This window comes from Microcoleus sp. Pol10D4 (assembly GCF_036701555.1).
Taxonomy (GTDB): Bacteria; Cyanobacteriota; Cyanobacteriia; order Cyanobacteriales; family Microcoleaceae; genus Microcoleus.
Genome location: NZ_JAUBRA010000030.1, coordinates 1 through 56785, shown reverse-complemented (window position 1 = coordinate 56785; position 56785 = coordinate 1). Strand labels below are relative to the sequence as shown.

Genomic DNA, 56785 nt, shown 5'->3' with positions numbered 1-56785 from the left:
AAATACTTGCCAGTGGAAGTATCGATCAAACAGTAAGACTATGGGATATCAACAGCGGTGAATGCCTCAATATTTTTCACGGGCATACTGATTGGATACGTTCAGTTGCCTTTAGTTATTCGGGTGAAATAGTTGCTAGTGGAAGTGTAGATGGAACGGTAAGAATATGGGATATCCGTACAGGTGAATGTCTAAAAATTTTGCAAGATCATACCAGTAGAATTAACTCAGTTGCCTTCAGTTCAAATGGAAAAATTATGGCTGCTTGCAGTCGTGATGGCAAAATTAGACTTTGGGATGTTGAGACAGGTGAGTGCCTCAAAATACTCAAAAGTGACAGACCTTATGAAAACATGAATATTGCAGGAGTTACGGGTTTAACAGAAGTTGAAAAAGCCACGCTCAAAGCTTTAGGGGCTGTTGAAAATTAATTATCGAAAAGTAGAAACTATGCAGTCAGCAATACGGATTACAACCAAAGTTCTTGCAGGAAATAAACTTGAAATTCAAGTGCCACCTGGATCGGTGGGCGAAGAGGTTGAAGTTTTTGTGATCATACCAGAAAAGCCGCAAGGCGGGCGGCGTAAGGTGTTGGAATTGCTTACAGAAATCCGCAGCCGTCATGTCTCTAGAACTGTTGAAGAAATTGACCGGGAACTAGAAGAAGAAAGAAACTCATGGGACAACTAAACCTACCATCCTCTGCTACAATTTACTTGGATACACAAGTCATTATTTACACCGTTGAAGCTCACCCGAATTACTATTCGCTTCTCCAACCCTTGTGGCTGAAGTTTCAAACAGGTGAGATTGAACTTATGACCAGTGAATTGACGTTACTGGAAACCTTAGTTTTCCCTCTGAAAAATGCTAACACTATCTTAGTCAGTGACTACGAACAACTTTTATTATCCTCAGATATACAGCTAGTTCCCATCACTCAATCTGTACTGAGAACAGCAGCTAATTTAAGAGCTAATACCAATCTCAAAACCCCTGATGCTATTCATGCTGCAACAGCCATCAGTGAAGGTTGTACGCTGTTTCTCACCAATGACAATGGATTTCGTAATGTTCCCAATCTATCTGTTGTCATCCTGAGTGATGTTTTGGCATCATAATCATAGGCGATCGCATTCCCAAAATAATGCTATTCTTCTCTTTGGATATATCTGAAAACCTGTTCAACCGTCAGGTTGACTTCGGGGAAGGCAGATGACAAAATACGATTTCTGATAGGACTTACACACGGGTGGTCAGAAACCAGGTTTTTTACGATAATACTTCGTTGAGGCCAGCAGAAACGGCCAAAAACCCGGTTTCTAATGTAGCCTACTGACTAAACTGTTGAGCGTAGTAGCCAGCGTATCGATCGCCCTTTTCCAGCAACTCCTCGTGCGTCCCTGATTCCACAATTCTGCCTTTTTCCAAAACTAAAATGCGATCGGCTCTCCGCACAGTAGCCAAGCGGTGAGCGATAATAAAAACCGTGCGATCGCGCATCAATCTTTCCAGCGCTTCTTGCACTAAACCTTCCGACTCCGAATCCAGCGCCGATGTCGCTTCATCCAAGATCAAAATTCTGGGATCAAGCAAAACTGCACGGGCGATCGCAATTCTTTGTTTTTGTCCCCCAGATAAATTTACACCCCTTTCTCCTACCCAAGTTTGATAGCCGTCAGGAAACTCACTAATGAATTGATGAGCGTTAGCAATCTCCGCAGCTTTTTGAACATCTTTCAGTTCATAATAAGATTGACCGAAAGCGATATTTTGAGCGATCGTACCCGAAAAAAGAATAGTTTCCTGCGGTACAATGCCGATTTGCCGCCGCAGAGTATTTAAGGTGACATCTTGAATATCAATACCGTCAATTAAAATCTGTCCCGCTTGCGGATCGTAGAATCTGGGTAACAAGTTTACTAAAGTAGTTTTACCCGCACCGGATGCACCCACGAGAGCGATCATTTCTCCGGGAAGCACCAACAAACTCATGTTTTGCAGAATGGGTGTCTCTGAGTTATAGGCAAAATTAATGTTGCGGTATTCGACTTTGCCTGTAACATGGGGAAGTTCGATCGCGCCAGGCTTTTCGACTACTGTCGGTTGAATTGCTAAGAGTTCAAAAATGCGATCGCTAGAAGCTTCTCCCTGCTTAAAATCCCCGTAGTTAGCAGTTGTGATAGCGATCGGGTCAATTAAAAGTGCCACTCCTGCGATATAACTGATAAATTGAGTACCTGTGAGATTTCCTTGAGAAATTTGCCAACCTCCCAGGAAAAAGAGCAAAATCACGCTCATCGCTTCCAGAAAGCCAACTACAACGAACTGAAGTGCTTTTACTCTTTCTGACAGATACTTAGCGCGACGGTTTTGTTCTGCTTCTTCTGCAAAGCGGGCAATTTCATAGTCTTCAGCCACAAATGCTTTGATTAAACGAATGCCGCTGAATACTTCTGTCAGCAAAGCTGATAAATCAGAGATACGATTTTGACTTTGGCGCGAGTAACTCAGCATTCTTTCGCCAAACCAGCCAATTAAAATAGCCATCAGCGGTGCAATAATTAATGCACCTAGAGTTAATTGCCAGTTGAGATAAATCATATATCCCAGCACGGCAATTAGCTGCAAAACACAAGGAATAAACTGATGAAAAAATTTATTTACGACTTCGCCAATGCGGTCAATATCTTCGGTGAGGCGGTAGGATAAGTCTCCGGTTTTGGCAGTTTCAAAGTAGCCGATATTGAGTTTTTGCAGGTGGGAGTAGACTTTTTTGCGGATTTCTAAAGCAATAGTCAAAGCAGCTTTTGCCATCAGCGTATCTTGACCGTACTGGGCTGTACCGCGAAGTAGAAATATAATGGCGCTGAGTGCAGCAATTTGAGCGAACCCTTGTAAATCTCCTTTTCCTATAAATTTGGCTGTTTCGCCAACTAGCCACGCTATAATTGGCCAAAATATGGTAAATACTACGGTACAAGCTAATGCTTTACCGATGGTTTGTTTTTGGGGACGGAGGTAGGGTAAGATTTGCCAGTATGTCGATCGAGTTTTCAAGATATTTTGCCCTCGCAAATTCTGTTTTTGGGGATCTCTGCAAGAATATTCAAACTTCGATCCCCCCTAACCCCCCTTAATAAGGGGGGAACAAGATTATTATTCCAAGTCCCCCTTTTGAAGGGGGATTTAGGGGGATCTCTGCGTCACTCATTGCGTAAGTCATAGAGATATTGGAGCCAGAATATGATAACAGCGATCGGACAAATCTCAACAATCATTCTTCACCAAAAGCATCCGGGATACAAAGCCCCCGGATTAATCTGTGGGTTAATTGTCCAATTCTTCAATCTAAAATCTAAAATCTAAAATCATTCTTGAGCGTCTGCATGAGTCGCTAGTACCTGAGCCCCCTCGACAACTGCACCCCGAAAGGCGGCTGATTGTCCGGGTGCAAGAGTAACTGGTTGAGCGAAGATAAATCCGTTGTCAATTAAATTGCCTGACTCGTCCAAAACTTCATAATTGACTTTGACATTCTTGATTGTTTTGCAGCCTTGATTAAGCACTTGACCGCTGAAAAAGTTGCCGTCATAATTAGTCGCCGCAATTGACACTTTTGCAGCGATATTGGAACCGGGAATGCAAGTTTGGGCAGTTCCCGATGCTGGCTGTTTCTCGCACAATTTGCCCAAGTCTACTGTTTTGCCGTCGGGGGTTTTCATGTAGCAAAATGGCTCATCAATTGGTGAGTTTTGAGCAAGTGTATTTGTAGCGTCTGTAAGCAAAGGGCGAGCCGATATCGGCGAGATTATAAAACTTAATAAAGCTACGGTAAAATGTAAAAGTTTCATATTTTTTTCGGCATAGTCTGAAATTAATTGTACAATATAGTTTGCCTCAAATCTAGGCTAGCATATCTATATTTAGGGCGAACCACCCTCACGTTGCATTGTGCTATGATAAGACATCAAACTTTAGAAAGTAAAGTAAAGTCATGGTCGTTACTCAAGATAACCCAGGACAAAAAACGTTAGAACTGATCGTAACTTGGGAGAAGTTGCCCGACGACTTCCAATTAGAAGAAAAACCAGTGGAGAATACAGGTCAACCGCTAATTGCTGGAGCACTGCGAGAAATCTTAGAACTGAGAGGATTGATCGAGCCACGAATGCTGATAGCCAGCAACTTTGGCATTTGCGCTACTGTCAACGGCGAGTTAGTAATCAAAGCACCTGATTGGGTTTATGTACCGTCGGTACTGCCCGCCGAATCGAGAAGAGACCGCAAAAGTTATACCCCAAACTTGGAAGGAGAAATCCCGACCATTGTCATGGAATTCTTGTCGGAAACAGACGGTGGTGAATATTCTGTAAAACGTACTTTTCCTCCGGGAAATTGGTTTTTTTATGAACAAATTCTGCAAGTACCAACTTACGTCATTTTTGACCCAGAAACTGGCTTGCTGGAAGTGTATCGCTTGCAAAATGGCAAATACGAATTAGAATTTCCCGATGCGGAAGGTCGCCACTGGGTGGCAGATATTGGTTTGTATTTAGGAACGTGGCGAGGGGAGAAAGAACAGCGTTCAGGCTATTGGTTGCGCTGGTGGGATGAAGCAGGAAATCTGCTTTTATGGGGTGTAGAACAGTTAGCAGTAGAACGCCAGCGGGCCGATCGCGAACGTGAACGGGCCGAACGACTGGCTGAATATTTGCGCGATCGGGGAATTAACCCGGACGAGATTATTTGATAAGTTGTACGCCATAAGCTGTTGGCATCTAAATTGTATTTTTGGGCGGGCGAGACGCCCACCCCACAAGAATTTCATCAAACTTGACTGTAAGATTTAGATATGTCTGGGCTGATCAGTAGGGTGCGCCTCGGCGCACCTTACGAGATTATCTAATACTCGGCTTCCTATTCCTAAGATTCTGCGCTCCGGGAACTTTCCGGCTGGGACGGCGACTGTTCAAACTGCTAGCAGTTCGAGCATTCAAAGCATCAGCAGGAGCTATCAAACCCAAATCTTGCAAAATTTCAACAGCCGCCCTTTGTCCAGTTTCGCAACCACCTTCCATGTAACCTTGATTTTCCAGGGAAGTGTGTTCCCCGGCAAAAAATAAGTTCCCAACTCGTTCGCCTTCAACGCCGTACATTTGCGTCCACTGTCCGACTAAATAGCAGGAATAAGAACCTTTAGAAAAGCGTTCTCCCGGCCAATAAGCACGCACAGCTTTGCCCGATCGCAAATTTCTCACTCCGGGAAAAACTCTTTCAAATTGGTTCAAAAATCTTTGTGCTTGGTCTTCTGGAGTTCCGGCACCGATCGACAAACCCTGCTTTCCTCCTGTAAAATTAGTAACTAAACCGTTAGGAGTAGGAGCAAAAGGCGTAGCTTCCCAGGTATTTTGGAATCCTAAATCGCTATAAACAGAAGCAGTCGATCGATAAGGTTCCCGCCAAATTCGGCTGCGGTAGCCGGTAATTAACTTAGAATTAGTACCGTAACCCAACTGCTCGATCGCCCTAAGCTTCGGTTGGGGCAAAGGTACGTTAATTTTAACGTCTCGCAGAGTGCTGAACGGCAAAGTTAACAAAACTCGCTCGTAAGTGCGCTCGAACGCGCTTAGTCCCGATCGCAAATTTACCCGATAGCGGCCATCCGGCAAAAGAGTAATCGCTTCCAAAACCGTCCCCGCCTCGATCGAACCAGACAATTGACCCGCCAAACGGTTGATAATTTGACTGTTGCCGCCGTCAATTTGATAACGCTCATCGCTGTTGCCATACAATTCAAAACTGCCAGGTTCAGAACCGATTAAAAACAGCAGATTTAACGCCGACTGTTCTTCAGGATCTCGACCGTATTCAGTCGTGTAAGCAATGCGGAGTAGCTGCCGGACAATCGTGCTAGTCTCAGCTTGGTCTACATATTCAGCGATCGAAAGATTGTCTAATCTTTCCGCTGCTTCTGTAAAATCTTGATAGCTAATTTCATCGCCAACCGCCTCCAAATCAGCAGTAATTTTACTCGCTAGTGGCGCAAATTCCGCGATTAATTGCTCAAGAGGAAATCGTCGCCCTTCAAAGAAAAAAGTATCCTTCACCAATCCACTCTGCACTTGGGCTAAGTCGATCGCCTGCAAACCCAATTCCGTCGCCAGCGAGATTAAATTAGTGTGGCCGGTGTCAATAAATTCTCCCCCCAGATCCGCCGGAATCAGCGTTCCAGCCACCTTGGGAATAGTGCGAATCCGCCCCCCCACGCGATTCGTTGCCTCGATTATATCGGCGCGCACGCCCGCTTGGCGTAGGCGATAAGCCGCCGTCAAACCCGCAATCCCTGCACCCACAACCAAAATCGGCGATCGTCCGCCCTGTTGAGCAAAAGCTCCCCCTCCCTCCCTGGTAAAAGTCGCAGCAGCGGCAGCCCCCGCAGCAGCTAAACCCCCGTGCAGCAACTGGCGACGAGATATGGCAGAATTAGGAATGCGATCTGTCAGCATCCCCAGCAGTTCATCAGCCGGAATGCCCGTTTCCCTTGATTTCTGGGCAATACTAGCAGCGCGGCGCAGCATAGCCATCAGTGCAGACTTAGCCATAGTTAAGACATCCTCACAAAACAAAACTTTGATGTAAACTGGATTCTCGATCGTGCAATTTCCAGACTAAAGTCCAGAGAGATTTTTTTAATAATGCTAACCCTCAGAACACTGTTCGACAGCAAATTTTATCTCGAAAACAACTCAGATGTCGCCGTAGCAGTTGCCAGAGGCACGGTATCGAGTCCCTTCGATCACTACCGAAAAATTGGCAAATTTGAAAATCGCGACCCGAATGCCCTGTTCGACGCCAGCTATTATTTAGACACCAATACAGATGTAGCGGTATCAGCCAAACTCAATGGCTTTTCAGTCGCAGATCACTTTATCAGATTCGGTCAATTTGAACGACGCAACCCCAACCCTTTCTTCGATGTTGGTTTCTATTTAGCAAGCAACCCAGATGTTCAGACAGCAGTCCAAACAAATCAATTTACCCCTTTTGAACACTACTTCAAAGCCGGTCAATTAGAAAACCGCAAAGCCAGCGTTTTCTTCGATCCCAGCTTTTATCTAGAAAAATATCCCCTGGTAGCAGCCGCAGTCCAAAACGGCGCAGTTAAAAGTGCGATCGACCATTACATTCAATTCGGTCTACAAGAAGGACTGTTGAGCACTCTCCCCGATCCCTCAGACAATTTGAACGCAGCAAAAAGCCTGGGCATTCTCACAGAAATTCAAACTGCCAGCGATTTTGTGGGAGATGCTGAACCAGCCGACATTTACAGTTTCATCCTCAATACTCCCAGCCTTTTCAGTGTAACTGTTGACGGCTTGAGCGCAGATGTTGATGTTGAATTAATTCAAGATCTTAACGGCAACGGCGCAGTTGGATTAGACGATCTTATTGCTTCGTCTAACAATTTAGGCACGGCTTCAGAAACAATTGTCAGCAATGGGCCTTTACCTGCGGGGACTTATTTTGTCCGCGTTTCTCAATTTCAAGGCGATACAAATTATGACTTGAGATTGCTAGCAGCTCCTTCTCCCACTCCGCTTGTATGACAGGATGGCTTACAGTCGAAGGCAGCCCAAATTTGAAGGTGGAAGACAGAAGGCAGAATTAAAGAAAAATTTATCATTCCCTAATTCTGCTGGTTTGTCAGTTAGATGTTGTCCGGTTAATTGCTTATAATAGAATTGTTTGTTGTCAGCTTTTTAAGAGAATAAAGGATTGAAGTCCTCACTACAAACTTAATTATATTTTTTTGACCGGACTTGATATTAAAACAAACAATTCTCTCTTCATTCTTCCATCTTTCATTTTCCTTAAAGCCGATGTTTCACTTATTAGTTTCTTACCCCCTGGGAGAGGGCAAAGATTGAACAGGTGTCGGAGGCCAATTAGAGCGACTTCTGGTGAGAGTAGTAGACACCAAAGCATAGCCTAAAATAGCAGGAAGGACGATCGCACTCAGAAACACGATCGTCACCGCCCAACTCATCGTATTCGAGATCGGGCCGTAATGAGTGCGGTAAGGGTCAAAGGTTGGTAAATTAGGCCTCGGCGCGTCCCGCAGCGCGATCGGACGTTTGAACCGCACCCGCCTGTCGTCTAGCTTTTCGAGCAAAATCCAGCCAACTTCCGCCTCTTCCCGGCATAGCTTGTGAAAAATCGCAGGATTGCGGAACAAATCGTTGCTAGCCCGCACAATCTTGTACTCCCAAACCGTCAAATCAACAGCATTAGGTTCAGATTTGGGATTGCCCTTGGCTGGCGCATTTTCAGGCGCATTAAAATTATCCTCTTGAGATTCGTACCTAGTCAAAACTTCCTCCTCCTCATCGCATTTTTGCCCCGCATCCCATTGCTCGTGGCTCACCAAAAGACCCACAAGCGCAGTCTCCAAGCCGAGACTGCCAATCATCAAACTCCAAATCAGAATTTCCACCATAAAAGGAGTTAAAAGTTAAAAATCAAAAACTCAAAAGACTCGCTTTTAACTTTCAATCTTTAATTTTTAAATAGCCTTCTACCACACAATCTGCACCCACCGCGCGCCAAGAAACCCGCTCTAAAGTCAAAGCCTCAGTCATTGCCGAAAAGCCCAAATCTCCCACAGGAGTTGGAGCTCCTTGGCCACCGACAATTTTAGGAGCAATAAAAGCCATAATTTTTTGAACTGCACCCTCAGTAATTGCCTGAGCCGCCAAAGTGCCACCGCACTCCCAGAGTACAGAAAGAAAAGATCGATCGTACAAATAAGCCATAACATTAGTCGGTGTCAGAGGCGAGAGCTCCACAACTTCCACCCCTTTGGCAATCAAAAATTCCTGAAATTCCGGGTTAACCCCAGGCTCAGTCAGCACCAAAGTAGCCGCCACAGAGGTTTCCCACAACCAAGCAGACTTCGGCAAATCCAAAGTGCGGCTCATCACCACCCGCAAAGGATTATTCCTATCAGGCTTGTGACTCGTCAGTAGGGGATTGTCCAGACGCACCGTATTTCCCCCAACAATCACAGCATCGCAGCCGACGCGCACCCGGTGAACCTCGCTCCGAGCCTCCTCGCCTGTCACCCAAGCGCTGTGGCCGCTACTGGTAGCAATTTTACCGTCCAAAGTCATTGCATATTTCAAAATTCCAAAAGGCCGGCGGTGCAAAATCCGGTGCACAAACGCCTCGTTGAGTTTCTGGCAAGCTTCCCCTTCCACTCCCGCCACCACTTCAATGCCAGCCTCTCGCAACCGAGCTAGCCCAGTTCCAGCTACCAAAGGATTCGGATCGACCATGCCAGCCACTACTTTTGCCACCTTGGCCTTAACTAAAGCTTCGGAACAGGGGGGAGTCCGGCCGTAGTGGTTGCAGGGTTCCAGGTTCACGTAGACGGTCGCTCCTTCGGCGAGTTCCCCCGCTTCCCGGAGCGCAAAAACTTCGGCGTGAGGTTGACCGGCACCGGGATGAAACCCTTCGCCGACAATCTTGCCGTCTCGGACAATTACAGAACCGACAAGGGGGTTGGGTGCGGTTTTGCCGAGAGCACGGCGAGCCAATTCTATGCAGCGGCGCATCATGGCTCGATCGAACTCTTGAACTTCGCTGTTTTCCAGTTGTTTTGTACCTTGCTGCTGTCCGTTAGTTAAGCTGGCGATCGCTTTAGCGTGCGCCGGAAAAGTTTCCATAGGATTTTGGTATTATATCTATCCCTGAGTGTACTGAACTTTGATGCTAATTTTGGCTGCGATCCGACGATCGATTGCGGCTGGGGCAAACTGTACGTTACCAGGAGTGAAGGGCAATTTAGGGCATCGATCCGGCACGCCCGATCGAATAGCTTTAACATGAGTAAAGAATAGCAGGCGCTTGAGAAAACAATGAGTCAGGACATGAAGCGGGAATTTGCCAGCCGCGACGAATTAATTGCCTACGTGCGTGAACAGTTCCCCGAAGCCGCCGCCCAGGATAGTAACGTACCCCCAACCCCAGGCGGGCGCAAAGCAGCCGAGACAGCCCTGCAACAAATTGACCCTGGCAAATACGCCTCAACCCGCAATTTCCTCAACGGTGCGGTAACGCGCTTGTCGCCCTATTTGCGCTACGGAGTTTTGAGTCTTGCGGAAGTCCGGGATGCCGTACTGGAGAAGGTGCGGCATCCAGAAGAGGCCGTAAAACTCGTCAACGAGTTGGGTTGGCGGGATTATTGGCAGCGACTGTACGCCGAATTGGGCAACGGGATTTGGCAAGACCGGGAACCCTACAAAACTGGTTACACTGCTAAAGATTACAGCGAAACTCTGCCACAGGATGTCGTCGAGGGCACGACTGGTTTGGTTTGCATCGACAGTTTCAGCCGCGAGTTGCGAGAAACTGGTTATTTGCACAATCACCAGCGGATGTGGACTGCCGCTTATCTCGTACACTGGCGCCGCGTGCGTTGGCAAGCCGGAGCTCGCTGGTTTTTGCAACATTTGCTAGATGGAGATCCGGCGAGCAATAATCTTTCTTGGCAGTGGGTAGCGAGCACTTTTAGTCACAAACCTTATTTTTTTAATCGGGAAAATTTGGAGCGTTACACTAAGGCGGTTTATTGTCGCGATTGTCCTCTGTATGGGCAATGCGATTTTGAGGGAACTTATGAATATTTGGAAGGGCAGTTGTTTCCTAATGGAGAAAAGGTCGATCGTAGTGGCGGTTCTAAAAGTTGGCAAGGCTCTAAAAAAGGTAGCAGAAATTAAAAATTCATTAGTCATTAGTCATTAGTCATTAGTCATTAGTCATTAGTCATTAGTTATCAACAGTCAACTGTCAACTGTCAACAGTTAACAGTTAACAGTCAACAGTCAACAGTCAACAGTCAACAATTACCAATTTATGAACAATCCGATTATTTGGCTGCACGGTGACTGCTTGAGTCCTGAAGGCCCGGCTTTTCAAGCGCACCCACAGGCACCGGCAATCTGGGTTTGGGATGATGCGCTCATTGATGAATGGCAGTTGAGTCTCAAACGAATGGTGTTTATTTACGAATGTTTGCTGGAGTTGCCGGTAGTTATTCGGCGGGGCGATGTGGCTGCAGAAGTTATCGCTTTTGCGATCGAATCCGGCGCGAATCAAGTGGTAACTGCGGAAAGTCCCAGTCCTCGGTTTCAGGATATTTGCCGGGAAATTAAGCGATCGCACCCAGTAGAAGTTTTGCCACCGGAACCCTTTGTCCGCTACGATGGTTACATTGATTTGAAGCGTTTTTCTCGCTATTGGCGCGTCGCTGAAAAATATGTTTTCTAATTGTAATTGGAAATTGGAAATTGGAAATTGGAAATTGAAAAGAGGTGTTCTTTTCTCTTCTTCCCTCTTCCTTCTTCCTTCTTCCCTCTTCCTTCTTCCTTCTTCCCTCTTCCTTCTTCCTTCAACTCCCCTTCAAACGCTCCAACAGCCATTGAAATCTCGATGCCGCCAAATCGGGATTTTCGACATTTTCCGGGATAGCGCCCTCGTCGTCGGGTTCTTGATATATTAAACCATCACTATCATCGCCAAAACGTTTGACTGTACCCCGCAGTCTCGACGACAGAAATTTGGTAATCGCCCGATAAAACCGCAGGGAAAAAAGCACGTCTTTCTCTAGTTTTTCAGTTAGCAGCCGCCGGGGAATTGACAGGATGAGGCACTCTTCAATTGCCGTGACGCTAGCAGAAGGAAGCCTCCCGTCTACAAAAGACATTTCGCCCAAAACTTCCCCGGAAATAATTTTTCCAATTTCTTTGTCGCCCAAAGATGATACAGAAACGCTCAAAGTTCCCTCCAGAACTATGTACAGGGCGTCTAAGGGCTTACCTTCGGTGATCAGGGTTGTGCCGGGGAGGACTTGGGTGCGGGTGCCGTTGGCGAGCATCCAATCGATGTCGCGATCGCTCAATTCGCCTAATATGACTAGAACTTTGCTCATAAAGTCAGGTTGAGATGAGATAATTTGTATTTTTTTACTTGTTTAGTTGCGTGCTGTTGTGAGATGGTCAGACCCTGAGCGAAAGCGAAGGCTAAACTTTACAAATAGAACACTAAATTTTACACAATTTTCATAAAATTCCGTAATTTTTACACGATCGACCCACAAATATTTCTCGGATCGGTGGTATTATTCTACATTAATTGTCATGGACTGTGCAGCAGCCGATCGCGTTGTATTAACTGCACTTGCGGTGGACGGCGGGGCTGCCAAAACAGTTTTGAAAGCTTGTTGTCTCTTGGTTTCGAGCTGGTGCGCCCTCAAAAACCGGATTTTTCCGGCGTGGCTGCGAGTGCAGCGCCCCCAAGTACAGTCTTGTAGAATGCAAGCCAGACGCGCGATCGACCCATCAATTAAACAGGATTAAGAATGGAATCATCCCTAGGATTGATTTTTTGCCGATCGATCTGTAAATTAAAATTAGCCTCTAAACCCGCCGTCCGTTCTTGAATCTAATCAGCTTGAGAGTTGACTATTCAACGGTAAAATGGCAATCTAGGAACAACACAACTCATATTTGTGTCTTTTTTGAGCAAAGCTCTCGACGGTCGCCCTCAAACACTTACACTTTTAACACACCCTTCATTGAGGAGTTTCTATGAATAGTCTATTTTCCAAGTCTACTTTTGCGTTAATAAATCTTGCAGCTTTAGCTGTTTGTTGCAGTAGTATGTCAGCGAAAGCTGAAACTGGCAACTTGCCCGATGTCGCTACAAGTGCAACAATAGCCGCTCAAAATATTGACCAAATTTCTGAGCCGACGGCAACTTCAGCAGTTAAACCCGACGCAGAAACAACGGCTAGTAATAAAAAAATTGATTCAATCAGTTGGAGCGAACTAACAGAAGCGGCAGAGCCAGCAGCCTCTGAATCGGCCACTAACTCGCAAGTATCTATGGCTGCACCCGAAAAATCGGAAGCAGCAACATCTGAAATTGCTGAGACAGAAACGGCGCCAAATACCTCCATTGCTGCTGAGACCCAAAAGTCGGAAGAAACCGCTAAAATTGCTGACAATGGTGTCAAAGTTGAGTCAAAAGTCGAGACTGCCAAAAAGAGCGATCGACCTACCTCCATTGTTGCCCAAAGCAATAATCTTGAAGTAACAGCAACGAAGGAAGAAAAAGAAGTCAAAACAGCACAAGAATTGTTGAGCAATCCTGTCAGCACTTCCGCCTCAGCTTTGACAAACCAACCCAAAGTTGCTGAAAAACCGGCAACTGTCTCCGAACCAACTGAAAAAGTGGCTCAGGGAACTCAAATTCGACCAGGCCGAGCTACCCGTTCTGGACCCAGCTACATCGGCATTGGCGGCAATCTTGGTTTTGGCGGAGATTCAGCTTTAGGCGACGGTTCATTTGCCATTATTAGCAAAATCGGTTTGACAAACAATTTGTCGGTGAGGCCGACTGTTTTGTTCCAGGACGACTTAGCTTTTCTAGTTCCCGTTACCTTCGATTTTGTATCTCAAAATACCGTCGAAGTCACCGAGGATTTTGTGATTACTGCTGCTCCTTATGCAGGTGCTGGCGTAATAATTTCTACCGGGGATGACGGTACTTTGGGCTTCCTGATTTCGGGGGGTGTAGATGTGCCGCTGACGAGAAATTTTACAGCAACAGCGGGACTGAATGTTGGTTTTGTAGACGGAGCTGAAGTGGGATTGTTAGTCGGTGTCGGCTATACGTTCCCGAATATTGCCCGGTAGTGTTGCTGTTTGAGCAAACGCAGGACAAATAAATAGGCGCGGGGTTGGCTGTCGGAATACAGTCAACCCTTTTTGATGATGGAAAATTTGCCTATGCGATCAATGTAGGGTGCGCCATAAGCACAGACCGGTAATGTAGGTTGCGTCATCAGCACAGAGCGCCGATATTGATTTTTGTGAAAGATATAATGATGGTGCGATCGTACTTTCTCACCAACCACCCGAAAAAACCGTGACCAAAACAGAAATCTTAGCAGCACTCAAAAATCTGACAGCAGAAGAACGCCTAGAAATTATCGAAACAGCTTCGCGGATGATGCGCGAAGAAATAGAAGAAAAAGCCCAGCGTAAAGCCGAGAGAAAGCAGAAACTCAGAGCTGCAGCAGAAGCAGCAGTAAAAGATTATATGCCGGGAGGCGCTTTACATGATTTGTGGTCGGCTGACAGCGAACCCTATTTTGACTCCGAGGAAGAATACCTTAATGCAGGGATAAAAACTAATGCGTAGAGGCGAAATCTGGCTGGTTGCGCTTGAACCTACTGTGGGCGCCGAAATCGGCAAAACCCGTCCGGTAGTAATTGTCAGCGATGAAACGGTGGGAATTTTGCTGCTTGAAGTTATTGTTCCTATCACTGACTGGAAAGAGCGATACACCGAGAGAAATTGGATGGTTCGACTAGAACCCAGTGGCGAAAATGGCTTGACTAAAGTCTCCGCCGCCGACGCTTTTCAAGTCCGTTCCGTTTCCCAACAAAGATTTGTCCGACAACTCGGAACCCTGTCCGAGACAATTATGGAAGAAATTGCAGAAGCACTGACAATTGTTCTGGATCTAGATTGAATAACTAGGCAACAGCGTACAAATAGTGTTATTTATAGATAGATTGTATGGCGCGATGGCCTAAATGATTCCTATACAACTTACACTCAAAAATTTTCTCAGCTATCGCGAAGCTGCTTTAGACTTTCGCGGCTTGCACACTGCTTGCATTTGCGGGCCTAACGGTGCTGGCAAATCCTCCCTCTTAGAAGCCATATCCTGGGCACTTTGGGGCTGTTGTCGTAGCGATACAGAAGACGATATCATCCATATCGGCGAAACAGATGTCCGCGTTGATTTCACTTTCTCGACCGGCGGCCAAATCTACCGGGTGATTCGCAACCGTCGGCGCGGACAATCGGGAAGTTTGGAATTTCAAGTCAGCTTGAATTCGGCCGAGAGTGAGGAAAAACTTAATTTTCGCACGCTCACAGACAAAGGTCTGAGAACAACTCAGCAAAAAATCCTCGAACACATCAAACTAGATTACGATACCTTCATCAACTCGGCGTATTTGCGGCAGGGGCGAGCTGATGAATTTATGCTCAAAAAGCCGATCGAACGCAAACAAGTTTTAGCCAACCTGCTCAAGCTCGACTCCTACGATACTTTATCCGACCAAGCCAAAGATAGCTCCAAACAATTTAAAGCTCAAGTCGAAGTGCTCAAACAGAGTTTGCTAACCGTACAAGAGCAACTGCAACAAAAAGAGACGATCGCCTCCGAACAAACTCAATTGCAGCAAGCAACCGATTTGCTTCAGCAGCAGCAGCAAGCCGACACAACCGAGTTACAGCAACTGCAACTCCAGCACCACAACCGCCAAACTTGGCAAAAACTCCTCGCCGGCCACCAGCAACAGCACTACAATATCACTCAAGAATGCCGCCGCTTGCAGCAGGAACTCAGCGCAGCCAAACAGCAGCAAAATGAGCTGCAAGCCCTCCTAGAACAAGAAAAGGAAATAACAGCAGGCATCGCGTATTTCCAAAGCTTGCAAGCCACAGAAGAAACTCTGGCTGGCAAATTCAAGGTTAATCAACAAGCCCAAAATCAGCGTCAGCAGTTGCAAGAACAGCAACGGCAAGAACTGAGCTTTTTGCAAAGCAAAATTCAGCAGTTGCAAGCTCAATTAGATGTTTTAGAACAGGATGAAAAAGATGTTCTGGAAATTCTCAAACAGCAGCCGGAGGTTGACAAAGGACTCGCACAGTTGCAAGCAGTTCGATCGCGCCTCAACGAACTAGAGCAACTGCAACTGCAAGTTTCGCCGCTGCTACAACAGCAGCAGCAAAAGCAACAAAAGCTCGATCGCGCCCGCGCTGGTTTAACCGCCCGCTTAGACGAAATCAACCGACAGGTGCAAGTTCAGCAGCAGCAGCGACAGCCGCAATTACAGCAGGAAATCTCGGCCATCGCCAATCAAATTTTGCAGTTGGAAAACAAGCGAGTTTATCAGCAGCGAGTTCGTGAAAAAGGTCAAGAAAGGCACGACTTTCTAGGAAACCTGCAAGCTAAAAGCCGCGACTATCAAACCAGACTCGCCGAGATCGACCAAAAACTGCAACTGCTGCGGAAACATGAAGGAGAAACCAGTGCAGGTGAAGGTAAAGTCTCGAATTTTGCGGAAAACGAGCCATCGAATTCGCCTTTAATGGTGCGGGATGTAAATTTTGGCAATTGTCCTTTGTGCGATCGACCTTTAGACGAACACTACTGGAATTTGGTAGTCACAAAACACCACACCCAACAGCAGGAAATCTGGAACCAACTGTGGGTTGTGCGCGAACAGTTGGCCGTCTCCGAGCGCGAAATTCAAGTTCTCAGACATGAATACCGCGAACTAGAAGAGGAATTAGCGCCCTACCAAGAATTGCGGGAACGCCGCAGTCATTTACAAGCACAATTAGATAGCCTGGGCCAAGACGAAAACCGACTGCAAAGTATGCGTCAAGACGCGGCAGAAATCGAGCGGTTGTTACGCACCGGCGAGTATGCAGCCGAGGATTTGGGCGAACTCCAGCAAATCGAACAGCAACTGCAACAGCTCAATTATAGCGATCGCAGCCACTCCCTCGCCCGCAGCGATGAAAAGCGCTTGCGGTGGGCGGAAATTAAGCAAGCTCAAATCAAAGATGCTCAGCAGAAACTGAATAAAATTAATGCCCGCCGCCCGGATTTGCAAACTCAATTAGCCACCGTACAGCAACAGTTAGAACAGCAAAAAAATAGCTCGGAAATACAGCAGCAAATTCTGTCTTTAGATAGATACATTGCGGAAATTGGCTATAATTTGGAACAGCACGAACACGTCCGCAGCGAAATGCGCCGATCGCAGTTTTGGATTGCGCGCGCCGAAAAATTGCGATCGGCAACTGTGCAGTACCCGCAAGTGCAGCAGCGGGTTAATGAAATAGCAAATTCCATCGCAGTGCGGGATCGAGATTTGCAAGCTGTCAGCGCTCAAACTTCCGCGATGAACCAGCAATTGCAAGAACATCCCGATCCCACAGCCAGAATAAGTGCGATCGAACAGCAAATCAGTCGCCGCCGCCAGCAGCTAGACCAACATTTGGGAAGTCTCGGACGCCTCCAGCAGCAGCAGCAAAATCTAGAAACTCTGCAAGTTCAGCTAGTAGCTCAAAAAGAGCAAATGCAAGTTGCCAAACGCCAGCAGCGAGTTTATCAAGAGTTGGGTCAAGCATTTGGTAAAAATGGCATTCAAGCTTTAATGATTGAAAATGTTCTGCCTCAACTTGAAGCTGAAACAAATCAGATATTGTCGAGATTGAGCGCGAATCAATTGCACGTTCAATTTATTACTCAGCGGGCTGCTGCTTCTAAAAAAGCAACTAAATTGATTGACACTTTAGACATTTTAATTGCTGATGCTCGCGGTACTCGCGCCTACGAAACTTACTCGGGCGGTGAAGCTTTTCGGATTAATTTTGCGATTCGGCTGGCGCTGGCGAGACTGCTGTCTCAGCGGGCGGGCACGGCTTTACAAATGTTGATTATTGATGAGGGGTTCGGGACTCAGGATGCTGAAGGTTGCGATCGGCTGATTGCTGCAATTAATGCGATCGCCTCCGACTTCGCCTGCATCCTCACCGTTACCCATATGCCCCACCTGAAAGAAGCTTTTCAAGCCAGGATTGAAGTAAGCAAAACTGCTCAGGGTTCTTGCATCAACTTGTCCATTTAAAAGGGTTGGCGAGCCGGATGGAAGGAGGAGAAGAAAAAAAGTTCAACATATCAGTATTTTCACCTTCTATTTTCTGTGGGCATTCGGTATTTTTACCTTCTGTTTTCTGGATAAGTGCCTAATGCCTTCGGTGATACTAATTTCCCAAAAGAAGCAACTGTACACCCATCATCCAAACCATGATGGAATCAGTCATTGCCAATCCAAAATCTAACATCTAAAATGGTATTAGTCGTCTCCCTCGCCGACTTTTTTGGGCTGCTGACTTTGTTAACAAAGCTAAATTAAAAATAAGATTATAGAATAAGAATAGCTTAAGGTGTGTAGAATTTTTTATTCTTCTGTCCGCTCCGCAGGAGCGTGAATATTGCTACAGATGACAACAGACTCTTTCAACCTGTCTCTCCTAGAGCGGGCGATCGCAGCGTCGAGCAACAGCATCCTCATCGCCGATGCTCGCAGGCCTGACATACCTATTATCTACTGCAATCCTGCTTTTGAGAAACTGACCGGTTACAGTGCCCAAGAAGTTATTGGACGCAACTGCCGGTTTTTGCAGGGCCCCGATACCGATCAGGCCGAATTAGACAAACTTCGCAGCAGTTTACGATCGGGAACGGAAATTCAGGTAGTTCTCAAAAATTACCGCAAGGATAAAACTCCTTTTTGGAATGAATTAATGGTTTCCCCCATCTTAGACAATGAGGGAAAATTAACTCATTTTATCGGAGTTCAGAACGATATTAGCAAAAGAGTAGCCGCCGAAACAGCGAGGGAAGAAAGCGAAGAAAGATTGCGGGCGATCGCCACTGTGACTCCCATTCCTATGTCAATTACGCGCATAGAAGATAGCGTTATTTTGTATGCAAATCCTGCCCTCGGAGCAAGTTTAGGTTTGAGTCATGAACAACTTATCGGGCGCAAAAAAATTGCACTTTATGCCAATATCAATGACCGCCGTCAATTGATAGGATTAGTCAAACAAAACGGCTTTAGCGACAGCGAAGAAATCTGCCTCAAGAAAGGAAATGGCAGTTTTTTTTGGGTAAAAATGTCGATGCGAGCGATTAATTTTAATGGCGAAGCCGCAATTTTATCGGCATTTCACGATATTACCGATCGCGTAGAAGTAGAAACCGCACTACGGCAAAGCGAAGCTAGGTTTCAAAAACTAGCCGCCAACGTTCCTGGGATGATTTATCAATTTCAGTTAGCAGCAGACGGCACTATGTCCTTCCCCTACGTCAGTTCCGGCTGCCGGGAACTCTGGGAATTAGAGCCAGATGTACTCCAAAACTCAGCTATTCCCGCGATCGAAATGATTCATCCAGACGATGCGCCAAGCTTCCAGGAATCTGTTGGTATCTCAGCTAAAACTTTAGAGCCTTGGCGGTGGGAAGGCAGATTTGTTTTTCCGGGCGATCGGATTAAGTGGATTAGCGGAGCTTCCCGGCCAGAACAGGGCGAAAAAGGTGACATTATTTGGGACGGCGTGTTGATTGACATTAGCGATCGCAAACTTGCAGAATCAGCACTGATCCAAAGCGAAGCCAGATTCCAAAAAATGGCCGCCAACGTGCCGGGAATGATTTATCAATACTTGCTGCATCCCGACGGTTCCGATGAATTCATTTATGTAAGTTCAGGCTGTTGGGAACTCTACGAATTAGAGCCAGAAAAAATTCAAGAAAACTCCGGTTTAATGTGGTCAATGGTGCATCCAGAAGAGCTAAAACCCATGTTAGAATCAATCACAATTTCCGGGAAAACTTTAAAACCTTGGATATATGAAGGGCGGATCGTAACCGGATCGGGAAAACTGAAATGGATTCGCGGCATCGCCCGCCCCGAAGCGCAGCCTGGGGGCGATATACTGTGGGAAGGGGTGACAATCGACATCAGCGATCGCAAGCTAGCAGAAATCGCCCTCAGCGAGTCAAAAATCGCCCTGCAACAAGCCAATCAAGAACTAGAAAAGCGCGTCCTAGAACGCACGGAAGCCTTGGAAACATCCCAAAAAATGCTGTGGTTAGTAATCAATAACATTCCTCAGTTAATTGCCTGGAAAGATCGAGATTTAGTTTACTTGGGAGGCAACAAAAACTTTGCCAAAGTCGCAGGTTTCAATCACCCCAGTGACATCGCTGGTCTCACCGACTTCGATATGCCCTGGAAGCCGGAAGAAACAGAATTTTTTCGATCCTGCGACCGCCGCATCATGACAACCAACACCCCTGAATATCACATCATAGAATTCAAAATGCAAGCCGATGGCACCCAGCGCTATCTGGATACAAATAAAATACCTTTACACGACAATTCAGGCAATGTTGTCGGCATTTTGTCTACGTTTGAAGACATCACAGATAGGCTTTTCCTAACAGCTAAAGTCCGGGCCAGCGAGGAACTATTTCGCACAATTTTTGAAGATGCACCCATCGCTATCTACTTAGCTAATTTAGACGATAACAAGTTAGTGCGAGTCAATAAAACTTACTGCGAAATGCTGGGATATACTGCAGCAGAATTGCTCGCCCAAACATCTATTGAACTTGGGCATCCCGAAGATTCACCCAAAAATCTCCAAGTTGCTGATTCTCTTAAGCGGGGAGAAATTACTCACTATCAAATTGAACTCCGCCAGATTACCGCTACAGGTAAAATTGTTTGGGTAAACGTGACAGCTACTTTGATTCGAGACGGTGAAGGACAACCTATTTACAACTTAGGGATGATTGAAAATATAACCAATCGCAAAATTTCCGCCGCCGCACTCCAAGCTTCTGAATCTCAATTAAGAAAACAAGCCGCCCAATTGCAAGAAGCTTACGAACAACTACAAAACGCTCAAATCCAATTAGTTCAATCCGAAAAAATGTCGAGTCTCGGTCAGATGGTGGCTGGGATTGCCCACGAAATCAACAATCCGGCAACTTTTATTAACGGCAATATTTCTCATACCTACAACTATTTTCACGATTTAATTGAACTGTTAAGTCTCTACCAGGAATGCTATCCGTCCCCAGTACCTCAGATTTCTGAAAAAGTTAAGGACTTAGAGTTAGACTTTCTCAAGGAAGACTTGCCAAAAATGCTTAATTCCATGAGAGTAGGAGTAGAAAGAATCAGTAATATTGTGTTGTCGCTGCGGAACTTTTCGCGACTGGATGAATCAGAAATGAAGTTGGTAGACGTTCATGAAGGGATTGACAGTACACTATTAATTTTGCAGCACAGATTGCATCAGGCAAGTATAAAAAGTGGGATTGAAATTATTAAAGAATACGGAAAAACATCCAAAATTTACTGTTGTGCGGGTCAGTTGAACCAGGTATTTCTAAATATTATCAGCAATGCGATCGATGCTCTCGAAAACCAACCGGAACCTCGGACGATCGTGATTCGCACCCTCATGAAAAAAGCTGGGTTGAAAAGCCACAGTAAAAACCAGCTCAGTGATTGCGATCGCATTGTAATTTGCATCGCCGACAGTGGCCCGGGAATGAGCGAAGAGGTTCGCAAGCGGCTATTTGACCCGTTCTTCACCACCAAGCCCGTAGGGGCTGGAACCGGCTTAGGATTATCCATCAGCCATCAGATTGTGGTAGAAAAACATAAGGGAAGCCTGCAGTGCATCTCAGCGCCCGGACAGGGAGCGGAATTCTGGATTGAAATCCCCTGCTGAGCGATCGTCCATTAATCTAAAAGTTTAAATATCTAACTTTTAATTCCCAATTGCCGTCGGTGCTTGAGTTATCAGGGTTTTGAATTAACCGCACTCAGAGACCGGAACAAATCGCACTCAGCGGTGTGCTAATCTGCTGCCCTTATTCGCTAGGCAATTATGCTGAAAAAACTACCTTTATCCTGGTCTCGCTACATTCCAGCCGGGTTGACGCTGGCTTTGGGTGTCGGGCTGTCGGCCCTGGCATTCGCCTTGGTTTGGGACTGGGAAGACAAGCGCCGCGACTACGAAATGCACCGCCGCATCGACGATATTTCGATCGGCATCGAACGCCAGCTCAACTCCGACTTAGATACTGTTCTCGCCCTCAGCGACTACATGAAAGCCTTCAGCGCCGTCGAGCGTTCCTCTTTTGCGAGGTTTGTCACCCGTCCCCTATCCGTCCACCCCAGCCTGCAACTCCTGGCTTGGGCCCCCCGCGTCCCCAATTCGCAGCGGCGCAACTACGAAACCAAAGCTAGAACCGAAACAGAACCCAGCTTCGAGATTACAGAGCGCGGCCCGCGAGGAGAACTCCGCAAGGCCCTCCAGCGTTCCGAATACTTCCCGGCTTTCTACGTCGAACCACCAGCCGGAAACGAGACAGTATTAGGCTTTGACCTCGCCTCCCACCCAGAAATCCGCGCCGCGCTCGATCGAGGGCGCGATACAGGAGAAATGATTGTCACCAACTACATCGGCTTAACTCAGGGCACTTCCCCGGAACAGGGTCTTTTGGCAATAGTTCCGATTTACGAAAACAGCAGTAACCCGACTACCCTGGAATCCCGTCGCCAATTGCTACAAGGATTTGTTCTGGGCGTATTCCGAGGCAAAGATATTTTCCAAACCTCTTTAAAAGGACGCAATACCGACTACCTCAATATTTATCTCGTTAGCGAGGCTCCAGACAAGCAACAAGCACCCTCGCTATTACCCCAAACGGCCAACCCGGTTCTCAAAAATCTCCCTGCTGAGAGGCAAATTCAGCAATTTGCGGTGCAGTTCCAATCCGCGAGCCAACAAGTGCTTCCAGCATCAGCCACTGCTGACCGATCCCTGATGCAAAACTGCCCGATTCTTGACAATCCAGGCCCGAACTATACAGCTTGCAGAAGGCGGCTGAAAATTAGCGGCCGCCAGTGGTCTATGTACGTGTCTGCAACGCCGGAAATTCGGAGGATTCGCAAGCACTGGCGTTCTTGGGGAACTCTGACGATGGGGATGCTGTGGACTCTGATTCCGGTGACATATATGCTGACATCTTTGAGCCGCACCGCCCAAATCGAAAAGCTAGCCCGAGAAAGAATTCGCCAAGCCGAACAGTTGCAGGCTGCTTACCTACAGTTGGAACTCGAACAAGCTAAATCCGAGCAACTGCTGCTGAACGTTTTGCCTGCTGCGATCGCCCTGCGTTTGAAGGACAATGAACACAATATCGCCGAAAGTTTTGCGGAAGTAACTGTGATGTTTGCCGACATTGTGGGGTTTACAGAGCTTTCGTCGAGAATTTCAGCGACGGCGGTGGTGGAAGTGCTCAACGATATTTTTTCGGCTTTTGACCACTTGGCCGATCGCCATGGTTTAGAGAAAATTAAGACTATTGGTGACGCTTACATGGTTGTCGGCGGTTTGCCTACAGCCAGAGAGGATCACGCCGAGGCGGTTGCGAACATGGCGATCGATATGCTGCACGAAATTAGGCTGCTGAGTTTAGAACATTCGGAACCTTTCAGCATTCGGATCGGGATTAGCAGTGGCCCTGTCGTTGCCGGCGTTATCGGCTTAAAAAAGTTTATTTACGACCTCTGGGGCGACACAGTAAATATTGCTTCGCGAATGGAATCCCACGGGATTACCGGCTGCATTCAAGTCACCGCCGAAACCTACGAGATATTAAAAGATAAATATACTTTTCAGAAGCGCGGCGCTATTCAAGTTAAGGGCAAGGGATACATGGTTACTTATTTACTGACTGGGAAAAAAGATTATTAATCCAGCCCAAAAACGGATACAAGCCTCCGACTGCCCGATCGACTCAGACTTTCGATCGCAAAGCTAAAATAGTCTAAGCTCAAGGTATTCTATCACCCGTGCACTAACTGAGGAAAAACCATGACGACGCTGCTAATTCAAACCCAAAGCGTCCCACTGACGGTCAATTTTCCTGCGATCCAATCGATGACTGTTGAACAGTTTTATGAATTCTGTCTCGTTAATCGCGATTTGAGAATTGAGCGTACTGCCAGTGGGGAAGTTATTATCATGTCACCAGCTTTTTCAGATACAGGGAACCGCAACATTAAAATTGCTCAGCAACTTGCGAACTGGGCTGAACAAGATGGCACAGGTGAAGCGTTTGACTCCAGTGCAGGCTTTACCTTGCCAAATGGAGCAACCCGATCTCCCGATGCCTCATGGATTAAACTAGAGCGCTGGAATGCCTTAACTGAAGAACAAAAAGCCTCATTCGCACCGATTTGTCCAGACTTTGTGATTGAATTGCGGTCTCCTAGTGACAATCTCAAGGAATTGCAAAACAAGATGCAAGAATATATTGAGAACGGTGTATCGCTAGGCTTTTTGGTCGATCGCAAAAACAGAAAAGTCTACATCTACCGTCCCGATCGCGAACCTGAAATATTAGATAATCCTGAAACAGTCAGCGCCGATCCAGAGTTACCGGGATTTGTCTTGCGGATGGCAAAAATCTGGTGATTTAGATTGTTAAACCATACTCAAAGACATCAATTCATCAGTCATTTCAAAATTCGCCGTCACACTTTGCACGTCGTCCAAATCTTCCAGTGCATCCATTAACTTCAGGAGCGATCGAGCTTTTTCAGGAGTGTCTATTTCCACGGTATTGCTCGGAATCCAGCGAGTTTCCGACTGCAAAACTGCCAAGTTTTTGTGTTTCAAAACATCAGCCAACTGTTCCAAATTAGCCACACTTGTAAATACCTCTGCACCTTCAGTATCCTCATCAATTAATATCAAATCATAAGATTCCGCAGCCGCCTCTAGCGACGCTTCAAACAATTGTTCCTCATCAATCGGGCCGCGTACCGTACAAACTCCTTTGTGGTCAAACATCCAGCCCACACAACCAGTTTCGCCCAAGTTTCCGCCATTTTTAGTAAAAGCTTCTCGCAAGTCAGCCGCTGTGCGGTTGCGATTGTCTGTCAGCGCTTCAATCAGAATAGCAACCCCGCCAACGCCGTAACCTTCGTAGCGAATAGCTTCTAAATCCGAACTTCCCCCCGCCAAGCCCGCACCTTTGGCGATCGCCCTTTCTATGTTTTCATTAGGAATATCCGCCGCCTTGGCTTTTTCAATAGCCGTCCGCAGTTGAAAATTGCCAGCGGGATCTGGAACTCCGCTGCGGGCCGCGACAATAATTTCGCGAGATATTCTAGCAAAAACCTTGCCTTTAACGGCATCAACTCTCGCTTTTTGGCGTTTAATATTCGCCCACTTACTGTGTCCTGCCATACCGATTTAAGATTTTCGATTTAAAATGTGCGATCGAGATTAAACAATAACACCCAGATTCGGACTAATCAGATTAATGTAGGGTGCACCTCGGCGCACCTTACACACATAGCATAAAATGCGATTTTTCGCACGAATCTCAACTTTAATTAAACCGGATCACGGCTTCAGAGTCAGTCAGGTGAGAAGTATCGCCATTAAGTGCGATCGACCATTCTCCCTCACCCCGTACCACTTTCACCAAACAGCACAAAGAAGCGTTAATTTCCGTTTCCGCACAGCCCGCCAGCCCGATCGCAGTTCCTAAAACCGACGCACCGTGACCTACCAATAGCATATCTTCTGGAAACTCAGCCGCGAGGCGTTTAGCAGTTTCCCCCGCCCTTTTGAGACAAGCTTCCCCAGTTTCGGGATAATTAGCAATACCGCCTTTGTAGGAAGCATCAATCCTGGGAAAACGCCTGCACAAAGCTTCGACTGACTCTGTTTCCGGCATTTCTGTCATCCATTCCGGATTCAGCCATTCGCACAGTCCCCACTCTAATTTTATCGACAAATCGAGAGCTTCGGCAGCATGATTTGCTGTTTGGACAGTTCGCAGAAAAGGGGAAGCAAAAATATGAGAAATTCCTTCACCTTTGAGGCGATTGGCGAGTTGTTTAGCTTGAACGTGACCGTCTTCGGAAAGGTGGGGATCGTAGCGGTGTTCTGCGGTGATAAACCAGTCGGGGTTAACGAAGTCGATGCGGTTTCCGTGTCGTGCGATCCAGACTGTTTGTGGCATGAGTTGGTTTGAGTTTGGCTTCTTGATGTAATATTATATCAAGGTTTGGTAATTGGATTTGTTTCCCAGCTATTGATGAGGTTTTGTTAACCGCAGATGCACGCAGATAGACGCAGATGGATTGGGTAAGGGGTGATGGGTGGCGATCGCTTTAGCTTTCATTAAATTTTTGATAGCCACTTATCCAAGGATAAATTTATCAATGAGTCGAGAGAGTGATATGGCAAAGTAAGTTCTTTAAATTTTGAATAATAAAAATTATTTACTCCATGAACTACTCGGTTTATCTCTGTTTCTGATATATATTCTTCTATACATCTCACTTCTTCATATGTTGCCAACTGGGAATCAATAATTTTTTTATAGGCTTGCCAAGCAGTATCAATATTACTTTGCTTGATTTTTTCATAAATATTCTGCCTTTCGTATTCATTATTTTTATAGTTATCGGGATTTAAAATAGCACTCATTTTCCAGCCGCGATATATGATAGTTTTTTTTGTCGCTGATATTTGTCTGCCCACTCCACTTTTAACATAACCTTCGATCAATGCCTTGTCATTCCAATTTGTCCAAATTCTTGCTCTGCCAATAGTGTTACTTGTCAGGCCTTTTAATGGCACCCATAGAAATAAGATTATAGTTCCTTTGCTATCCGAACATAACTCAGCACAGAATTTACTATTTTTACTGTTTCCCTTTCCATACTTGATACTCCCAGCCGACACAACTTCTTCCATCCGCTTATCAAAACAGAGTAGTTTCTGCCTAGTTTTTAATATTTCTTGCTGTTGACTAAGATCGCAATTACTCAAAAGTTTCAACAGTGCTTTGGGTGGACTGGGTATGTTCTCTGTGCTTTCTCTTTCTCGATATGTAATCTCTACTCGTGCAATATGTTCGGCATCTACATCTTTAAAGTGTAAATATAATTTTTCCCCGTCAGGAACGATCGCAAATTGCAAAAATTGAAAAAATAGCCCGTGATACTTCCTGTCTGTAAAAGTATCCCTGTGAAATTTGGGAGTAATTGCTATTAAGCGAACGGGTTGAGCGTAATCCACGCGATCGGCAAAAGGTTTGTGTTCCAACAAAGCATCGTAATAACGGGTTAACTGCTGAACGACATATCTATCTTCGCCGTTTTTCAACTCCAGCACAACTAACCGTTTATTCTCGTCCACCGCTATAATATCGCATCTTTGCTCGTTGACAGTGAATTGCCGCTTGATGACTGTCAAACCGAGCAAGATCTGCAAGTGAACTTCGACAAAATCCTCTAAGGCTTCTTCATTTGCAAATTCCCACCCAGACCCTGTTTTCCTCAATGCGGCGCTGCTTAGCATTTTGACAATTCTTAAAGTCTTTAACCAATTTTACCACTAATGTCTGCAGTGCGCTGGGGGTTTAAATAAACCCCGATCGCCCTGACAGCTTCCCAGCCATCCCGCAACCAAATCGCTTTTAAGTGGGATCGCTATAATAGTAACTATTCGACACCCCCATCTCTTGACAAATTATCAAAGATATGTTCATCAGTGAAAGCGATCGCACTACCATTCGCTCAGTCGTAGAACAGCAACTGCAAGCATTTCAAAAAGACGATGCTGCTGGGGCTTTTTCCTTCGCCAGTCCCGGAATTCAGCAGCAGTTTCGCACCGCCGAAAACTTTATGCACATGGTAAAAATTGCCTATGAAGCTGTCTACCGTCCGCGATCGGTATTATTTGAAAACCTCACCACTGTAGAAGGAATTCTCGCTCAGCCGGTGCTGTTGCTGGACTCGGAAGGCATCCCAATCCGAGCCATTTATCTCATGGAAAAACAGTTTGATAATAGTTGACGAATTAATGGCTGTTATTTGGTTTCCATAACAGCATAATAAGTTATTATTACTTTTATGCTCAGCTTTTTTTGCTAACTCGCAGCATCTTATTCCCGCCTTTTTGAAACTCATAAGGAGCCTCTTGAATTTCTACACTAAAATTTCTCTTTTTCAATTCGGCGACGATCGGGTTTAAGTGATCGGATTCCTCCCCGCTAAAACTCTGCAATAGAGGGAATACCCGGACTTCCTTTGCAACCCGACACATTTCTGTAATTGCTTCTAGATGAAATTCTTCGGAAAGCAGGTGAGAATAAGCAAATAAGAAATGGCTGCACAAAGCTAAATCGAATTGACCGTTCTCGAAAGGCAAAACTGGCAGCTCAGCATTCAGGTAGCGACCTTGCTGCAAGCCTGATGGAAAATCTTCTAAAAATTCCTGCATCGCCTTCATTCGCACTTCGCCTAGCTGGTACGGCGATTCAAAATTATTCCACAGGTAGCCGTCTAAATTGGCCTTAACACCGTCAATTACAGTTTGATATGTTTCTTGGATGCGATCGCCAATTTCTACCGCAGTAAACTGATAAACTGGATCGCAAGAAATTACTTTTTTACCTTGGCGAGTCATTTCGGCATTGAAACTCGCCGGGCCGCCCGCACAATCAAGAATTGCTAGTTTGAGGTCACTTGAGGTCAAGCTAAACATTCCTATGTATTCATCCAAGCAGCGTCCCCAGGGAACTACTTTATCCAATTTTAGTGACACTTGTCTTTGTCCTGCAGAGAGAATTATTTAATATTTTACCTCAAATCAGGGTGGTTTTTTCCTATCCCCTTTCTGTGGCGGGTTGATTTGTATCGCGAGTTATGTATGAAAAATTTTGCTCAAACGAGATCCTAATCCTGAGAACAGTGGGCGGGCTTTACACTTTCTTTACAAAAAAGGGGCAAAATAGTTAAGTGCGATCGTACAATTTTTATGCTTGCACTTGTGGATTTTGCAGCGAAGCGAGGCTACACTGGACAGCAGGGAAAATAAACTAAAATCCACTAGCTAAATTGCTCTTGTTCAATGGCAGGCTGCAACCAGGAAAGAAAGATGAAACATACCATTCAAACCGCTACAAGTCTGAGTTTGTCAGCACTCCTGGTGCTATTGAGTTCGCTGCCCAGTATAGCTCAGTTGCCTGCCGTCAGAAATCCTGCGCCCGCTAGGAACCCAAACCAACCGAGAGTACCGCCTCCACCACCTCCGGGATCGAGTTTGCCGGCGAGCGGCACTTCTGGTTCGCTGACACAAGAAGCAGCTTATACTTTAGGGTCGGGCGATCGCATTGCTTTAGAGATCTTCGGCGTCCCTGAATTCAGCAAAGAATATCAAGTGTTAGTTGACGGGACGCTCAATTTGCCAATCATTGGTAGCGTCTCAATTCAAGGGTTGACGCTGGAACAAGCCGCTAACGTAATTACCAGGCGATACGAACCCTTCATCAATGTTCCCGTGGTTACCGTGACTCTGGTCGTCGCTCGCCCCCTAAATATAGGTCTTGCCGGTGAAGTTACTCGCCCGGGTTCCTACAAGATTAATCCCACTAGAGAAGGAGGAGGAGTAAAATTCCCGACTTTGATGGAAATGCTGCAACTTGCACAAGGGGTGACATCAGCAGGAGATATGCGAAATGTTCAAATTCGTCGTTCCCGCAGAGGCGGGCCGGAGCAGGTTACTACTGTTGATTTGCAGAATTTTTTAGACACGGGAAATTTGCGTCAAGATGTCACGATCCGAGATGGAGATACAATTTTTGTACCGACAGCAAGGGCCCTTAATACTCAAGAAGTTCGTCAAAGAGCCAGTGCTAATTTTTCCGCTGATATTACTAAACCGATTGGCGTGGTAATTGTCGGGGAAGTAAACCGGCCGGGGCCTTATACTGTATTTGCTTCGGATGTACGATCGAGCAACCAACAAACAGAGTTGAGTTTTGTATCAATCGACCAACAGCAAGGAGCAGTTGTGGGCTTACCAACAATAACTAGAGCACTGAAAATTGCTGGTGGTATCACGACAGAAGCTGACATTCGCCGCGTGCAAATCCGTCGCCGAGTCAGAGGTGGCAACGAACAAACTATCATGGTAAATCTGTGGGATTTGCTGCAAAAAGGCGACGCAACTCAAGATATTTTGCTGCAAGAAGGAGATAGCGTAATTATCCCGACAGCAGCTACTGTAGACTTAGCGGAAGTTTCTCAAGTCGCAAATAGTAGTTTTTCTCCGAACGCGATTAGCATCAATATTGTAGGAGAAGTAATTAGGCCTGGAGCTTTGCAGGTGCGGCCTAGTACATCCCTACACCAAGCTTTACTGACTGCAGGCAGTTTTAATCAACTGCGGGCAAAAAAAGACAAGGTAGAACTATTGCGATTGAACCCCAACGGTACTGTTTCTCGGCGCACGATAGAGGTGGATTTTGCTCAAGCGTTGAATCCTGACAATAACCCCACTCTCCGCAACGACGATGTGATTCTGGTAGCGCGATCGGGCTATGCTAGGGTAGCAGACAATATCAACAGATTCGTGCAGCCGATCGCAGGAGCTGCAACGGGTATCAGCGCTGTTAGCGGCGTTTTTACTGGGTTTCAAGCAACTATCAACGCTTTTCAAAACTTATTTTTGGGAGGCGATTTCGAGCGGCGAAATCAGCTCAGACAGATTCGCGAACAACGTCAAGACAGACAAGAGCAACGTGAAGACCGGTTGCTAGAAAGAGAGCAACAACGTCAAGATAGATTGGAACAAGCAGAAGACAGAAGACTGCAACTTGAAGACAGAAGACTGCAGCTTGAAGACCGACAGCGGCAAATAGATCTTGAGAATCGGCAAATTCAAATCCAGGAGCAGCAACTTCTGCTCGATAATCAGCAGCAGCCAATGCAGCCACAGCAAATTCAGCCAACTACTCCTTGATCAGACTCGGGCTTTGAAAGTTAGCCACCCTCTTTATGAATCGGCGGTTGAAACCGCTGCATAGAGTCAAACGAAGTCAGAGCAAAGGGAGACTAAGAAATAAAGGGGGTATTAAAACCGGATTTGCTATTACATGGCACATCCCAAATCTACGGTAAGCATCTTAGGCGTTGTTGATTTACGGTATGAAACGCTAAATATGACTGTCATAGAAACCAGTGTCCACAAAGCTTTGGGATTTTAAAGTTATTTTTTTCATACCCTGATTCAGCAACGCCACTATAAAGTTTCGATTGCCATGGTTCCCCTTTGCCCATGTCCCAAACTACATCAATCATGAGATTTTGTTTTTGGAAAATTAATCAACCTTTTGCCTGCAACAACTGCGGCTGCAAAACCTGATTTAATTTGCCGCTGCGAAACCCCTCCAAATCCAAAGTCGCGTACACAAAGCCAAACTCCTGAAACACCGCGACTAATGCAGGCAAATCCGTATTTACCACAAACTCCTGAATCTCCTCCGCTGGTAACTCAATGCGCGCTGTATCTCCGTCCGATCGCACTCGCAAATTTTTCAGTCCCAACTGTCGCAAATACCGTTCGGCGCGCCCCACTCTTTGCAACTTTCCAACGGTGATTTCTTCGCCGTAAGGAAAGCGCGAACTCAAACAAGGTTGAGCCGGTTTGTCCCACCAAGGCAAACCCAATTCTTTTGCCAATTGCCGCACTTCAAATTTAGTCATGCCTACTTCTGCTAAAGGCGATCGCGCGCCGCGTTCCTTCGCAGCCTGAATTCCGGGACGATAATCCTTTAAATCGTCAGCATTCACCCCATCCACCACATAAGGATAACCCTTTGCTAGTGCTAGCGGTTTCAGAGTATCGTGCAGTTCGCTTTTGCAGAAATAGCAGCGGTTAACCGGGTTAGAAGTGTAATTTGGATTTGCCATTTCCTGAGTTTGTACTTCCTGGTGGGCAATCCCAATTTCTGCTGCTTGAATGCGCGCATCTTCTAAATCTTCGGGAAGTAGAGAGGGGGAAACTGCCGTCACTGCCAAAGCGCGATCGCCCAATACATCAAAAGCGATTTTGGCTACCAAAGTGCTGTCAATTCCGCCGGAGTAGGCAATCAAAGCCCGTTCCATTTGTGCGAAAATATTTTTTAATTGAGCGAGTTTTTCTACTAACATAATTTTAACTTTTTGTGACAATCAGAGAAGTAAGAAAGCAAACTAAAGTAAGAAGGATGAAGAAAGCATATCTCGATCGGGTTCCCTTTTTCCCTCGAACCTGTTCCTTTTTCCGACGGACATCGGATTTCTAATGCTATTCTGGATCGATACCGAGGGCTGCCAATCGAGCCAAAATTTCTTGATTTCGCTGTCTTTCCTGTTCCAGCAGCGTCTCGGCTAACTCTTTGTCTTGCTGTTGGCGATCGGCTCGCTGACGTTCATTTTCTGCCCGCTGGCGTTCATTTTCTGTCCTTTCTTCCGGCCACAAAAGCATTTCTCCGCCCGCAGTCCGCCAGCGCAGCCAATATCCTGTTCTACCTTCGCGAGTTTCCTGCCACACTCCCAAAAATAGATTTAATCCAGGTATTAAATAACAGCCGTTTTTATCAGAATTTTGATGATCGTAACGGTCTGATTCTAGCGCAGAAACTTCTATTTTGCCTGTATACGACCGAAAAATAACATACCGAGGAACTTTGATTACTTGTTTGTAAAAAAACCACTTGCCGATTTCTTCTGTGTATTTGACAGAGTATTCATCGCCGTAAGTAGCTGATAGAAATTCCCTCTCTACAACAGGGACTGTTCCTTCGGTATGAGGCGTGTAACTGCGGCGGGGATAGTTGTGAGGCGAAGGTTGAACTGGCTGCACGTACATCCAGTCTGGGGCTTTGCAAATAGTGCGATCGTCCACAGCAGCACACAAAGCAAAATTAGAAACTATTAGTGCGTCTTGCATTAGTTCCGGGGAATCCACTACAGACTGGCGTACACCGTTAGCTAGCAAGGGATGGTCTATATCGTCTACAGGGTCGTCTGGTAGGATAAATTCATTGGGAAGCAGGCGCCAGGTAATTTTTAGCTGTGATATTGGTTTGTGAATTATAGCAGTCATAAGTCACCTCCTTTTACCAATAAAAATTTTAGTTTTAGTCGAGATTTCTGAGTGATCGCCTCCTTTATATTTTAGCTTAATAATTTGATATACTCACACTTTTGAAAGTAGCGAAGGCGCGTTTTAAAATTCCCTACGGGAAAATATGGCGATCGCAATTGACAACAGCAGCACCGCATACAGCAAACCGTAGCCAGCATCTGTAATCAAACCTGCCAAGTAAGGAACTTGTCCGTAAACAGCATCATTTCTCAAATTGAATCTGGCTAAATCAGGCAAAACCAGATAAAGTCCCATCATCAATTGTTCAAGGCCAGGATTTTTAGTTAACTTGCCCAAAGCCACTAAATCCCGCGTCGAATGTCCCATCAAATAAACGCCAAATGTCAGTAAAGTTGCCAACAGCGAACTGCTGAACACCCCACATAAAATCCCGACACCAGCCATGAGACACAGCTCAAACCAGATAAACAGCGAAGCGATTAAAATGCTTCCCAAAGGGAAAGGAATGCGGCTCAAACTCAGAATAGCCAGATAGATAACAGTCATTGCTGCTACAAGCACGGCCAGCACCGCCGACAGCCCTAAGTGCTTGCCCACAATTAACTCAGCCCGACTTATCGGCTTGGCAACTAACAGATAAACAGTCCGCTTTTCAATTTCTTTGTTGACCAGTCCGGTAGCCACAAAGACTGTGGCAATTAGACCGAGGATGCTTATAGCAGCCAAACCGATATCTAAGATAATTTTCTTTTCGGTTGTCGCCGCCAATTCCGGTATCAACCGTACCGAGGCGCCCATCAACAGAGCAAAAATAATAATTAAGTAAAGGATGCGATCGCGAATTACTTCCCAAAATACATTGGTCGCGACTGTCAAGATTCTTCTCAAATTCATCTAGTTATTAACCCGTTAGAAACTTTCACCATACTTTAGTGTAAGGAAGAAGGAAGAAGGAACAGAGAAGAAGGAAGAAAGAGGGAAGAAGGAAGAAAGAGGATTTTTTTCATCTCAAACTCTCAGACTCTCCCACTCTCAGACTCTTTCACTCTCCCGCTATACCGATCGCAATTAGTTAACACAGACAGAATCAAACTTGAGTGTCCCCCGCCGTTCCATCTTTTTTCTGTCCGGGTTGAGAGCGTTTGATGGCATCGCAGGTTACAGTCGCCCTATTGCCTATATTGAACACCTCGCAAGATTTGGTAAACGAATATATTTCCGGTCTAAAAACCAGCCCCAGCCAAGTTGCCTGCATCTCTAACTGATAGCGGGAATCTCCTTGGACGATCGAAGTTTTGACATCCCAGCTCGCATCTTCTGCGACGACCCCAGTTGTTTTTAAGGCTTGATTCCGCAGAAAAAATCGCTCGTTGTCAATATCTATTAACATTTGCTCTACCTGCGCCCACGGTTTTGTGCGGGCTTCATTTCGCAGGTATCGCTCCATTTCATTGAGGATGACAACTCCTCGGGAGCGATTAATAGTTGGCTGTTGAAATGTCACCACATAATCGCTTTGCCTTAAATCCTGAGATAAAACGCTCGGATACTGTTGTATCCAACCTTGAATTAAAAAGTGAAAAGCAAACCAACAGGAAAACAGGATGTGAACTAGAGTAATCATCAAAAACTGAGGGCGCACCAACGACCTGATACCTTCCCGTTTTGACTCGCTATTCCAAATCTCTATTGTAGCAAGAACCACTACTGCTATAAGTGGGCCGGATATCCATGCTATTTCCTTCCTCTCCGACGGTAATCTTATCAGTAACCACAAGCCAATTAAGATGCTTGTCACCCACGGACTCAGACTTACTCCTTTAATCACAAAAGGTTGCTGGCTGGTCAGCAAACCCATTGAAAGTGTAAAAAATAACCAGCTCATATCAAAAAGCAGAGTTCTCGTCCGCCAGTCAGTGACTGCCGCCACTGTCAGCAAAGCTAAAAAGATGCTGAGCAGTAAAGGAGTCTTCCAGTGGACAACTTTAGGCGGAATCATCGCCTTTTGGATTTTTTTATTGGTTTCCCAAAGGTTGTTCGTCAGCTTAGTGAGTTGCTGAGTGGCATCAAAAAATTGCTTCATCATAAATTTCAATAGACGCTTTGCAAAAACAACACGGTTAAAATAACGAGATTGCTAACAGTGTGGGCGATTAAAATTCCCCCAAACTGTGTAGTTACTTGAAAAGTTTTTTTGGGAGGACGACGCGTGAGGGTTGGTGGTCCTAAAAACTGAGGCTTGGAAGCTTTTTTATTCCCGGAAACCATGTTTTCTATGAATTCTAATCCCTGCCATTTAGCTAGAAAAGTTACTGCTAATACTGAGAGTGCTATCATAGTTATTGGGGCGTAAACATTATCCCCACGTCCTAATAAAATATAACCGATAAGCTGTTCCCGCAATTCTTTGCTCAGAACGCTTTCAATGCCGAAGAAAACTAACCAGCCTACGCAAGTACAAGAGAGATTGAGGATGGCTGTATATTCAATGCTGGTTTTGGGGCCGAGTTTAAGTAGTTTTTGCAAAAACCACGATTCGATCGCGATCGCCAAAAACATAATTAAAATTTGCACCAAAATAGTCCGAAATGGGAAAACACTCGCAATCATAAGCCTTTAGGTATATCAGTCCGTGTTAAATTTTAATTGTACAGCACAAACGGAATAATCTTAACCGGAGGTTTGAGCACCTGATTCCGTTAAATCGCTGCTTAAAAGATTGGGGGTTAGAAGTTATCGTATAATCTGTTGAGATCCGCCAACAGAATGGAAAAATTAAACATTCAAGGCGCGCGATCGAATACCCACCCCGATACAGACTCAAACAACTGCTGATTATGGTAAGGAATGGCATTGGTATTCGGACAGCCTCATCCCGGTCGGAACGCGCTGCAGGTCAGATTCACGTCTACGACGGCGCTGGTAAAGGCAAGTCTCAGGCAGCTTTGGGAGTAGTGTTGCGGTCGATCGGGCTGGGTATCAATTCTGACTCGCCCACGCGAGTCTTGTTGCTGCGCTTTCTCAAAGGCCCCGGCCGCTCCTACGACGAAGACGGGGCAATAGAAGCCTTGCAACGGGCATTTCCCCACTTGATCGACCAAGTGCGTACCGGCAGAGCCGAATATTTTGGGGCCGAAGCAATCACCCGCTTCGATCGCGCCGAAGCTCAGCGAGGGTGGGATATCGCCAAAGGAGCGATCGCCAGCGAGCTCTATTCCGTCGTGGTACTAGACGAACTAAACCCCGTATTGGACTTGGGTTTGCTGCCAGTTGACGAAGTAGTCCAAACCCTCAAAAACAAACCAGAATATTTAGAAGTCATCGCCACAGGCCGAGCGGCCCCGGAAGCTTTGCTGGAGATTGCCGACTTACACTCAGAAATGAAGCCCCACTATCACCCCGCAGCGGCAGACCATCATATTTCTGGTATCGAAATATACACTGGAGCGGGCAAAGGCAAGTCTACGAGCGCTTTGGGCAAAGCTTTGCAGGCAATAGGTAGGGGTATCAGTCAAGACCAATCTCACCGGGTGTTAATCGTGCAATGGCTCAAAGGTGGCAGCGGTTATACAGAAGATGCGGCGATCGCAGCTTTGCGGCAAAGCTACCCGCAGCTAGTAGATCACCAGCGGTGCGGCCGAGATGCTATAGTTTGGCGGGGGCAACAGCAAGAGCTAGACTGCATAGAAGCAGAACGCGGCTGGGAAATCGCCAAATGTGCGATAGCCAGCGGCTGGTACAAAACGATTATTCTCGACGAACTCAATCCCACAGTAGACTTAGAACTGCTGCCGGTAGAGCCGATCGTAGAAGCCCTGCTACGCAAGCCGCGGGATACAGAAATTATTATCACCGGGCGCTGCCACAAACCCCACGCTTACTTTGACTTGGCAAGCGTACACTCCGAGGTATACTGTCACAAACACTACGGCGATCGGGGCGTAGAACTAAAGCGGGGCGTAGACTTTTAAAGCCCGGAGCGGTACGGAGTTCAATCCGGGCCAGAATTATTAAATGACGGCCCTGCCTGGAAAACCGGAAATTGCCACAAAGCCTTGTTACCAAGTAACAAATCTCCCAATTTCCCTTGTCTTCCCGATCACCCAGATCTGCCTTTTTTAATCTTTAATTTCCTCCCCCGGACGCGATCCCCGACCGCCAATCCAGAATGGAACATTAAGAATATGAGCCGCGTCTTATGGAGCGTGAGCACCTGAGACAGTGCACCAGGATTATTAAAGGGTGAAGACTTTGAAAATAAAAGCTTACAAGCAAAAAATCCGCGAGGGAGAAAGTCTAGACAGGGTTAACGCCAGTAGGCTAGACTTGCGGCTGGCAAACAGGTTAAACTACAGCGGAATCCAAACATTCGGTGTTCTAGGCAGTGTCTGTAGTCGCACCAGCGATGACCAACAAGTAGAGGAGTGAAGCTTTATGACAACGTTAACTGACAATTCCGATCAAACTAATTTAAACACTCCGGGACTGGGCCCGGATACAATCTTCGCTGGAGCTGGGGCGGATTTAATTACAACTTCTACCCTCGGCGGCAGTTTAATATTTGGCCAAGGCGATAACGATACTCTGACTTCCGTCGGCCCCAACGATACTCTGTACGGCGGCGAGGACGAAGATTCCTTAGTAGCCCAGCGCGAGCTGGCTTTGATGTTTGGCGATGCAGGCAGTGACACCGTAATCGCTCAAAGCCGGAATACGACCCTGTACGGCGGTGCGGGAGAAGACTTGCTCCAAGGTACAGTAGATGGCAACCTCATGTTTGGTAATGAGGGCACCGATACGATGCTCGGAGGCGGCCTCGGAAGAGACTCGCTCTACGGCGGCAAGGACAATGACTCCCTCGGCTTCTTCATCGCCGGCGGCGGCAACAACCTCGGTCTTCCCGTCGGCGCAAGCGCCGGTGGCAATGCAGGTAGCAACTTCTTGCGGGGCGACTTGGGCGACGACTACGTTGTAGGTATCAATCAAAAAGATACTCTGTTCGGCGGTAAAGAAAAGGACACCCTAATAGGTGTGGCCAGCAGCAGCTACCTGTCCGGCGATCTAGACGACGACATCTTATTCATTACCAACAGTACCCAAACCGTCTCATTTTTTGGCTCCTCGGTCAACATCGCTGTCGGCGTTGAGAGAACCACCTTGCTTGGCGGTGCGGGGAACGATATTCTATCTGGGGGTTACGGCGGCGATGCTAACAGCGGCAAAAACTTCTTAGACGGCGGTGACGACAACGACACCATAACTGTTTATGCCTCTCAGGATACCGCTCTTGGAGGTGCCGGCAATGACTTCATTACATCGTCTACGGCTACGATACCCGGAGTGTTGAGTTCAGGCGGTAAGAGCTTACTCGACGGCGGCACTGGCAATGACACGATCGTTGCAGCTTTTGTGACCGATACAATGATCGGCGGCGAAGGCAACGACAGCCTGAGCGGTACCTTTACTAATGGAGCCGGTGGAGATGGCAACGATACTATCGATGCTACCAAGGCCATTTTTGCTGGTACTGGTACTGCTTTGATTACTCTCGAAGGCGCGCTGGGCAACGATTCGTTAATTGGCTACACCAATCCTACTACTGGCAGCAGCTTCACCGTCACCAACCTCTTTAACGGTGGCGAGGGAAGTGACACCATCATCTTTGGCAGCAATCGCGATCGCGTGATTGGCAACGTTGCGGGTAACGACTTCATCTCCTACGCTAGTGGCGTCAGCTTTACCGGTCTTACAGCGCCAAACTTGATTAGCGATACCTTAGGCAGCAACTTCATTATTGGTGGCAACGGCACTGATGTGGTCACTACTGGTAACGGGGATGACATCCTGTTCGGCGACTCATTCGATGCTACCGACACCGACGGAGGAGCCGGGGACGATACCTTAAATTCCGGCGCTGGGAACGACACCATGCTGGGCGGCTTTGGTAGCGACTATTTGATCGGTGGCGACGGTAACGACTCTCTCGGCGGCGGGCCTAGTGCTGACACCCTGATTGGCGGATCGGGTAATGACAGCTTCTACTACAACAACTTCGGCGAGGGCGCCGATGGTACTAACGTAGACCAAATCGGCGATTTTACGATCGGCCAAGACAAGTTTATCTTCCAAATCAATGGCTCCAACGGCTTCCCCAACTTGAGGGTAGTGCCAAATACCAATCGACTTTCTTCGCAGGCGTTCTTGGCGCTTGAGAGTGGGACTTACACTAGCAGTTTTGGTCCAGCCGGGGCGGGCGCGACAGAGCCGTTCGTCTTTTATCAAAATGCAGACGGACGACTAGGATATGACCCTGACGGTATTGCTGGTTCTGACCCAGGCGTTACGCTGGCAATTCTGAATGGCAGACCGGGCATTACGGCTGCTGACATTACCCTGATTTAATTTGGGTAAAAGTGGGTGGGGTCGATTCTGAAACATCGCCCTACCAACTCTCAAAACTAATTGTGCTTTGTTTCGAGCTGGGGATATCCATCCCTGGCTTTTTTGTGGGCATTGGGAATTGGGGGCCAAACAGGGAATCGGCCAAAAAGCATCTTCGCCAAACAGCATCTTCGCCCTGGGTAGCGGAGGGATTTGGTCAAAAAGTAGAATATGTAGGTGCGGGTTCACCCATGAATTTTGCCACCCCTCAATAATTTTGATAAACCTGCCCCCCAACTCAAAGACGATATAATTGACATATGAGTAAAAGTCGATTATTGTAGGCGACTAATATTCTCTTTTGTCCTTCAAAAACAGTTATTAATAGTGAAACTGCCCAATGATCATCTAGCAGATTTAGGCAATAAAATAGAAGAATATTCTCTAAATCCGAATCATCAAGAAGGAAAAAATAAAGCTGTTTTGTTTGCCAGTAAGTTAGGCATTACCCTAAAAAATGCTGAAATGCTCAAACAGGCTTTAAAAGAAGCTGCTATCAACGAAGATGTTGTTATTTAAAAAAACAATGAATACGGAACACATTACAACATGAAATTCTTGCTGAAAACCGAAGTAGGTGAATCTCTGATTCTAGCAGCTTGGATCGTCCGCTCAGGTGAAAGTTTCCCCAGATTAACAAGTTGTTATCCCGTCAAAAAGTGAGGTAAAAACAATGAAAACAATTAAAGACCTAGATATTGTTGCTTTAACTGAAGATTTAGAAGCCACCCATTTTGAAACAAAACAAATCATTAAATTATATAAAGGACAAGTATGAACAGTCGTGATGGAATTTGATGGCAGTGCTTTTGAGGTAGAATTTTCTCATCAAGATTGCACAACTTATGCAATGGAAACAATTCCAGCCACAAAATTAATGCTTTTACACTATGAGTTAGTAGAATCTGTAGGGGCAGTTCCTCGATGAATTTTGCCACGAATAATCTTTATAAACTCGCCCCTAGATATTGATACAAATAATTTAGGCTCATTATAAAAAATCCCGCCAACATATCGTTTGCGGGATTTAGTAGGCAGGAAACTTGTAGGAAATACTGTTACTAGGCTCGGTCTACAATCTCTTTGGCTTTATCTTTGAGGTCTTCTTTCAGGTGAATTGCTGATGCTTCATCCTGCTTGGCTTGACCTTCTAATTTATCTTTCTGATTGCCTGTAACTTCGCTAACAGCTTCTTGGATTTTGCCTTCAATATTCTTCGCTGTGGCTTCGACTCTATTTTCAATGCTCATAATTTTATATTCTAACTCTACAACTACTAATATATGATTTTAAAGTTGAGTCTGACTCCCTCTTTAGATAGATTTGTTATTACCTTTATTTCTAAGTTAAAGGTTCGATCGCAAATTCGACAAGTTTATTTTTAGAAGAAAGACCTGATTTAATGCCGATCGCAGATTTCGGCACTTTAAACTTTTTGGCCAACAGCATGATTAATTCTTGATTGGCTTTACCCTCGACTGGCGGCGACTTGAGATGTATTGTGAGGCTGCCGTCGGGTTGTTGTGCGATGCTTTGCTGTTTGGAATTAGGTTTAACTTTGACTGTGAAAATAGTCATACTTCGACTTTCTCTGAATGTTCGATCTTCGTTCCCAAAACTTTCAGGAATTCAGCCAGCCAGTTAGGATGTGCTGGCCACGCGGGGGCGGTGATTAAATTGCCATCGACTACGGCTTCGGTAACGGGAACTTCTGTATATTTGCCGCCGGCCCGGAGTACGTCGGGGCTGCAAGCGGGGTATGCGGTGCAGCGTTTGCCTTCGAGTACGCCGGCGGCGGTTAGGACTTGCAAGCCGTGACAAATAGATGCGATCGGCTTTTTGCTGTGGGCAAAGTAGCGGGTAATTTGCAGCACTTGTTCGTTGAGGCGGATGTATTCTGGGGCGCGTCCTCCGGGGATAACCAAAGCGTCGTAGTCTGCCGGGTTGATTTCGTCAAAAGTCGCATTTAAAGTAAAGTTGTGACCGGGTTTTTCGCTGTAGGTTTGATCGCCTTCAAAGTCGTGAATAGCGGTGCGAATTGTTTGGCCTGCGGCTTTTTCCGGGCAGATGGCGTGGACGGTGTGACCTACCATTTGCAGTGCTTGGAAAGGTACCATTACTTCGTAGTCTTCTACAAAGTCGCCGACTAACATTAATATTTTTTTTGCTGTCATGTTTCCAACTCCTGTTATTTTGATTGTGTTAAATAGGATGAAAAAAAATGCGGGGCCGTTAAAAAGCTGGCCCCGCAAGCTATTCTGGAATCTAGAAACCGTTGCGTCCCCAAATGACCATTGAAATTGAGAAGGAGAACAGAACTAGCACCGAAACCCAACCGAGTGACAAAATATCCATAGCTATTTATTGAACAAACTGTACAAAGTGACTCCAAACCTTATGATAAGTCAATTTGAGCCATTTTAAGAATGAGGGCGCCGTGAAGGACTCGTCAAATTTTAGTGCCGCTGAACGGGTAGAATCTTTGAAGGCAGGGAGTGTTGCTGCTTTGTCTTGTTTGCTGGGTTTTGGGGCGATCGCCCTTGTTAATAGCTTAATTCTAGCGGATAGGTTGGATTCTCTGGCGAGTTTGCAGGTAAGGGAAATTGACCTAAATTTTGCCTTCAGGGCGACGATCGCACTTTTGGGCGGTTTTTTGTTCGGCGTGACTTACCGCTATGCGATTCGCCGAGATGTTAACCCGCAGCTTAAATCTGGTGCGGTGTTGGCTTTTGGGTTGGTGCGGGCTTTTGGACAACTGGATGCTGGATTGTTTTTTGAATCCGGGAAGATGCCCGCCCTACAGGAGTTATTGCCGTTTGCGGTTCGCGGTGTCGAGAGTGTGGTATTGTTTGCGATCGCGGGTTTGGTTTTGGATTGGGCGATCGGGCGATCGTGGATTAAGCCTTTCGATTCTTAAGTCTGGGCGGGTTTTGTACAAAAATCTGCAAAGGGCGGAAGTTTTGTATTGTTCGCTTAAACCGCCCCTACAGGTTTTTGTGTTTTTTGAGGTTTGGATATTTAACTAAAAGTTAATACGTCAAATTCTGGATTGCCGTAAAGCATTTGCCTGTCTACCGCCGACAAAACTTTATTGTTAGCAGCATCAGAAACTAAACACTGACAAACTAGCTGCGCTACATCCGCCCGGTGAATAGTTCCAGCAACTAGACAATCTTCTGTTAAAATACCGTTGCCTGTTGCAGGTTCCGATTTGAGTCCGCCCGGACGAATCACTGTATAAATCATCCCGCTTGCTATCAAATGATTTTCGGCTTTTTCCTTTTCAATTAAGACCGGGCCCAAAGTTTCCAAAACCTGCGGTTGCAAAGCAGCGGCACTTTTACCGCTACCGATGGATGAAACTAAAATAAATTTTTGCACGCCTGCTTTGACAGCCGCATCAATCAAGTTTTTGTTTCCCAAATAATCTGCTCTTTCTCCATCTTTGGGCAAGCCACCAATTGTGCTGATTACGGCGTGAATTGGCTCACCGCCAGCCATCGCAGCTTCCATAGCTGCTGCATCCAAAGCATCGCCAGTCACGACTTTGATGCCCATTGCTTCTAATTCGGTGCTGGTTGCGGGCGATCGCAAAAGTGCTGTTACTTGCATCTTTTGTTCTACCAACAACTTCGCGATTTCTAGACCTACGCCTCGGCTAGCACCCGCTAAAAAAATGTGGGATTTCTCTGTCATATTAATTGTGTTTTAAGTTGTGCAGAAATTTGTTGTTTTGACTGTGGAACAGTATACAACAATCCTCTGTAATTTTTTGAATTAGTTTTTTTTTACCGCAGAGGGCGCAGAGGAAGAGAGGGGAATGATTGGCAATTACCGATTGCCTATTTCCCATTTACGTTAGAGTTTTTTGCCCACTATTACTACCCAAGATTGAGCTTCGCGCGGTAAGCCGGGGGGGCGATAGTAGTGATTGACAATTGCAAATCCCGCTTGTTCTAAACAAGGCGCTAAAGTATGATATTCCCATCCGGCAGTATAGCGTTTTCCCGTTGGTCGCTCGTCATATCCTTCCCAATTTCCCCGGCACATTGACATGACAATTGCACCGCTAACAACTAAGGCTTTGTGCAAATCTTGCAGCACTTTCACCATCTCGTCGCTGGGAACGTGAATCAGGGAAGCATTGGCAAAAATACCGTCAAATTCTGATTCTGGCAAGTCGAGATTCAGAAAAGATTGTTGCCAAACTTCGCATCCTGACAACTCTTTTGCTATTTCTACAAAAGCCGGAGTTGCATCTAAGCCTACAACTGTGTGTCCTTGGCTCTTGAACGCTACTAAATCTCGTCCCGGCCCGCATCCTATATCGAGAATTTTACCGGGATTGCGGGGCATAGCAGCCGTCAGTGCGGATCGATTTTGAGATACGTCGTGATGCCAAGTTCCTTCTCGGAAAGATTCGGCAGTTAGCTGGTATTCGGCGATCGTAATTTCTTCGCGTTTGTCCACAATTTCCCCCTCTTGTATTATTTTAGATTTTAGATTTTAGATTTTAGATTGAAGAATGTTAACCGTAGAATAAGGGTTTCTGGCTACAATCTAAGAACTTACGGCTGAGGCATTTGCTACCTCAGAAACCCGGTTTCTATCCGCCCATGCGTAAGCGTGAAGTATAGATATTGGGTAGGCACACGGCACTGCCGTGTCCTACTCTATTTCATTCGATTGAAAACTACTATAATAGTTAAACAACCAGGGTTTTTTGTTCGGATTTGGTAACTGCTGAATCAGCTTCTAAGAGAGAACCTTCGGGGGATTCGATCGCAAATCCCGCATCTCGAATCATGTCCCAATCTTGATTGGCGCTTTGTCCGGGAGTTGTCAGATAATCGCCAACAAAGATAGAATTAGCGGGGTAGAGTCCGAGAGGTTGCAGCGATCGCAAATGCACTTCCCGTCCCCCAGCAATCCGAATTTCTTGACTGGGAAGCAAAAATCGGAACAAACAGAGAATTCGCAAACATTGGCGGGGAGTTAACCTGTTCACATCTGCAAATGGCGTACCGGGAATCGGAATGAAAAAGTTGACGGGTACGCTAGTAACGCCCAAATTGCGAAGCGAAAGCGCTAAATCGATCGCATCATCATCCGATTCGCCCATCCCCAAAATTCCGCCGGAACAAGTTGTGATTCCCGCTGCTTTTACGTGTTCGACGGTTTCAACCCGATCGCCAAAAGTGTGAGTGGTGCAAATGTCGGTGTGATATGATTCGGAAGTATTGAGATTGTGATTTACGCGATCGACTCCAGCTTTAGCCAAACGATGAGTTTGCTCCTCGCTCAACAATCCCAAACAAGCGCAGATTTTCAGGTTATAATTTGCCTTCACAGTCTCGACAGCATCCAAAACGCGATCGAAAGTAGATGCGCTGGGTTGGCGGCCCGAAATTACCAAACAAAACGTACCAGCTTTTAAATCTGCTGCGCGTTGGGCGGCATCCAGAATTTTCTCCTTAGCTAAAAGCGGATATTTCTCAATTTCCGCAGTCGAAATTTTGGACTGAGAACAATAATGGCAATCTTCAGGACAAAGGCCACTTTGAGCATTTAACAAATAGTGCAGCCTGACTCGGTTTCCCCAGTAGTGGCGGCGCACCCGATAAGCTGCGTTTAGTTGTTCCAGCAAAACCTCATCCGGTGCGCGCAATACGGCTAAAGATTGCTCGCGAGAGAGACATTTGCCCGCCAGCGCGTCGTCAGCCAAATCGTTCCAATTGGGTAAATTCATTACTAAAATTAAAGGGTTTACAGAGTATCCAAAACCTGACGAATTACCCGATAAATGGATTCTAGTTCATCAGGAGAAATGCAGTAGGGAGGCATCAAGTAAAGCGTATTCCCCAAGGGGCGGAGCAAAAACCCCGCTTCGAGAAATCTGGCTTTCAATACAGGAGCAATGTCATTAAAATAACCGGAAATGCTTTCGGTTTTCACATCCATTGCTGCGATGGTGCCGCAAGTCCGAATCCGTTCTAGTTTAGGATGATTTCTCAGCCATTGGTTCAGATATTTGCGGTGCAGTTTTTCCATCCCTTGATACACATTTGGGTTTTGCTCCAAAAGCTCTAGGGATGCTACACCCACCGCACAAGCTAAAGGATTTCCGGTATAAGAATGACCGTGAAAAAAAGCTTTGTCCGATTCATCTCGCCAGAAAGCTTGATAAATATCCTCCGATGCCATTGTGACAGCAATTGGCAAGCAGCCGCCAGACAATCCTTTAGACAAACACAGGATATCTGGGGAAGTTGCAGATTTAACAGAGGCAAACAGTTCGCCCGTGCGACCAAAACCAGTCATTACTTCATCGTAAATCAACAATACATTAAACTGGCGAGCAAGTTGTGCGATCGCCTGCAAAAACTCAAGGCGGCACATTCGCATTCCCCCGGCACCTTGCACCAAAGGTTCGATAAAAATACCCGCATAGCCGCCTTGCTTTAACAAAAACTCCAATTTCTCTAAACTTGCCGCCTCTTTGCTTTCCACCTCCTCGTCGCCGTCAAAAGTCGCGGGAAAAGGAACAACATCCCCAGCAAACATTAAAGGTGCAAAAGGTTCCCACCACAGCGAACTTCTGCCAGCAGACATCGCGCCCACAGTATCGCCGTGATAACCTCCCTCAAAACTAATAAAGCTAGTACGGTTAGTTTCTCCGAGATTGCGCCAATATTGAAAAGCCATTTTCAGAGCAACTTCAACAGCAGTTGAGCCGTTATCAGAAAAGAAAATCCGCGTTAAAGAAGCAGGCGTATGAGTTAGCAATTTATTAGCAAGTTTCTCGGCAGGTTCGTGAGTAAACCCCGCAAAGATTACGTGTTCTAACTTTTGGGCTTGTTCATAAAGAGCCTCCGCCAGAACGGGATGGCTGTGCCCGTGAATCGTCACCCACCAACTAGAAATGCAGTCAAGAATTTGCCGCCCGTCTGCTAATTCCAGCACCGCTCCTTTACCACGAACTACCTTCAGTGGCGGGGCAGCAGTTTTCATTTGTGTGAAGGGTTGCCAAATCGGTGAAATTGAAGAATTATGTTCCTGATTCGCAGTCATTTTTACCCTGGTAACTAATATCAACTCGCATTTTAATATAGCAATGTTAACTTACTTGGCAACTCTTTATATTCTCTTCTCTTTTCTTCTCTTCTCTTCCTACCCTACTCTTCACCGAACCCCTGCAGGGAACGGGAACGGCTTCGCCGAACGTGTCCTTCGCGTCTTCGCGGTTCGTTCAAAAAAATCTATTTTGGTGTCGAGGGTGGCTGCTCTGCAACGTCAGCCCCCATATCACGTATTCCCCAGCGACGGTTAAATTTGTCAGTTACAATTTTCTGCCTTTCAGCAAATAAGTCGTCATTGCTCCTTTGCCTTTAACATTAATTTTACCGCGCTTTTCCAACAAATACTTATCGCACAGCAACTCATAAGTTGAGTTACTAACTTGAATTTTACCAGGAAGTCCCTGAGATTCCATGCGGCTTGCTGTATTCACAGCATCTCCCCACAAATCGTAAATAAACTTTTTAGTGCCGATGACACCTGCTACAACAGGCCCAGTATTAATGCCAATGCGGATATTGAGAGGTTTACCGCATTCGTCGCGGAATTTCATAATTTCTTGCTGCATTTCCAGGGCCATTTCGGCAATAGATTCGGCGTGATTTGTACAAGGAAGTGGCAAACCGCCTGCTACCATATAATTGTCACCGATCGTCTTAATTTTTTCTAAGCCGTATTGTTCGCTTAAGCGATCGAAAGCTGAAAATATTTTGTTAAGTAATTCTACTAATTCTTCAGGAGAGGTGCGCGAAGATATTTCGGTAAAGCCCACAATATCAGCAAATAAAACCGTAACCTCAGCAAATCCGTCCGCAATATTTATATGGCCTTGTTTTAGGCGATCGGCAATCATTACAGGTAAGATATTTAGTAATAAACGTTCCGACTTTTCTTGTTCAGCGCGCAATACTTCCTCAGCTTGTTTCCGCTGTGCAATTTCCTTGTATACTCGGTGAAACATTTGATTGAATGCGACCATGAGTTCTCCCAACTCGTCATCGCGTTTGACAGACAGAGAGTAGAAATCAGGTTTCTCTTGATCTTTGCTCAAAGCGTCTCCAGCAGCGATCAAGTCATCGCGCAATCTCAAGAGAGGTGAAATTACTGTCACCCCTAAAAAAAACATAGTCACCGAAGTGACAAAGGCTGATATAATGATGACTAAAACCGCAATCCGCCCGATAAATGCGTAGAGTTCCGGCTGAACGGTGGAAGCATCGTGGCGAACAATTAAGATGTAATCGCTTCCCAAATGTCGCTCCGTCCAAGCAATATCGTAGCGCTTGCCATCGAAATTGTGACTGTGAACTATACGAGCTTTTTTTAGTTGCTCTAAACTGATTTCTGGGGGTTCGCCAAGTGTATATATTAGCTCACCGTTAGCTTGGTAAATAGATAGTCCTAAGACTACTTGAGAATCCTTAGTAATATTTTTTACTTCTTCTTGCAAGAAAGTGCGATCGGAAATATCTTGTTGGAGCAAAAACTCTAGGGAATCAACAGTCGCCCGAGATACCTGTTCCAGTTGGCTTAAAAGTTCATTTTCTCGCCGAAAATAAGAGGGAACTAAAATAATTCCCTCTATGACAAGAATGCTAGCAAATACCCACAAAGCTATTTGCCTAGACAAGCGAGATTGGAAAAATTTCAAGAATGATAAAATCCGCGATCGCATAAAATTTACTATTTTGCAAATGGCTAATGTAGGACATAAGAAAAAAAACCGGGTTTCTGGTAATCCATTTTGGGTGTGTCAACGAAACAACCGCGCAGAAACCGAGTTCTCAAATCTCCTGTGTAATTCCTGTAATTGTCAGTAGTCAAAAGCCAGCAGCCATTAACTGTTAGTTCTTGGGTGACGACTAACAACGAATGACTGATGACTTCGGACTAACTAGCATACCCCTTAATAATATAATAAACAAATTAAACCGAAACGGCGCTGACTAGCCTGCCTGCAAGCAGATAAGTATTCATATCGCCCTTGCCTTTGATGTGGATAATTCCTCTGTCTTCAAACCGATACTTATTTTGCAAGATATCGTAAGTGGATTGTGTGACTTGAATCGCGCCGGCAATCCCGTGGGATTCCATGCGGGCTGCTGTATTGACGGCATCGCCCCAGAGGTCGTAAATAAATTTTTTAGTGCCAATAACCCCCGCAATTGCCGGTCCGGTATTGATGCCGATGCGAATGTTAATTCCTGCATGATGTTTGGCATTAAATTTTGCTAATTCCTCCTGCATACCTAAAGCCATTTCCGCAATGCTTTCGGCGTGGTTTCTGCTAGGATTTGGCAAACCTCCCACTACCATGTAAGCATCTCCAATTGTTTTGATTTTTTCCAAGCCGTACTTTTCCGTTAAGCTATCGAAGGCTGAAAAAATTTCGTTTAGAAACTTGAGCAGTTCTTCGGGAGATATTTGTGCTGAAAGCACTGTAAAGCCTACGATATCCGCAAACAAAATCGTGACTTCTGCGAAGCCGTCAGCAATACTGCTTTGACCATCTTTTAGCTTAGCAGCAATGGATTCGGGTAAAATATTGAGCAGCAGGCGATCGCTCTTTTCCTGTTCTTTCAGCAATTCTACATTAGTTTCTTGCAATTGTGCCGTGCGTTCCATGACGCGCTGTTCTAATTGTTTAGCATTTTGGCGCAACCTGCTGATAGATACAGTTAAGCCTGTCACTCCTACAACGGAAAGTCCTACTAACAGTAAAAACAGGTTTTTAAGTTCACTTTGAGTATGTTGAGTGATGGTGTCGAGAGGTTGAGTAATTTCTAATATCCCCCGCACATCTCCCACTTTCCAATCTCTTTTAGGACTGTCAGGGTGAGTATTGTGACAGTTCACGCAGCTAGAACTTAGAATATCTGCCTCGGCATATCGAAAGGCGGGTTTGCCGCGAACATCATCAACGCGGAAAAATTTCTCTGTCGGATTTTGCGTCAAATACGTAATAGCTTGCTGTTCAAAATCGTCTCGGGCTCCGCCTTCTTTTCGCCGCCAGGGAAATGGGTAGTTGCTGTAGAGACGAAGTGATACTTCGGGATTTTTTTTTGTGATATGGTTGCCTAGTTCTATTAAGAAACTGGCTGGTACGGGAACTGTTACTTTTGTCGGGTTGTAGTCGTGGGTAAAGTTAATTGCTTCAGCGGTGTTTAGAGGACTAACAACATCGGAACTGTAAAGGGTGCGGGCTTCTTTAACAGCTTGGGCATAGAGGGTGGCATTTTGGAGGGCTTGCGATTCGATTAGGGTGGAGGAAAGACGAGACATATTTGCCATCGCTACTCCTACACCTACACAAAATAAAATTGTCACCGCAAGCAGAATTCGCTTGTAAATTAATTGGCTGATGGCAGCCCGAATTCGATAAATCAACTGGGGCATGGTATCCTCACGTGTGAGGTTTAATCTAGATTGGAATTTATGCACTACTAACATAACACTGCTTTCTCAGACTGTTTTGCTGGCGTCCGGGGTAAAGCAAGACTCTCTGGGTGCAACGGAGGGTTAATTATTGTTTACCGCGAGTGTTTCGCTTATCCGTAAGAATACCCATAACTCTATAGGGATTTTCTGTTGAGTGAAGTACAGATGATCGGTTAAGGACATGGCAGTGGCTTGTCCCTACTTCACGCACTTTTTGCTCTATTTCAGTTAGGATAGCAATTGTAGTCTATGGTTGGCGATCGTGAATTCTGACTCTACTGTCTCACCTACTAACAAGGAAATTTTTCCGGGAGAAGTTTTCGTCAATACTGCTGATTTTGATACCGGCATTCGGCGACTTTTACCTAAATATGACGAAATGCTGGATGTAGTAGCAGGCTGCATTACTAACACAAACCATCGCATTTTAGAACTCGGCTGCGGTACGGGGGAACTTACTTTAAAAGTTCTCAAATGCTACCCGTCTGCCGAAATAGTTGCTGTCGATTACTCGCCGCGAATGCTTGATTTTGCCCGCGCCAAAATAGAGTCGGCAGGATACGCAGCCCGGTGGACTGGCATAGAAATGGACTTTGGAGAATGGGCGAACAATCCAAATTTCTCAGGCTTGGGCGATAAATTCAATGCTTGCATTTCATCTCTGGCAATTCACCATCTTGAGGATGAGATGAAGTTGAAATTGTTTCAACGGATTCGCGGAAGTTTAAATGCTGGTGGCTGTTTTTGGAATGCCGATCCTCTTTTAGCAGAATCAGCAGCAATGAAAGATATTTATCAAGCGGCGCGAGAAGATTGGGCCCTAAATCAAGGGGAAACCTTAGCACAAATTCGGGCAAATGTGGGGACGAGTGTCTCTTACGGCTATTCTAATCCCGATCGCCTAGCTACACTTTCGGCACAGTTGGAAATGCTGGTAAAAGCTGGATTTGACACTGTTGCAGTGCCTTGGAAATACTACGGTATGGCGGTGTTTGGGGGATTTGTTAATTGAAAAAAGCAGTCCTGCTATTTAGGATGAAACCTCAGCACCTTACTGCTTAAAGAAAGATTGCAGTTAGTATTTTAGGTTACTAAGTTCTGTTTGAAAAAATATATAATCCTGTCAGGATTGAGGAAACAAAATGACTGCAAATGCGATTCAAAGTATTGACTGGGATGCTTTTTCTTCGGAACTATCGGGAATTGAAATAATTAGCGATCGCGCGCAAGTTGTCAAGCTATCTCAAGACTATTATCACTTCAGTCCAGTTTTGCAACCTCTCTTAAGTGATAAAACAGGAGATTTAGTAGTTCGTCCCGCCAGCGAAGCCGAAGTTTTGCGGATTGCTGCAGCCTGCGTCAAATTCAAAATTCCGCTAACTGTTAGAGGGGCAGGAACGGGCAATTACGGGCAGTGCATTCCCCTCAAGGGCGGCGTCATTTTAGATACCAGCAAAATGAACAGTATCCGCTGGATAAAACCGGGTTTAGCTTGCGTAGAACCAGGGGTGAAAATGTCGGTTTTCGACAAACAAGCGCGAGAAACTGGTTGGGAATTGCGGATGGTTCCCTCAACCTATCGCACCGCAACGATTGGGGGATTTATCGGCGGCGGTAGCGGGGGAATTGGTTCGATAACTTACGGGCAATTGCGCGATCGGGGAAATCTTCATGCCGTTCGAGTCGTTACAATGGAAGACGATCCCCGCGTCATCGAATTGCGGGGCGATGAAGTGCAGAAAGTCAATCACGCTTACGGCACAAATGGAATTATTACTGAGTTAGAAATTCCCCTCGCCCCTGCTTATCCTTGGGCGGAAATCATCGTCGCTTTTGACGATTTTATGACATCGGCAAACTTCGGTCAAGCTTTGGGCGATGCTGACGGGATTATCAAAAAACTAATTTGTGTTTGTGCTTGGCCGATTCCTGCTTATTTTGCTGCTTTCCGCGAGGAGATTCCTGAAGGTAAGCACTGCGCTTTGTTAATGGTAGCTGAATCTTGTCTGGAACCGCTGCAAGATTTGGTGCGCGAATATGGCGGCACAATTTGCTATCAAAAAAACGCACAAGCAGCGAGCAAAGGTGCAGCAATTGCTGAATTTACTTGGAATCATACAACTCTGCACGCTCGCAGCGCTGACCCGTCTCTGACTTATTTGCAGACGCTTTTTCCCCCAGATAAAGGTTTGAAATTGATTGAGGAAATGTATAAATTTTATGGGGATGAGGTGATGATGCACTTGGAGTTTTTGCGGATGAATGGCAGGGCGATCGCCGCAGCTTTGCAAATAGTTCGCTACACTACGGAATCACGGCTCAATGAAATTATTCGCTATCACGAAGAGCAAGGCGCAATGATTGCTAATCCTCACACTTATATATTGGAAGATGGAGGGATGAAAAGTATTAATGTGGAACAGTTGCAGTTTAAAGAGTTGGTCGATCCTTACGGTTTGCTTAATCCGGGTAAAATGCGGGCGTGGTTGGAACGGGGTTAAGGGCGATGGTTTTTAGATAAGATTCGGATCTTGAAATCGCTGCTAGACAAACGAAGTCCGCCTAAGCGCTGGCTTCGCTCACGCGGACTGAGAAATGAGCAAACAGCAGTGGTAAATTTAAGGGACGGGGGCGGTAATTTCTGCTGGTGCGATCGCCCCTGGTGTAGGTACTGCTTGCTTTTCCAGTAGTAGGCGCTGTTTGTTCCGAAATTCTGCGGCCGCATCGTTCAAATTTTGGCGCTGTTCGGTAGTAAATTCTTCCATGCTGCGGCCACCGCCCAATTTGGATCGGTGAATTAAATCAAATATTCCGCTGCCGCTGCTGCGGCCGGAAAAGGGGTCGGTATTGTCTTGAGTTTGAAAGTCTTGCAGCGGTTGGGCATTATTTAAACCGCTGGCTTGAGCGAAGCTTGCTTGAGGGGAGAACAGAGCACAGGATGCGATCGCGCTTGCAGCAATCCCCATCATTAATTTGCCGGATTTGGAAGTTTTGGTGTTCATCATTTATTAGTTGAATCTTCAAAAAAACAATTCTATCTAAACAATATTCTGACTTGTGACTAAATATTATATTACTTCGCTGGGGCTAAGGACACGGCAATGCCGTGTCCCTACAATTGATGGTGCAGGTTAAACGATCGCCCGCAGAGTTGCTGCGATCGCCCTAAGCAAACCTGCGTCTCAGCAGCGGTTGAATGCTCAGCAGCGCCACCAAATCAAACACCAGCAGCACTAATAGCGCTCCTCCAAAGGTAACATTACCCCAAGGAGCCTGCATCACGACACTGGCTAGCGACCAATCGCTGTGTAAGTACAAATAGCGGATAGGTTCGATCGCATAACTCAGAGGATTGAGAGTCACCACAACTTGCAGCCACTCTGGCATAAATGACAGCGGCGCGAGGGCTGTGCTGGCAAATAACAGCGGCAGGTTAGTCACAAAAATTACCGCTATTAATTCTACGTGACCGGGAAGAGCAAAGGCTAAACCCAGGCTCAAGCCGGTGACGCCCAAAACTAATAGTAGGACAATTAGGGCGATCGCGCCCAGTCCGGCAATTCCGGGGAATCCGGCGCCCAAAAACGCTCCCGCTGTAACGATTGTGCCGGTTTGGATAAAGCTGAGGGTGACGATAAAAATAGCCGAAGCCAGGACGATCGAAAATCTGGAAGCCAACGGCGCGACTAATAAGCGGTTGAGAAATCCGAACTCGCGATCGAACATAATCGGCAAACCAGCATTCAGCGCCCCGGCAAAGGCTGTAAAAACGATTACACCGGCGCCGAGAAATTGTCCGTAATTCTGGCTTTCGCCGAACAATCCGGCGGGTGCATTTTCAAACAGAGCTCCGAACAAAACCAACCACATCAGGGGCTGAATAATGCCTGCAACTAGCGTGGAGGGGCGACGCTGCAATTGAATAAACAGGCGCTTGGTTAAGGCGAGTGTTTCTTGGATAAAGTCGCCCAGCAGGGAAGTGGAAGTGTCAGCGGATGCCGTGGAGAGTGGCCGCTGCTGGTTGAGGTTGTTGGGGGATGTAACAGTACCGCTCATAATTGCTTGTTGATTAGATCTAACTCTCTTTACAGTAGCAAGTCTGGAGGTATTGGTGGTGTTGGGCGGGCGATCGTCACAAGCCAGCAGATTAGGTTGTATAGTCATGATGATAAATTCTACATAGCTGGGAATCTTCGATCGAGACATGGCAGAAACACCGATCGCTCTATATCGACAAGGCAACGCTAATTCACCTTGAATGGATAATGTCCGACCGAACAAAGATGTTGCTACTTATGAAGAAAATGGTCGCATCTGGGTAGATCCTACTTTAGGAGGTGGGATTTCGACATTTGCTACTCAAAGAAGCGACAAAAACTGGTGGAAGTTAGATGCGGAGAGTGCAATTCCTGCCGCGCTTGATTTAGTTAATGACCACAACGATCATTGGTTGTGGAAACCGAGTCATATTATGCCGATAGAGGAGTACAAGGAGTCTCTTCGACTATAAGTGCATCTTTTTACAAAGTGAGTTAAAGATTTCCAGCTTTGGCAGCTTTGAAACAAAGTAGGTTAGCATAGTGGCAAGTAAGCGTAAAGATTAAAAAGAGATTTCAGATGATTCTATCTTTTAAGGATGTACAATTTATTATCGAAGCTCTTGAGTTTCGGATCGAGGCATACCGAGAACGTTTGAAGGGTGAAGAATTGGATGAGGATGAAGCATCCGATATCGGCAACGATCGCTATTTTTTAGAAGCGTTGCGCGAAGATTTGATGAAAGCTATTAAGGATGGTAGTCTGCCGAAAATAGCAGAATCTTCAGACGGTTTGTATCAAGAGATAAGAAGTTAATGAGGGCGAGCGCACTTCTTTGCGACAGGGGATGAGATGGGCGATCGCGACTGAAAAACGGTGCTGGATATGCTACATTGAGTATGAAGAATTTGGCAAAAAAATGTCTTGTACTTTCACGGCAATTGTTTATTGGGAAGAGGATGTTTATGTAGCCGAGTGTCCTGAAGTGGGAACGGCTAGCCAAGGAGAGACGATCGAAGAGGCGATCGCCAATCTCAAAGAAGCAACGGAACTTTATTTAGAAGAATTCCCTCTGCCTAAAACTTCCCGCCGTCTGCTAACTACATTTGACAGTGCTATCCTAGATAAGAGAACCATCAGACATTGGCAGGGAAAAAATCTTGTCAACTATCACGGATATAGGAACTTTAATTAGCCGTCACCCTGACATACATGGTGGCTGTCCAATTATTGCCGGAACGGGTGTTACAGTTCGGCGCATTGCTATTTGGTACAAGCAAAGTTTGAGTGCAGAAGAAATTGCCGATCGCATCGGGCATTTAACTCTCACCCAAGTCTATGCAGCTTTGACTTATTATCATGCTAACCGAGAGGAAATTGATGCTGATATTGCAGCGGAAGAAGCTGAGGGCGATCGAATAGAAGCATTGAATTCTCAGCGTAAGATTCAGAAGCAGCCGACGGATATAGCTTTGGAAATACCAACAGTAGCCAACTATCCCAGTCGCCGAGAATTTATGAAATTACCGCTGGAAGAGAGGGGAAGGATTTTAGAAAGACAAGCTGAGGCAATGTTGCAACATTACCAGGAAGATAGAGAATGGCAAGAATTAGAGTATGAGTAGTCTCTTATAAAAAGGGATAGTCAGGGCCGGGAGGTTGGTCCAGGCTGGGAGGTTGGTCAGGGCTGAGAGGTTGTGAGTTGGGGTTAAAAAAGGGAGATTGTAGGGAAGGGCTGGGAGCTTCTGGAATCGAGGTGACTGAGTGTCCACAGTCTTTTAGTCGCTGCAAAATACTAAGCGTATATAAATCATAAAGAGTCGCATCCAAATTATCATAGACGGGGAGTTGACCTTTTGGAGCACTTAGACTGTAGTTGAGTTCATAAGGAGGTCTCCTGCGGCCCAGATAAGTGTATCTGCCATCAGGAGTGTAACCACGAGTAATCCATCCTAAGCGTTCCCAAAGCATTACTACTTCCACTGGATCGGCGAGTGAAGCGAAGTACGAGGAACCTTGGAAATAACTTTGAACCATAGCACACTGTATACCGTAACCGCTGCTATTTCTATCAAATTCCTGTACTTCTTTTTTTTTCCAATCATCGGCTTTTTGACATTCTTCCAAGATATCTAACTGGATGCTGAAGCCAAAATGTCCATTACTGTATTGTACCCAAAGCTGGTCTATTTCATGTAAAATATTACAGGGTATTTGATTCATTTCTTCCCTACTTAACCGGTGACTGTAAGTCAGTTTCAATTTGCTTGCCATCCCATAACTTATACCAAAGTAGTTTAATAATTTCCTAAATGAGTCTTGTAAAGCGATTTCTCCACGAACGATACGTGCAGTATTCAGCGTGATGAGTCGCTCGGTTTCATTATTAGCTGCTTTCCAGTTTCTGGCTGCAAGAAGGATACGCAATTTATTGGTGCTCGTGCCTTGTTTATACCAAAACACCGAAAATATTATAATAATAGCGATCGCAAGCCCAATTAAAATTCCCATCGTTTGGCAGTCCTGAATTTTAAAATTTTCGTTTGAGTTTAGTAGAGAGGGATTTTCATGAATCCCTCTCTGTTGTCTTTGTCCACACTATTGCGAACGGTATAAAGTCTCCGATTGTCGCAATACTTTAATATCCCAGCGATCGCCTCTTATCAAAAATGTTTCCACTCAATAAAATGTGCCCGATTAAAAAATTGCTCTCGCTCGCTTCTATCTGCTAAGGATTAACTAACACATCCTAATTTTGGATAATTTTTGCTTTATTTTTAGACAGAAATTTGCATAAATCCATCTATTTTACCTTGATAAACACGATTGCCATCCACATAAACTGTGCCATTAGCCCAAGGCTCTATAGAAAACTCAACTTCTCCCTGCTGATTAGTTCGTTTGCGATCAGTTTGTCCCTGCTTTAAAAAATCATTGTTTCCAACGCCAACCTCTTTCCCTTTGATGGGTTGTCCAGTTTTCGCCGAAATTAGTTGAATGACTAAGCTGTTGTGCATTTAAAACGCATATTGGTATAATATAACATAATGATATTCAGAAAAAGTGAATGCCTGCTAAA

The 56785-nt window shown here is 45.8% G+C and carries 59 protein-coding genes (1 of these 59 cut by a window edge); 29 read left to right on the top strand and 30 right to left on the bottom strand.

What is annotated here, in order from left to right:
- The 3 genes in view from QUA36_RS16555 to QUA36_RS16545 are tightly spaced (at most 19 nt apart) and all read left to right on the top strand, a layout consistent with a single transcriptional unit that may run on beyond the window.
- A protein-coding gene (locus QUA36_RS16555; protein WP_333458427.1) for a WD40 domain-containing protein crosses the window boundary here: on the top strand, nt 1-431 show its 3' portion. 4066 nt of this gene lie to the left of the window's left edge; 431 of the gene's 4497 nt are visible here — the last part of the coding sequence; its start codon lies off the left edge, out of view; it ends in the stop codon at nt 429-431.
- 19 nt (nt 432-450) lie between these two features.
- Nucleotides 451-690, top strand: coding sequence for a hypothetical protein (locus QUA36_RS16550; RefSeq protein WP_332974168.1), 240 nt, complete (start codon nt 451-453; stop codon nt 688-690).
- Nucleotides 678-1121, top strand: coding sequence for a type II toxin-antitoxin system VapC family toxin (locus QUA36_RS16545; protein WP_333093073.1), 444 nt, complete (start codon nt 678-680; stop codon nt 1119-1121). The genes QUA36_RS16550 and QUA36_RS16545 overlap by 13 nt, the downstream gene beginning before the upstream one ends.
- A gap of 211 nt (nt 1122-1332) precedes the next feature.
- On the opposite strand, the gene QUA36_RS16540 is transcribed toward QUA36_RS16545, so the two are convergent.
- Entirely contained in the window at nt 1333-3060 is a 1728-nt protein-coding gene (locus QUA36_RS16540) for an ABC transporter ATP-binding protein (RefSeq protein ID WP_333227397.1), read from the bottom strand.
- 311 nt (nt 3061-3371) lie between these two features.
- On the bottom strand, nt 3372-3854 hold the full coding sequence (locus tag QUA36_RS16535) for an FxLYD domain-containing protein (protein ID WP_333458426.1): 483 nt from the start codon (nt 3852-3854) through the stop codon (nt 3372-3374).
- A gap of 143 nt (nt 3855-3997) precedes the next feature.
- Here QUA36_RS16535 and QUA36_RS16530 point away from each other — a divergent pair, with 143 nt between their 5' ends.
- The gene (locus QUA36_RS16530; RefSeq protein WP_333458425.1) at nt 3998-4753 is read left to right on the top strand and encodes a Uma2 family endonuclease; all 756 of its coding nucleotides are present in this window, start codon (nt 3998-4000) and stop codon (nt 4751-4753) included.
- Between the two features lie 148 nt (nt 4754-4901).
- Here QUA36_RS16530 and QUA36_RS16525 read toward each other — a convergent pair whose 3' ends face one another.
- Complete coding sequence (locus QUA36_RS16525; protein ID WP_333458424.1) at nt 4902-6605, bottom strand: NAD(P)/FAD-dependent oxidoreductase; 1704 nt, start codon at nt 6603-6605, stop codon at nt 4902-4904.
- 93 nt (nt 6606-6698) lie between these two features.
- Between QUA36_RS16525 and QUA36_RS16520 the strand changes: the two genes are divergently transcribed.
- Entirely contained in the window at nt 6699-7610 is a 912-nt protein-coding gene (locus QUA36_RS16520) for a PPC domain-containing protein (RefSeq protein ID WP_333162797.1), read from the top strand.
- A gap of 293 nt (nt 7611-7903) precedes the next feature.
- Here the strand turns inward: QUA36_RS16520 and QUA36_RS16515 are convergent, their stop codons facing one another.
- Together QUA36_RS16515 and ribD are read right to left on the bottom strand one after the other, a co-directional pair.
- Nucleotides 7904-8500 carry a hypothetical protein gene (locus tag QUA36_RS16515; protein ID WP_333162795.1) on the bottom strand — a complete coding sequence of 199 codons (597 nt, stop codon included), beginning with the start codon at nt 8498-8500 and terminating at the stop codon, nt 7904-7906.
- A gap of 52 nt (nt 8501-8552) precedes the next feature.
- Nucleotides 8553-9728, bottom strand: coding sequence for a bifunctional diaminohydroxyphosphoribosylaminopyrimidine deaminase/5-amino-6-(5-phosphoribosylamino)uracil reductase RibD (gene ribD / locus QUA36_RS16510; RefSeq protein ID WP_333458423.1), 1176 nt, complete (start codon nt 9726-9728; stop codon nt 8553-8555).
- Between the two features lie 192 nt (nt 9729-9920).
- Here ribD and QUA36_RS16505 point away from each other — a divergent pair, with 192 nt between their 5' ends.
- Nucleotides 9921-10781, top strand: coding sequence for an FAD-binding domain-containing protein (locus QUA36_RS16505; protein WP_333458422.1), 861 nt, complete (start codon nt 9921-9923; stop codon nt 10779-10781).
- A 136-nt stretch (nt 10782-10917) separates the two neighbouring features.
- Nucleotides 10918-11331, top strand: a complete 414-nt coding sequence (locus QUA36_RS16500; protein WP_333162788.1) for a hypothetical protein — start codon at nt 10918-10920, stop codon at nt 11329-11331.
- On the opposite strand, the gene QUA36_RS16495 is transcribed toward QUA36_RS16500, so the two are convergent.
- Together QUA36_RS16495 and QUA36_RS16490 are read right to left on the bottom strand one after the other, a co-directional pair.
- A complete protein-coding gene (locus QUA36_RS16495; RefSeq protein WP_333458421.1) occupies nt 11328-11483 on the bottom strand; it encodes a hypothetical protein in 156 nt (51 codons plus the stop codon). The genes QUA36_RS16500 and QUA36_RS16495 overlap by 4 nt on opposite strands.
- The gene (locus QUA36_RS16490; protein WP_333162786.1) at nt 11453-11992 is read right to left on the bottom strand and encodes a cyclic nucleotide-binding domain-containing protein; all 540 of its coding nucleotides are present in this window, start codon (nt 11990-11992) and stop codon (nt 11453-11455) included. The genes QUA36_RS16495 and QUA36_RS16490 overlap by 31 nt, the downstream gene beginning before the upstream one ends.
- 208 nt (nt 11993-12200) lie before the next feature.
- On the opposite strand from QUA36_RS16490, the gene QUA36_RS16485 reads away from it, so the two are divergent.
- The 8 genes from QUA36_RS16485 to QUA36_RS16450 all read left to right on the top strand — a co-directional run bounded on the left by QUA36_RS16485 (nt 12201) and on the right by QUA36_RS16450 (nt 24228).
- Nucleotides 12201-12419, top strand: coding sequence for a hypothetical protein (locus tag QUA36_RS16485; protein ID WP_333162784.1), 219 nt, complete (start codon nt 12201-12203; stop codon nt 12417-12419).
- Between the two features lie 231 nt (nt 12420-12650).
- Nucleotides 12651-13760: a hypothetical protein gene (locus QUA36_RS16480; protein ID WP_333458420.1), complete on the top strand. Its 1110-nt coding sequence runs from the start codon at nt 12651-12653 to the stop codon at nt 13758-13760.
- Between the two features lie 232 nt (nt 13761-13992).
- On the top strand, nt 13993-14268 hold the full coding sequence (locus tag QUA36_RS16475; protein ID WP_333458419.1) for a hypothetical protein: 276 nt from the start codon (nt 13993-13995) through the stop codon (nt 14266-14268).
- On the top strand, nt 14261-14602 hold the full coding sequence (locus QUA36_RS16470; protein ID WP_015175564.1) for a type II toxin-antitoxin system PemK/MazF family toxin: 342 nt from the start codon (nt 14261-14263) through the stop codon (nt 14600-14602). Before QUA36_RS16475 ends, QUA36_RS16470 begins: the two co-directional genes overlap by 8 nt.
- Before the next feature lie 64 nt (nt 14603-14666).
- Nucleotides 14667-17786: an SMC family ATPase gene (locus QUA36_RS16465; RefSeq protein ID WP_333458418.1), complete on the top strand. Its 3120-nt coding sequence runs from the start codon at nt 14667-14669 to the stop codon at nt 17784-17786.
- 376 nt (nt 17787-18162) lie between these two features.
- Nucleotides 18163-21471, top strand: a complete 3309-nt coding sequence (locus QUA36_RS16460) for a PAS domain S-box protein (RefSeq protein WP_333458417.1) — start codon at nt 18163-18165, stop codon at nt 21469-21471.
- 159 nt (nt 21472-21630) lie between these two features.
- Nucleotides 21631-23505, top strand: a complete 1875-nt coding sequence (locus QUA36_RS16455) for an adenylate/guanylate cyclase domain-containing protein (protein WP_333458416.1) — start codon at nt 21631-21633, stop codon at nt 23503-23505.
- A 120-nt stretch (nt 23506-23625) separates the two neighbouring features.
- Nucleotides 23626-24228, top strand: coding sequence for a Uma2 family endonuclease (locus QUA36_RS16450; protein ID WP_333458415.1), 603 nt, complete (start codon nt 23626-23628; stop codon nt 24226-24228).
- Between the two features lie 9 nt (nt 24229-24237).
- On the opposite strand, the gene QUA36_RS16445 is transcribed toward QUA36_RS16450, so the two are convergent.
- The 3 genes from QUA36_RS16445 to QUA36_RS16435 form a co-directional block, all read right to left on the bottom strand.
- On the bottom strand, nt 24238-25005 hold the full coding sequence (locus tag QUA36_RS16445) for a YebC/PmpR family DNA-binding transcriptional regulator (protein WP_333458414.1): 768 nt from the start codon (nt 25003-25005) through the stop codon (nt 24238-24240).
- Nucleotides 25006-25150: 145 nt separating this feature from the next.
- Complete coding sequence (locus tag QUA36_RS16440) at nt 25151-25789, bottom strand: histidine phosphatase family protein (protein ID WP_333458413.1); 639 nt, start codon at nt 25787-25789, stop codon at nt 25151-25153.
- A gap of 161 nt (nt 25790-25950) precedes the next feature.
- Entirely contained in the window at nt 25951-27135 is a 1185-nt protein-coding gene (locus QUA36_RS16435) for an endonuclease NucS domain-containing protein (protein WP_333458412.1), read from the bottom strand.
- Between the two features lie 182 nt (nt 27136-27317).
- Between QUA36_RS16435 and QUA36_RS16430 the strand changes: the two genes are divergently transcribed.
- A complete protein-coding gene (locus tag QUA36_RS16430; protein ID WP_333458411.1) occupies nt 27318-27632 on the top strand; it encodes a DUF4864 domain-containing protein in 315 nt (104 codons plus the stop codon).
- A gap of 61 nt (nt 27633-27693) precedes the next feature.
- On the opposite strand, the gene QUA36_RS16425 is transcribed toward QUA36_RS16430, so the two are convergent.
- Nucleotides 27694-28383 (bottom strand): class I SAM-dependent methyltransferase, encoded by a 690-nt coding sequence (locus QUA36_RS16425; protein ID WP_333458410.1) that lies wholly within the window; start codon nt 28381-28383, stop codon nt 27694-27696.
- Between the two features lie 333 nt (nt 28384-28716).
- Here QUA36_RS16425 and QUA36_RS16420 point away from each other — a divergent pair, with 333 nt between their 5' ends.
- Entirely contained in the window at nt 28717-30582 is a 1866-nt protein-coding gene (locus QUA36_RS16420) for a polysaccharide biosynthesis/export family protein (protein ID WP_333458409.1), read from the top strand.
- 362 nt (nt 30583-30944) lie between these two features.
- On the opposite strand, the gene larE is transcribed toward QUA36_RS16420, so the two are convergent.
- From larE to fraC, 5 genes are all read right to left on the bottom strand, one after another.
- On the bottom strand, nt 30945-31772 hold the full coding sequence (larE, locus tag QUA36_RS16415; RefSeq protein WP_333162754.1) for an ATP-dependent sacrificial sulfur transferase LarE: 828 nt from the start codon (nt 31770-31772) through the stop codon (nt 30945-30947).
- Between the two features lie 136 nt (nt 31773-31908).
- Nucleotides 31909-32709, bottom strand: coding sequence for a Uma2 family endonuclease (locus QUA36_RS16410; RefSeq protein ID WP_333458408.1), 801 nt, complete (start codon nt 32707-32709; stop codon nt 31909-31911).
- Between the two features lie 123 nt (nt 32710-32832).
- Nucleotides 32833-33606 carry an ABC transporter permease gene (locus tag QUA36_RS16405; protein ID WP_333458407.1) on the bottom strand — a complete coding sequence of 258 codons (774 nt, stop codon included), beginning with the start codon at nt 33604-33606 and terminating at the stop codon, nt 32833-32835.
- Between the two features lie 193 nt (nt 33607-33799).
- The gene (locus tag QUA36_RS16400; RefSeq protein WP_333458406.1) at nt 33800-34798 is read right to left on the bottom strand and encodes a DUF5357 family protein; all 999 of its coding nucleotides are present in this window, start codon (nt 34796-34798) and stop codon (nt 33800-33802) included.
- 5 nt (nt 34799-34803) lie between these two features.
- A complete protein-coding gene (gene fraC, locus QUA36_RS16395; RefSeq protein ID WP_333455177.1) occupies nt 34804-35322 on the bottom strand; it encodes a filament integrity protein FraC in 519 nt (172 codons plus the stop codon).
- Between the two features lie 227 nt (nt 35323-35549).
- On the opposite strand from fraC, the gene QUA36_RS16390 reads away from it, so the two are divergent.
- From QUA36_RS16390 to QUA36_RS31375, 5 genes are all read left to right on the top strand, one after another.
- A complete protein-coding gene (locus tag QUA36_RS16390) occupies nt 35550-36683 on the top strand; it encodes a cob(I)yrinic acid a,c-diamide adenosyltransferase (protein ID WP_333162744.1) in 1134 nt (377 codons plus the stop codon).
- A gap of 280 nt (nt 36684-36963) precedes the next feature.
- Nucleotides 36964-37140, top strand: coding sequence for a hypothetical protein (locus tag QUA36_RS16385; RefSeq protein WP_333060313.1), 177 nt, complete (start codon nt 36964-36966; stop codon nt 37138-37140).
- Between the two features lie 6 nt (nt 37141-37146).
- Complete coding sequence (locus tag QUA36_RS16380; protein WP_333458405.1) at nt 37147-39114, top strand: calcium-binding protein; 1968 nt, start codon at nt 37147-37149, stop codon at nt 39112-39114.
- A gap of 366 nt (nt 39115-39480) precedes the next feature.
- Nucleotides 39481-39672: a DUF6883 domain-containing protein gene (locus QUA36_RS16375; protein ID WP_333458404.1), complete on the top strand. Its 192-nt coding sequence runs from the start codon at nt 39481-39483 to the stop codon at nt 39670-39672.
- Nucleotides 39673-39940: 268 nt separating this feature from the next.
- On the top strand, nt 39941-40081 hold the full coding sequence (locus tag QUA36_RS31375) for a hypothetical protein (RefSeq protein WP_445301439.1): 141 nt from the start codon (nt 39941-39943) through the stop codon (nt 40079-40081).
- A gap of 133 nt (nt 40082-40214) precedes the next feature.
- On the opposite strand, the gene QUA36_RS16370 is transcribed toward QUA36_RS31375, so the two are convergent.
- From QUA36_RS16370 to petN, 4 genes are all read right to left on the bottom strand, one after another.
- Nucleotides 40215-40403 (bottom strand): CsbD family protein, encoded by a 189-nt coding sequence (locus QUA36_RS16370; protein WP_015175540.1) that lies wholly within the window; start codon nt 40401-40403, stop codon nt 40215-40217.
- A 91-nt stretch (nt 40404-40494) separates the two neighbouring features.
- Nucleotides 40495-40731 (bottom strand): DUF167 domain-containing protein, encoded by a 237-nt coding sequence (locus QUA36_RS16365; protein WP_333458403.1) that lies wholly within the window; start codon nt 40729-40731, stop codon nt 40495-40497.
- Nucleotides 40728-41327, bottom strand: coding sequence for a DJ-1/PfpI family protein (locus QUA36_RS16360; protein WP_333458402.1), 600 nt, complete (start codon nt 41325-41327; stop codon nt 40728-40730). Before QUA36_RS16360 ends, QUA36_RS16365 begins: the two co-directional genes overlap by 4 nt.
- Nucleotides 41328-41418: 91 nt before the next feature.
- The gene (gene petN, locus QUA36_RS16355) at nt 41419-41508 is read right to left on the bottom strand and encodes a cytochrome b6-f complex subunit PetN (RefSeq protein WP_071883976.1); all 90 of its coding nucleotides are present in this window, start codon (nt 41506-41508) and stop codon (nt 41419-41421) included.
- Between the two features lie 82 nt (nt 41509-41590).
- On the opposite strand from petN, the gene QUA36_RS16350 reads away from it, so the two are divergent.
- Complete coding sequence (locus QUA36_RS16350; protein ID WP_333458401.1) at nt 41591-42070, top strand: hypothetical protein; 480 nt, start codon at nt 41591-41593, stop codon at nt 42068-42070.
- Between the two features lie 101 nt (nt 42071-42171).
- On the opposite strand, the gene QUA36_RS16345 is transcribed toward QUA36_RS16350, so the two are convergent.
- The 6 genes from QUA36_RS16345 to QUA36_RS16320 form a co-directional block, all read right to left on the bottom strand.
- The gene (locus QUA36_RS16345; RefSeq protein ID WP_333454487.1) at nt 42172-42849 is read right to left on the bottom strand and encodes an SDR family oxidoreductase; all 678 of its coding nucleotides are present in this window, start codon (nt 42847-42849) and stop codon (nt 42172-42174) included.
- Nucleotides 42850-43011: 162 nt separating this feature from the next.
- The gene (locus QUA36_RS16340) at nt 43012-43623 is read right to left on the bottom strand and encodes a methyltransferase domain-containing protein (protein ID WP_333168337.1); all 612 of its coding nucleotides are present in this window, start codon (nt 43621-43623) and stop codon (nt 43012-43014) included.
- Between the two features lie 235 nt (nt 43624-43858).
- A complete protein-coding gene (gene bioB / locus QUA36_RS16335; protein WP_333458400.1) occupies nt 43859-44902 on the bottom strand; it encodes a biotin synthase BioB in 1044 nt (347 codons plus the stop codon).
- A gap of 17 nt (nt 44903-44919) precedes the next feature.
- A complete protein-coding gene (gene bioA, locus QUA36_RS16330) occupies nt 44920-46224 on the bottom strand; it encodes an adenosylmethionine--8-amino-7-oxononanoate transaminase (protein WP_333458399.1) in 1305 nt (434 codons plus the stop codon).
- A 268-nt stretch (nt 46225-46492) separates the two neighbouring features.
- Nucleotides 46493-47905 (bottom strand): adenylate/guanylate cyclase domain-containing protein, encoded by a 1413-nt coding sequence (locus QUA36_RS16325; protein WP_333458398.1) that lies wholly within the window; start codon nt 47903-47905, stop codon nt 46493-46495.
- Between the two features lie 251 nt (nt 47906-48156).
- Entirely contained in the window at nt 48157-49626 is a 1470-nt protein-coding gene (locus tag QUA36_RS16320) for an adenylate/guanylate cyclase domain-containing protein (protein ID WP_333454483.1), read from the bottom strand.
- Between the two features lie 304 nt (nt 49627-49930).
- On the opposite strand from QUA36_RS16320, the gene QUA36_RS16315 reads away from it, so the two are divergent.
- Both QUA36_RS16315 and QUA36_RS16310 read left to right on the top strand, forming a co-directional pair.
- Nucleotides 49931-50680 carry a class I SAM-dependent methyltransferase gene (locus tag QUA36_RS16315; protein ID WP_333458397.1) on the top strand — a complete coding sequence of 250 codons (750 nt, stop codon included), beginning with the start codon at nt 49931-49933 and terminating at the stop codon, nt 50678-50680.
- A 130-nt stretch (nt 50681-50810) separates the two neighbouring features.
- Nucleotides 50811-52169, top strand: coding sequence for an FAD-binding oxidoreductase (locus QUA36_RS16310; protein WP_333458396.1), 1359 nt, complete (start codon nt 50811-50813; stop codon nt 52167-52169).
- Nucleotides 52170-52286: 117 nt separating this feature from the next.
- On the opposite strand, the gene QUA36_RS16305 is transcribed toward QUA36_RS16310, so the two are convergent.
- Complete coding sequence (locus QUA36_RS16305; protein ID WP_333458395.1) at nt 52287-52673, bottom strand: hypothetical protein; 387 nt, start codon at nt 52671-52673, stop codon at nt 52287-52289.
- 160 nt (nt 52674-52833) lie between these two features.
- Nucleotides 52834-53724: an ABC transporter permease gene (locus QUA36_RS16300; protein ID WP_333458435.1), complete on the bottom strand. Its 891-nt coding sequence runs from the start codon at nt 53722-53724 to the stop codon at nt 52834-52836.
- 202 nt (nt 53725-53926) lie between these two features.
- Between QUA36_RS16300 and QUA36_RS16295 the strand changes: the two genes are divergently transcribed.
- The 4 genes from QUA36_RS16295 to QUA36_RS16280 all read left to right on the top strand — a co-directional run bounded on the left by QUA36_RS16295 (nt 53927) and on the right by QUA36_RS16280 (nt 55331).
- Nucleotides 53927-54178 (top strand): hypothetical protein, encoded by a 252-nt coding sequence (locus tag QUA36_RS16295; protein WP_333458394.1) that lies wholly within the window; start codon nt 53927-53929, stop codon nt 54176-54178.
- 107 nt (nt 54179-54285) lie between these two features.
- Nucleotides 54286-54522, top strand: coding sequence for a hypothetical protein (locus QUA36_RS16290; protein WP_333458393.1), 237 nt, complete (start codon nt 54286-54288; stop codon nt 54520-54522).
- Nucleotides 54523-54553: 31 nt separating this feature from the next.
- The gene (locus QUA36_RS16285; protein ID WP_333458392.1) at nt 54554-54901 is read left to right on the top strand and encodes a type II toxin-antitoxin system HicB family antitoxin; all 348 of its coding nucleotides are present in this window, start codon (nt 54554-54556) and stop codon (nt 54899-54901) included.
- Nucleotides 54867-55331 carry a DUF433 domain-containing protein gene (locus QUA36_RS16280; RefSeq protein WP_333363362.1) on the top strand — a complete coding sequence of 155 codons (465 nt, stop codon included), beginning with the start codon at nt 54867-54869 and terminating at the stop codon, nt 55329-55331. Before QUA36_RS16285 ends, QUA36_RS16280 begins: the two co-directional genes overlap by 35 nt.
- Nucleotides 55332-55335: 4 nt before the next feature.
- Here the strand turns inward: QUA36_RS16280 and QUA36_RS16275 are convergent, their stop codons facing one another.
- Nucleotides 55336-56217 carry a GUN4 domain-containing protein gene (locus tag QUA36_RS16275; protein ID WP_333458391.1) on the bottom strand — a complete coding sequence of 294 codons (882 nt, stop codon included), beginning with the start codon at nt 56215-56217 and terminating at the stop codon, nt 55336-55338.
- A 266-nt stretch (nt 56218-56483) separates the two neighbouring features.
- Nucleotides 56484-56723 carry a hypothetical protein gene (locus QUA36_RS16270; protein WP_333458390.1) on the bottom strand — a complete coding sequence of 80 codons (240 nt, stop codon included), beginning with the start codon at nt 56721-56723 and terminating at the stop codon, nt 56484-56486.
- Nucleotides 56724-56785: the final 62 nt, after the last annotated feature.

Excerpts from the sequence above, each read along its gene's own strand:
- QUA36_RS16550 (WP_332974168.1), top strand. The coding sequence starts at position 451 with ATGCAGTCAGCAATACGGATTACAACCAAAGTTCTTGCAGGAAATAAA.
- QUA36_RS16545 (WP_333093073.1), top strand. The coding sequence starts at position 678 with ATGGGACAACTAAACCTACCATCCTCTGCTACAATTTACTTGGATACA.
- QUA36_RS16535 (WP_333458426.1), bottom strand. The coding sequence starts at position 3,854 with ATGAAACTTTTACATTTTACCGTAGCTTTATTAAGTTTTATAATCTCG.
- QUA36_RS16530 (WP_333458425.1), top strand. The coding sequence starts at position 3,998 with ATGGTCGTTACTCAAGATAACCCAGGACAAAAAACGTTAGAACTGATC.
- QUA36_RS16525 (WP_333458424.1), bottom strand. The coding sequence starts at position 6,605 with ATGGCTAAGTCTGCACTGATGGCTATGCTGCGCCGCGCTGCTAGTATT.
- QUA36_RS16520 (WP_333162797.1), top strand. The coding sequence starts at position 6,699 with ATGCTAACCCTCAGAACACTGTTCGACAGCAAATTTTATCTCGAAAAC.
- QUA36_RS16515 (WP_333162795.1), bottom strand. The coding sequence starts at position 8,500 with ATGGTGGAAATTCTGATTTGGAGTTTGATGATTGGCAGTCTCGGCTTG.
- ribD (WP_333458423.1), bottom strand. The coding sequence starts at position 9,728 with ATGGAAACTTTTCCGGCGCACGCTAAAGCGATCGCCAGCTTAACTAAC.
- QUA36_RS16505 (WP_333458422.1), top strand. The coding sequence starts at position 9,921 with ATGAGTCAGGACATGAAGCGGGAATTTGCCAGCCGCGACGAATTAATT.
- QUA36_RS16500 (WP_333162788.1), top strand. The coding sequence starts at position 10,918 with ATGAACAATCCGATTATTTGGCTGCACGGTGACTGCTTGAGTCCTGAA.
- QUA36_RS16495 (WP_333458421.1), bottom strand. The coding sequence starts at position 11,483 with ATGGCTGTTGGAGCGTTTGAAGGGGAGTTGAAGGAAGAAGGAAGAGGG.
- QUA36_RS16490 (WP_333162786.1), bottom strand. The coding sequence starts at position 11,992 with ATGAGCAAAGTTCTAGTCATATTAGGCGAATTGAGCGATCGCGACATC.
- QUA36_RS16485 (WP_333162784.1), top strand. The coding sequence starts at position 12,201 with ATGGACTGTGCAGCAGCCGATCGCGTTGTATTAACTGCACTTGCGGTG.
- QUA36_RS16480 (WP_333458420.1), top strand. The coding sequence starts at position 12,651 with ATGAATAGTCTATTTTCCAAGTCTACTTTTGCGTTAATAAATCTTGCA.
- QUA36_RS16470 (WP_015175564.1), top strand. The coding sequence starts at position 14,261 with ATGCGTAGAGGCGAAATCTGGCTGGTTGCGCTTGAACCTACTGTGGGC.
- QUA36_RS16465 (WP_333458418.1), top strand. The coding sequence starts at position 14,667 with ATGATTCCTATACAACTTACACTCAAAAATTTTCTCAGCTATCGCGAA.
- QUA36_RS16460 (WP_333458417.1), top strand. The coding sequence starts at position 18,163 with ATGACAACAGACTCTTTCAACCTGTCTCTCCTAGAGCGGGCGATCGCA.
- QUA36_RS16455 (WP_333458416.1), top strand. The coding sequence starts at position 21,631 with ATGCTGAAAAAACTACCTTTATCCTGGTCTCGCTACATTCCAGCCGGG.
- QUA36_RS16450 (WP_333458415.1), top strand. The coding sequence starts at position 23,626 with ATGACGACGCTGCTAATTCAAACCCAAAGCGTCCCACTGACGGTCAAT.
- QUA36_RS16445 (WP_333458414.1), bottom strand. The coding sequence starts at position 25,005 with ATGGCAGGACACAGTAAGTGGGCGAATATTAAACGCCAAAAAGCGAGA.
- QUA36_RS16440 (WP_333458413.1), bottom strand. The coding sequence starts at position 25,789 with ATGCCACAAACAGTCTGGATCGCACGACACGGAAACCGCATCGACTTC.
- QUA36_RS16435 (WP_333458412.1), bottom strand. The coding sequence starts at position 27,135 with ATGCTAAGCAGCGCCGCATTGAGGAAAACAGGGTCTGGGTGGGAATTT.
- QUA36_RS16430 (WP_333458411.1), top strand. The coding sequence starts at position 27,318 with ATGTTCATCAGTGAAAGCGATCGCACTACCATTCGCTCAGTCGTAGAA.
- QUA36_RS16420 (WP_333458409.1), top strand. The coding sequence starts at position 28,717 with ATGAAACATACCATTCAAACCGCTACAAGTCTGAGTTTGTCAGCACTC.
- larE (WP_333162754.1), bottom strand. The coding sequence starts at position 31,772 with ATGTTAGTAGAAAAACTCGCTCAATTAAAAAATATTTTCGCACAAATG.
- QUA36_RS16410 (WP_333458408.1), bottom strand. The coding sequence starts at position 32,709 with ATGACTGCTATAATTCACAAACCAATATCACAGCTAAAAATTACCTGG.
- QUA36_RS16405 (WP_333458407.1), bottom strand. The coding sequence starts at position 33,606 with ATGAATTTGAGAAGAATCTTGACAGTCGCGACCAATGTATTTTGGGAA.
- QUA36_RS16400 (WP_333458406.1), bottom strand. The coding sequence starts at position 34,798 with ATGATGAAGCAATTTTTTGATGCCACTCAGCAACTCACTAAGCTGACG.
- fraC (WP_333455177.1), bottom strand. The coding sequence starts at position 35,322 with ATGATTGCGAGTGTTTTCCCATTTCGGACTATTTTGGTGCAAATTTTA.
- QUA36_RS16390 (WP_333162744.1), top strand. The coding sequence starts at position 35,550 with ATGGTAAGGAATGGCATTGGTATTCGGACAGCCTCATCCCGGTCGGAA.
- QUA36_RS16380 (WP_333458405.1), top strand. The coding sequence starts at position 37,147 with ATGACAACGTTAACTGACAATTCCGATCAAACTAATTTAAACACTCCG.
- QUA36_RS31375 (WP_445301439.1), top strand. The coding sequence starts at position 39,941 with ATGGAATTTGATGGCAGTGCTTTTGAGGTAGAATTTTCTCATCAAGAT.
- QUA36_RS16370 (WP_015175540.1), bottom strand. The coding sequence starts at position 40,403 with ATGAGCATTGAAAATAGAGTCGAAGCCACAGCGAAGAATATTGAAGGC.
- QUA36_RS16365 (WP_333458403.1), bottom strand. The coding sequence starts at position 40,731 with ATGACTATTTTCACAGTCAAAGTTAAACCTAATTCCAAACAGCAAAGC.
- QUA36_RS16360 (WP_333458402.1), bottom strand. The coding sequence starts at position 41,327 with ATGACAGCAAAAAAAATATTAATGTTAGTCGGCGACTTTGTAGAAGAC.
- petN (WP_071883976.1), bottom strand. The coding sequence starts at position 41,508 with ATGGATATTTTGTCACTCGGTTGGGTTTCGGTGCTAGTTCTGTTCTCC.
- QUA36_RS16345 (WP_333454487.1), bottom strand. The coding sequence starts at position 42,849 with ATGACAGAGAAATCCCACATTTTTTTAGCGGGTGCTAGCCGAGGCGTA.
- bioB (WP_333458400.1), bottom strand. The coding sequence starts at position 44,902 with ATGAATTTACCCAATTGGAACGATTTGGCTGACGACGCGCTGGCGGGC.
- bioA (WP_333458399.1), bottom strand. The coding sequence starts at position 46,224 with ATGACTGCGAATCAGGAACATAATTCTTCAATTTCACCGATTTGGCAA.
- QUA36_RS16325 (WP_333458398.1), bottom strand. The coding sequence starts at position 47,905 with ATGCGATCGCGGATTTTATCATTCTTGAAATTTTTCCAATCTCGCTTG.
- QUA36_RS16320 (WP_333454483.1), bottom strand. The coding sequence starts at position 49,626 with ATGCCCCAGTTGATTTATCGAATTCGGGCTGCCATCAGCCAATTAATT.
- QUA36_RS16310 (WP_333458396.1), top strand. The coding sequence starts at position 50,811 with ATGACTGCAAATGCGATTCAAAGTATTGACTGGGATGCTTTTTCTTCG.
- QUA36_RS16305 (WP_333458395.1), bottom strand. The coding sequence starts at position 52,673 with ATGATGAACACCAAAACTTCCAAATCCGGCAAATTAATGATGGGGATT.
- QUA36_RS16300 (WP_333458435.1), bottom strand. The coding sequence starts at position 53,724 with ATGAGCGGTACTGTTACATCCCCCAACAACCTCAACCAGCAGCGGCCA.
- QUA36_RS16295 (WP_333458394.1), top strand. The coding sequence starts at position 53,927 with ATGGATAATGTCCGACCGAACAAAGATGTTGCTACTTATGAAGAAAAT.
- QUA36_RS16290 (WP_333458393.1), top strand. The coding sequence starts at position 54,286 with ATGATTCTATCTTTTAAGGATGTACAATTTATTATCGAAGCTCTTGAG.
- QUA36_RS16285 (WP_333458392.1), top strand. The coding sequence starts at position 54,554 with ATGAGATGGGCGATCGCGACTGAAAAACGGTGCTGGATATGCTACATT.
- QUA36_RS16275 (WP_333458391.1), bottom strand. The coding sequence starts at position 56,217 with ATGGGAATTTTAATTGGGCTTGCGATCGCTATTATTATAATATTTTCG.
- QUA36_RS16270 (WP_333458390.1), bottom strand. The coding sequence starts at position 56,723 with ATGCACAACAGCTTAGTCATTCAACTAATTTCGGCGAAAACTGGACAA.